General features: G+C 43.9%; 60 protein-coding genes, 1 riboswitch and 1 other annotated feature (2 of these 62 cut by a window edge). Of the genes, 7 read left to right on the forward strand and 53 right to left on the reverse strand.

Features of this window, described 5'->3' with window-relative positions; genetic code table 11:
• The 10 genes from NV379_RS06560 to NV379_RS06605 all read right to left on the reverse strand — a co-directional run.
• Positions 1–84, reverse strand: the 5' end (the start) of a protein-coding gene (locus tag NV379_RS06560; RefSeq protein WP_258206488.1) for a lysophospholipid acyltransferase family protein. Its footprint begins 474 nt before the window's first position; the window shows 84 of its 558 coding nt (coding positions 1–84); it begins with the start codon at positions 82–84; its stop codon lies beyond the left edge, outside the window.
• Positions 85–768 carry a (d)CMP kinase gene (gene cmk, locus NV379_RS06565; protein ID WP_258206489.1) on the reverse strand — a complete coding sequence of 228 codons (684 nt, stop codon included), beginning with the start codon at positions 766–768 and terminating at the stop codon, positions 85–87. It lies immediately after the preceding gene.
• Between the two features lie 165 nt (positions 769–933).
• Complete coding sequence (locus NV379_RS06570) at positions 934–1,116, reverse strand: DUF5359 family protein (RefSeq protein WP_258206490.1); 183 nt, start codon at positions 1,114–1,116, stop codon at positions 934–936.
• Between the two features lie 84 nt (positions 1,117–1,200).
• The gene (gene ypeB / locus NV379_RS06575) at positions 1,201–2,559 is read right to left on the reverse strand and encodes a germination protein YpeB (RefSeq protein ID WP_258206491.1); all 1,359 of its coding nucleotides are present in this window, start codon (positions 2,557–2,559) and stop codon (positions 1,201–1,203) included.
• Positions 2,560–2,683: 124 nt separating this feature from the next.
• Complete coding sequence (locus NV379_RS06580) at positions 2,684–2,839, reverse strand: hypothetical protein (protein WP_258206492.1); 156 nt, start codon at positions 2,837–2,839, stop codon at positions 2,684–2,686.
• A gap of 47 nt (positions 2,840–2,886) precedes the next feature.
• Complete coding sequence (prsW, locus tag NV379_RS06585) at positions 2,887–3,564, reverse strand: glutamic-type intramembrane protease PrsW (protein ID WP_308860254.1); 678 nt, start codon at positions 3,562–3,564, stop codon at positions 2,887–2,889.
• Positions 3,565–3,707: 143 nt separating this feature from the next.
• A complete protein-coding gene (locus NV379_RS06590) occupies positions 3,708–4,319 on the reverse strand; it encodes a genetic competence negative regulator (RefSeq protein ID WP_258206494.1) in 612 nt (203 codons plus the stop codon).
• Positions 4,320–4,533: 214 nt separating this feature from the next.
• Positions 4,534–4,875, reverse strand: coding sequence for an FMN-binding protein (locus NV379_RS06595; protein ID WP_258206495.1), 342 nt, complete (start codon positions 4,873–4,875; stop codon positions 4,534–4,536).
• Positions 4,876–4,913: 38 nt separating this feature from the next.
• Entirely contained in the window at positions 4,914–6,326 is a 1,413-nt protein-coding gene (locus NV379_RS06600) for an FAD-dependent oxidoreductase (RefSeq protein ID WP_258206496.1), read from the reverse strand.
• Positions 6,327–6,544: 218 nt separating this feature from the next.
• Positions 6,545–6,934 carry a hypothetical protein gene (locus tag NV379_RS06605; RefSeq protein WP_258206497.1) on the reverse strand — a complete coding sequence of 130 codons (390 nt, stop codon included), beginning with the start codon at positions 6,932–6,934 and terminating at the stop codon, positions 6,545–6,547.
• A gap of 171 nt (positions 6,935–7,105) precedes the next feature.
• Here NV379_RS06605 and NV379_RS06610 point away from each other — a divergent pair, with 171 nt between their 5' ends.
• The gene (locus NV379_RS06610) at positions 7,106–7,924 is read left to right on the forward strand and encodes a polysaccharide deacetylase family protein (protein ID WP_258206498.1); all 819 of its coding nucleotides are present in this window, start codon (positions 7,106–7,108) and stop codon (positions 7,922–7,924) included.
• A gap of 7 nt (positions 7,925–7,931) precedes the next feature.
• Here the strand turns inward: NV379_RS06610 and NV379_RS06615 are convergent, their stop codons facing one another.
• Together NV379_RS06615 and NV379_RS06620 are read right to left on the reverse strand one after the other, a co-directional pair.
• Entirely contained in the window at positions 7,932–8,141 is a 210-nt protein-coding gene (locus tag NV379_RS06615) for a hypothetical protein (RefSeq protein WP_258206499.1), read from the reverse strand.
• On the reverse strand, positions 8,141–8,737 hold the full coding sequence (locus tag NV379_RS06620; protein WP_258206500.1) for a CPBP family intramembrane glutamic endopeptidase: 597 nt from the start codon (positions 8,735–8,737) through the stop codon (positions 8,141–8,143). The genes NV379_RS06615 and NV379_RS06620 overlap by 1 nt, the downstream gene beginning before the upstream one ends.
• A gap of 86 nt (positions 8,738–8,823) precedes the next feature.
• On the opposite strand from NV379_RS06620, the gene NV379_RS06625 reads away from it, so the two are divergent.
• Positions 8,824–9,738, forward strand: a complete 915-nt coding sequence (locus NV379_RS06625) for a hypothetical protein (RefSeq protein WP_258206501.1) — start codon at positions 8,824–8,826, stop codon at positions 9,736–9,738.
• Between the two features lie 132 nt (positions 9,739–9,870).
• Positions 9,871–10,095 (forward strand) — a binding site (T-box leader).
• 82 nt (positions 10,096–10,177) lie between these two features.
• Positions 10,178–11,761 carry a phosphoglycerate dehydrogenase gene (gene serA / locus NV379_RS06630; RefSeq protein WP_258206502.1) on the forward strand — a complete coding sequence of 528 codons (1,584 nt, stop codon included), beginning with the start codon at positions 10,178–10,180 and terminating at the stop codon, positions 11,759–11,761.
• A 96-nt stretch (positions 11,762–11,857) separates the two neighbouring features.
• Here the strand turns inward: serA and NV379_RS06635 are convergent, their stop codons facing one another.
• The 10 genes from NV379_RS06635 to NV379_RS06680 all read right to left on the reverse strand — a co-directional run bounded on the left by NV379_RS06635 (position 11,858) and on the right by NV379_RS06680 (position 21,551).
• On the reverse strand, positions 11,858–13,720 hold the full coding sequence (locus NV379_RS06635; RefSeq protein ID WP_258206503.1) for an ATP-binding protein: 1,863 nt from the start codon (positions 13,718–13,720) through the stop codon (positions 11,858–11,860).
• 1 nt (position 13,721) lies between these two features.
• Positions 13,722–14,435: a response regulator transcription factor gene (locus tag NV379_RS06640; RefSeq protein WP_258206504.1), complete on the reverse strand. Its 714-nt coding sequence runs from the start codon at positions 14,433–14,435 to the stop codon at positions 13,722–13,724.
• Between the two features lie 30 nt (positions 14,436–14,465).
• Positions 14,466–15,722 (reverse strand): cytochrome c biogenesis protein CcsA, encoded by a 1,257-nt coding sequence (gene ccsA, locus NV379_RS06645; RefSeq protein WP_373426081.1) that lies wholly within the window; start codon positions 15,720–15,722, stop codon positions 14,466–14,468.
• Positions 15,719–17,401, reverse strand: a complete 1,683-nt coding sequence (gene resB / locus NV379_RS06650) for a cytochrome c biogenesis protein ResB (RefSeq protein WP_258206505.1) — start codon at positions 17,399–17,401, stop codon at positions 15,719–15,721. The genes ccsA and resB overlap by 4 nt, the downstream gene beginning before the upstream one ends.
• 3 nt (positions 17,402–17,404) lie before the next feature.
• Positions 17,405–17,938, reverse strand: a complete 534-nt coding sequence (locus NV379_RS06655; protein ID WP_258206506.1) for a redoxin domain-containing protein — start codon at positions 17,936–17,938, stop codon at positions 17,405–17,407.
• 88 nt (positions 17,939–18,026) lie between these two features.
• A complete protein-coding gene (locus tag NV379_RS06660; protein WP_258206507.1) occupies positions 18,027–18,758 on the reverse strand; it encodes a pseudouridine synthase in 732 nt (243 codons plus the stop codon).
• A gap of 19 nt (positions 18,759–18,777) precedes the next feature.
• On the reverse strand, positions 18,778–19,116 hold the full coding sequence (locus tag NV379_RS06665) for an N-acetylmuramoyl-L-alanine amidase (RefSeq protein WP_258206508.1): 339 nt from the start codon (positions 19,114–19,116) through the stop codon (positions 18,778–18,780).
• 77 nt (positions 19,117–19,193) lie between these two features.
• Positions 19,194–19,733, reverse strand: coding sequence for a spore maturation protein (locus NV379_RS06670; RefSeq protein ID WP_258206509.1), 540 nt, complete (start codon positions 19,731–19,733; stop codon positions 19,194–19,196).
• Positions 19,734–19,740: 7 nt separating this feature from the next.
• Entirely contained in the window at positions 19,741–20,340 is a 600-nt protein-coding gene (locus tag NV379_RS06675; protein ID WP_308860255.1) for a nucleoside recognition domain-containing protein, read from the reverse strand.
• A gap of 29 nt (positions 20,341–20,369) precedes the next feature.
• Positions 20,370–21,551: a D-alanyl-D-alanine carboxypeptidase family protein gene (locus tag NV379_RS06680; protein ID WP_258206510.1), complete on the reverse strand. Its 1,182-nt coding sequence runs from the start codon at positions 21,549–21,551 to the stop codon at positions 20,370–20,372.
• Between the two features lie 204 nt (positions 21,552–21,755).
• Here NV379_RS06680 and NV379_RS06685 point away from each other — a divergent pair, with 204 nt between their 5' ends.
• Positions 21,756–23,066, forward strand: a complete 1,311-nt coding sequence (locus tag NV379_RS06685) for an ArsB/NhaD family transporter (protein WP_258206511.1) — start codon at positions 21,756–21,758, stop codon at positions 23,064–23,066.
• Between the two features lie 51 nt (positions 23,067–23,117).
• Here NV379_RS06685 and ytfJ read toward each other — a convergent pair whose 3' ends face one another.
• The 28 genes from ytfJ to NV379_RS06825 form a co-directional block, all read right to left on the reverse strand.
• The gene (gene ytfJ, locus NV379_RS06690) at positions 23,118–23,609 is read right to left on the reverse strand and encodes a GerW family sporulation protein (RefSeq protein WP_258206512.1); all 492 of its coding nucleotides are present in this window, start codon (positions 23,607–23,609) and stop codon (positions 23,118–23,120) included.
• A 96-nt stretch (positions 23,610–23,705) separates the two neighbouring features.
• Positions 23,706–24,407, reverse strand: a complete 702-nt coding sequence (locus NV379_RS06695; RefSeq protein ID WP_258206513.1) for a DUF2953 domain-containing protein — start codon at positions 24,405–24,407, stop codon at positions 23,706–23,708.
• An 86-nt stretch (positions 24,408–24,493) separates the two neighbouring features.
• On the reverse strand, positions 24,494–25,111 hold the full coding sequence (scpB, locus tag NV379_RS06700; RefSeq protein WP_258206514.1) for an SMC-Scp complex subunit ScpB: 618 nt from the start codon (positions 25,109–25,111) through the stop codon (positions 24,494–24,496).
• Complete coding sequence (locus tag NV379_RS06705) at positions 25,080–25,862, reverse strand: segregation and condensation protein A (protein WP_258206515.1); 783 nt, start codon at positions 25,860–25,862, stop codon at positions 25,080–25,082. Before NV379_RS06705 ends, scpB begins: the two co-directional genes overlap by 32 nt.
• A gap of 40 nt (positions 25,863–25,902) precedes the next feature.
• Positions 25,903–26,550, reverse strand: coding sequence for a site-2 protease family protein (locus tag NV379_RS06710; protein WP_258206516.1), 648 nt, complete (start codon positions 26,548–26,550; stop codon positions 25,903–25,905).
• The gene (gene ribH / locus NV379_RS06715) at positions 26,550–27,020 is read right to left on the reverse strand and encodes a 6,7-dimethyl-8-ribityllumazine synthase (RefSeq protein ID WP_258206517.1); all 471 of its coding nucleotides are present in this window, start codon (positions 27,018–27,020) and stop codon (positions 26,550–26,552) included. The genes NV379_RS06710 and ribH overlap by 1 nt, the downstream gene beginning before the upstream one ends.
• A 59-nt stretch (positions 27,021–27,079) precedes the next feature.
• Entirely contained in the window at positions 27,080–28,291 is a 1,212-nt protein-coding gene (locus NV379_RS06720) for a bifunctional 3,4-dihydroxy-2-butanone-4-phosphate synthase/GTP cyclohydrolase II (protein ID WP_258206518.1), read from the reverse strand.
• Positions 28,292–28,308: 17 nt separating this feature from the next.
• Entirely contained in the window at positions 28,309–28,995 is a 687-nt protein-coding gene (gene ribE / locus NV379_RS06725; RefSeq protein WP_258206519.1) for a riboflavin synthase, read from the reverse strand.
• 3 nt (positions 28,996–28,998) lie between these two features.
• Positions 28,999–30,144, reverse strand: coding sequence for a bifunctional diaminohydroxyphosphoribosylaminopyrimidine deaminase/5-amino-6-(5-phosphoribosylamino)uracil reductase RibD (gene ribD / locus NV379_RS06730; protein WP_258206520.1), 1,146 nt, complete (start codon positions 30,142–30,144; stop codon positions 28,999–29,001).
• Positions 30,145–30,360: 216 nt separating this feature from the next.
• Positions 30,361–30,533, reverse strand: a riboswitch (FMN riboswitch).
• A 148-nt stretch (positions 30,534–30,681) separates the two neighbouring features.
• On the reverse strand, positions 30,682–31,113 hold the full coding sequence (locus tag NV379_RS06735) for a peptidylprolyl isomerase (protein ID WP_258206521.1): 432 nt from the start codon (positions 31,111–31,113) through the stop codon (positions 30,682–30,684).
• A 35-nt stretch (positions 31,114–31,148) separates the two neighbouring features.
• The gene (locus tag NV379_RS06740; RefSeq protein ID WP_258206522.1) at positions 31,149–32,054 is read right to left on the reverse strand and encodes a GNAT family N-acetyltransferase; all 906 of its coding nucleotides are present in this window, start codon (positions 32,052–32,054) and stop codon (positions 31,149–31,151) included.
• 119 nt (positions 32,055–32,173) lie between these two features.
• Entirely contained in the window at positions 32,174–33,172 is a 999-nt protein-coding gene (gene lplA / locus NV379_RS06745; protein WP_258206523.1) for a lipoate--protein ligase, read from the reverse strand.
• Between the two features lie 88 nt (positions 33,173–33,260).
• Positions 33,261–34,592, reverse strand: a complete 1,332-nt coding sequence (gene lysA / locus NV379_RS06750; RefSeq protein ID WP_258206524.1) for a diaminopimelate decarboxylase — start codon at positions 34,590–34,592, stop codon at positions 33,261–33,263.
• Positions 34,593–34,708: 116 nt separating this feature from the next.
• Positions 34,709–36,256 carry a spore germination protein gene (locus NV379_RS06755; protein WP_258206525.1) on the reverse strand — a complete coding sequence of 516 codons (1,548 nt, stop codon included), beginning with the start codon at positions 36,254–36,256 and terminating at the stop codon, positions 34,709–34,711.
• Between the two features lie 35 nt (positions 36,257–36,291).
• On the reverse strand, positions 36,292–36,711 hold the full coding sequence (locus tag NV379_RS06760; RefSeq protein WP_308860256.1) for a stage V sporulation protein AB: 420 nt from the start codon (positions 36,709–36,711) through the stop codon (positions 36,292–36,294).
• Positions 36,708–37,340 carry a stage V sporulation protein AA gene (locus tag NV379_RS06765; protein ID WP_258206526.1) on the reverse strand — a complete coding sequence of 211 codons (633 nt, stop codon included), beginning with the start codon at positions 37,338–37,340 and terminating at the stop codon, positions 36,708–36,710. Before NV379_RS06765 ends, NV379_RS06760 begins: the two co-directional genes overlap by 4 nt.
• A gap of 81 nt (positions 37,341–37,421) precedes the next feature.
• Entirely contained in the window at positions 37,422–38,177 is a 756-nt protein-coding gene (sigF, locus tag NV379_RS06770; protein WP_258206527.1) for an RNA polymerase sporulation sigma factor SigF, read from the reverse strand.
• A gap of 11 nt (positions 38,178–38,188) precedes the next feature.
• Positions 38,189–38,638 (reverse strand): anti-sigma F factor, encoded by a 450-nt coding sequence (spoIIAB, locus tag NV379_RS06775; RefSeq protein ID WP_258206528.1) that lies wholly within the window; start codon positions 38,636–38,638, stop codon positions 38,189–38,191.
• Positions 38,635–38,988 carry an anti-sigma F factor antagonist gene (gene spoIIAA, locus NV379_RS06780; RefSeq protein WP_258206529.1) on the reverse strand — a complete coding sequence of 118 codons (354 nt, stop codon included), beginning with the start codon at positions 38,986–38,988 and terminating at the stop codon, positions 38,635–38,637. Before spoIIAA ends, spoIIAB begins: the two co-directional genes overlap by 4 nt.
• Before the next feature lie 132 nt (positions 38,989–39,120).
• On the reverse strand, positions 39,121–40,302 hold the full coding sequence (locus tag NV379_RS06785; RefSeq protein WP_258206530.1) for a D-alanyl-D-alanine carboxypeptidase family protein: 1,182 nt from the start codon (positions 40,300–40,302) through the stop codon (positions 39,121–39,123).
• Positions 40,303–40,502: 200 nt separating this feature from the next.
• Positions 40,503–41,837: a pyrimidine-nucleoside phosphorylase gene (locus NV379_RS06790; RefSeq protein WP_258206531.1), complete on the reverse strand. Its 1,335-nt coding sequence runs from the start codon at positions 41,835–41,837 to the stop codon at positions 40,503–40,505.
• Positions 41,838–41,931: 94 nt separating this feature from the next.
• Positions 41,932–42,315, reverse strand: coding sequence for a cupredoxin domain-containing protein (locus tag NV379_RS06795; RefSeq protein ID WP_258206532.1), 384 nt, complete (start codon positions 42,313–42,315; stop codon positions 41,932–41,934).
• Positions 42,316–42,750: 435 nt separating this feature from the next.
• Positions 42,751–43,167 (reverse strand): PaaI family thioesterase, encoded by a 417-nt coding sequence (locus tag NV379_RS06800; RefSeq protein ID WP_258206533.1) that lies wholly within the window; start codon positions 43,165–43,167, stop codon positions 42,751–42,753.
• 102 nt (positions 43,168–43,269) lie between these two features.
• A complete protein-coding gene (locus NV379_RS06805) occupies positions 43,270–44,943 on the reverse strand; it encodes an AMP-binding protein (protein WP_258206534.1) in 1,674 nt (557 codons plus the stop codon).
• Positions 44,944–44,982: 39 nt separating this feature from the next.
• Complete coding sequence (locus NV379_RS06810; RefSeq protein ID WP_258206535.1) at positions 44,983–46,761, reverse strand: acyl-CoA dehydrogenase FadE; 1,779 nt, start codon at positions 46,759–46,761, stop codon at positions 44,983–44,985.
• 68 nt (positions 46,762–46,829) lie between these two features.
• The gene (locus tag NV379_RS06815) at positions 46,830–48,014 is read right to left on the reverse strand and encodes an acetyl-CoA C-acyltransferase (protein ID WP_258206536.1); all 1,185 of its coding nucleotides are present in this window, start codon (positions 48,012–48,014) and stop codon (positions 46,830–46,832) included.
• A 42-nt stretch (positions 48,015–48,056) separates the two neighbouring features.
• Positions 48,057–50,453, reverse strand: coding sequence for a 3-hydroxyacyl-CoA dehydrogenase/enoyl-CoA hydratase family protein (locus NV379_RS06820; RefSeq protein WP_258206537.1), 2,397 nt, complete (start codon positions 50,451–50,453; stop codon positions 48,057–48,059).
• A 51-nt stretch (positions 50,454–50,504) separates the two neighbouring features.
• Positions 50,505–52,646 (reverse strand): (Fe-S)-binding protein, encoded by a 2,142-nt coding sequence (locus tag NV379_RS06825; protein WP_258206538.1) that lies wholly within the window; start codon positions 52,644–52,646, stop codon positions 50,505–50,507.
• A gap of 138 nt (positions 52,647–52,784) precedes the next feature.
• Between NV379_RS06825 and fadR the strand changes: the two genes are divergently transcribed.
• The 3 genes from fadR to NV379_RS06840 are packed head-to-tail and all read left to right on the forward strand — an operon-like array spanning position 52,785 to position 55,170.
• Positions 52,785–53,372: a fatty acid metabolism transcriptional regulator FadR gene (fadR, locus tag NV379_RS06830; protein WP_258206539.1), complete on the forward strand. Its 588-nt coding sequence runs from the start codon at positions 52,785–52,787 to the stop codon at positions 53,370–53,372.
• 34 nt (positions 53,373–53,406) lie between these two features.
• On the forward strand, positions 53,407–54,168 hold the full coding sequence (locus NV379_RS06835; RefSeq protein WP_258206540.1) for an electron transfer flavoprotein subunit beta/FixA family protein: 762 nt from the start codon (positions 53,407–53,409) through the stop codon (positions 54,166–54,168).
• Between the two features lie 21 nt (positions 54,169–54,189).
• Positions 54,190–55,170, forward strand: a complete 981-nt coding sequence (locus NV379_RS06840; protein WP_258206541.1) for an electron transfer flavoprotein subunit alpha/FixB family protein — start codon at positions 54,190–54,192, stop codon at positions 55,168–55,170.
• 121 nt (positions 55,171–55,291) lie between these two features.
• Here NV379_RS06840 and NV379_RS06845 read toward each other — a convergent pair whose 3' ends face one another.
• The 3 genes from NV379_RS06845 to xerD form a co-directional block, all read right to left on the reverse strand.
• Entirely contained in the window at positions 55,292–56,128 is an 837-nt protein-coding gene (locus NV379_RS06845; protein ID WP_258206542.1) for a purine-nucleoside phosphorylase, read from the reverse strand.
• Between the two features lie 192 nt (positions 56,129–56,320).
• Complete coding sequence (gene deoB / locus NV379_RS06850; RefSeq protein ID WP_258206543.1) at positions 56,321–57,493, reverse strand: phosphopentomutase; 1,173 nt, start codon at positions 57,491–57,493, stop codon at positions 56,321–56,323.
• Between the two features lie 139 nt (positions 57,494–57,632).
• A protein-coding gene (xerD, locus tag NV379_RS06855) for a site-specific tyrosine recombinase XerD (protein WP_258206544.1) crosses the window boundary here: on the reverse strand, positions 57,633–57,671 show its end. 858 nt of this gene lie beyond the right edge of the window; only the last 39 of its 897 coding nucleotides appear in the window; its start codon lies off the right edge, out of view; its stop codon occupies positions 57,633–57,635.

The raw sequence follows: 57,671 nt of genomic DNA on the forward strand, positions 1-57,671 counted from the left end.
AATATTATGTAATCCCTCGGTTTTCATACGGAAAATCACTGCAAACACCATAATCAGCAATCTTCGAACAACGCGGTAGAACATCTAGCTAATCCCTCCCAGCACACGACTACGACACAAATCTAAGATTTGTTCAACCACTTGCGCGATTGTCATGCTCGTACTATCTAGCAAAATGGCATCTTCAGCACGAACAAGTGGCGAAATTTCACGATTCTCATCAATGTGATCTCGTCTAGCAATATCTTGTTCTAGTTCTGCTAGTGTTAGTTCTGGTCGTTCAACTTGAAGTTCAGCAAATCGTCGTTCTGCTCGTTTGGTAACAGAAGCTGTTAAGAAAATTTTCATTTCAGCATCAGGAAGTACATGTGTACCAATATCCCGACCATCCATGACGATCCCCTTCTCAGCAGCCATTTGTTTCTGCTTCTCGACAAGTAACTTTCTAACTTCACCGATACTTGCGATATAAGAAACAAAGTTCGTAACCTCGCTACTACGGATATCACTTGTTACATCCTGTCCATCAACAAAGACAAGCTGTCCGTTTGCACCTGGCATGAGAGAAATATCCATCCCTTGTGCAACCTCAGTGATTTCCTTGATTTGTTCAATTAATAGGCCTTCCTGAAGTACCTTCCATGTGACAGCTCGATACATCGCTCCAGTGTCCACATAAATAAATCCTAGCTGATTGGCGACAAGTCTGGCTATCGTACTCTTACCAGCACCTGCAGGTCCGTCAATAGCGATATTAAAGCGTCTCAATTCTCGGCAACCTCCTACAACAACCTTACCCTGCTGAAACCGCATTACAATGGTACAAATGCGCTTTAAGTAGCTTTCGAACAAAAAAGCAGGCTCAGCCTGCTACCGAACAAGATTATACCATACTTGCCGCATCCATGCAAAAAGAGTCCTTACTATTTTCCCTTATTTTACAAAATCTCGCACCCTATTTTGCTCACGAACATAGGGGACTCCTTCTAGTTGATCTACAGAAGTTATTAAAGAGCGTAGCCCCTGCATTTGTAATAAACATTGAAAGACAAATAGTGCAATTCCAAGTACAATTGCAACTCGAAGTAACATTCGATCGATATTGTAATTCATCATATGCCGCCACATCCCTAATCGCTTCCTCTCCAATCTAGATGAAAGAGATCGCTCTCACTTGAGAACGATCTCACGGATCTCTTATTACTTGCCTGCGTCCTTATCTTTATCCTCAAGGGATTCCACTTTCTCTTCATTCCCACTGCTGGAATTAATGAACACACGATATTGTGTCTTATTCATCGTTCCTGCAAATTCGTAACAGAGCACTTCATCACGAACATCATTCTGGATGACAGCTAGACGTTCACGGCTAATCTTCAACTTCGGACTCAAACTTTTACGAGCTTGTTCCACCGTGATTGCCGGTTTCTTTATCTCACGCTTCTTATTCATGTTATATACATAATCAGAAGCTTGAAGACCTGTAATATCGCCGTTATCCAGTGCTATACGAATGACCAGCTTCTCTGGATAAATGATGACATCGTCCTGCAAGGTAGCAAACGTTAAGTTCGCAACATTCTGGTAGTCATCATAAGAAACAGCTTGCATGTTCTTATAGTCATGCTTATCCAAGAATCCCTTGGCGATCTCGATTGCTTCATCTACACTCTTCGTCGCAGCCCCAACCTCACGAGGGTTCATATAGAAAATAGGGTGACCGCCTTTTCTCGTATAATCCATCTGATTGGTACTTTTGCCGTCTGAGCTTGTAATGTTCGCGGAATAAGATTGGTATTTCGAATCTTTGGTACCATTCTCAACGACTTTCACATTCCCTGGATCAACTGCCCAGAACTCAGCTGCTTTTTTCTTAATATCTTCAACAGTAGCATCTGTACCTGTCAACTTGGATTTGTCATGCGTCTGATGAATGTTTACAATCGACGGATCGAATTCAACATCCTTGTATTCACTCACTTGTTTCTCCATCGTCTGGAAGCCATCGAGGATCAAGTTATCTTGTGGCCCTTTATTCTGGGATAACTTCATTTCGACATCCGCCCAACTCACACCCTTAGCAAGCACTTTATCCTGCATGCCGCGCAGCATATCCGAAATTTCCGTAGAATGACCATACAAGGACTGTAACATTTCTGATTCTTTGTCCGTTAGCGGTTTTTCAGAGAAGTTACGAATACCTGCTCGATAAGAGAAGTTCGATAAGTTCGCAAGAAACTCATCTGTTTTGTTAAATTCCATTCCCATGAGCGGCATTTGAGTCATTTCGTTACGCGCTTCGCTTGTGATACGCCAGATGTTAACTAGCCCTTTGCGATACGTGTCAGTGGAAGTGGAGTTCATCGCAAGCGTATTTCCCAGTTCCGTATGTAGCCTGTCCACATGATAAGACAAGTTATGGAAGGATCGCTGATATTGATTCTCCGCTTTGACCATAATTTTATTTCTTTTTTGTACTTCGTTGAATCCCCATGCTGCAGTAATGATGAGCGCTATTGTAACAATGGGAAACATAATTGAACTTATTCTTCTGTACATAATGTAATAATCTCCTTTCGCTTGACCCTCATTTAACGGTAGTCTCTGCCAAGGAATTAACATTTATGCACAAATCCCCCTACAAAAAGCGCAAAAAAAGAGGACTGCTACTTTGCAATCCTCTTCAGTCTATTTTCTCAATATCCAAGTCATGAACATTTTCACAAATACATTGTTTAAATCCTGTTTCAATGCGTCCTCGATCCTGTTTACCGCGAAGAATAAATCTCTCTCCGCACCGCTTGCAGTGAATCGCTATTTTGACACGACCTCTTATCAACCGAATCTCCCCCTACGCGCATACTCTTATTGACAGTATGGACGGAGTTAACCCGTTTTAACCTCTTCATCTCTTTTCAGTACACGAAGTGGTGAACGATCATTCGCTCGTTCTACTTTCCACATCGTCCGCATCCATAAGAAAATCATAAGTGGAATGATAAACCAGAGCCAATATGTTTTCGACATCATCATGATGTAATCGAACAATCCGTGCCAGAAAGCAGGAAGTGCAAGTGCCATAAACATATATCTACGCTGTTTGTCTGGATTGAATTTGGCTTTACCAATATAGTATCCCATGAATACTCCGAACAAGGCATGACCCGAGACCGGAAGTAAAGCACGAATAAGTAAGGCTGAGAAAGTAAACGTATTGAGCAGCGCATACATAATATTTTCCAAAGTAGCGAAGCCAAGACTTACCGCCGTTGCGTATACAATCCCATCATAAGGCTCGTCAAATTGATCGTTTCGATAAATGACGTGATAGAGCAGGAACCATTTCAGAAACTCCTCAATACCGCCAGAATACCCGAATGCAAAGACAAGTTCACTACCCGTTCCGAACTCTTCCATGAACACATGCTGCAGCATCATCGACGGAATAACGAGCAGTGCGCCCAGAATAAATACTTTCATCACGACGCGTATAGGCTCTGTTTCGTACCGATCTTTTAAGTAAAAATAGGCTAGCAAAGACAAACCAGGGGCTATCGCAGCCATTAATATAGCCAAAATATTCAATTCGCGTTTGCCCCTTTCTTAATAAAACCTGTATGCAAAAATAGAAACAAGCATATTCCAACGATTGGGATGCTTGTTTGTGATTGTCAGTATTCACTTATTCATTGTTTCGCTTACGTTTACTATTTAAAGTGCTGAATCAACACTTCTATAGCCTGATCGCTAATGACCGTAGTGCCATATTCTTGAACGACCGCCTGAGTCACTGAAGTCGCCTCGCCATACTCCGATAAAATTGCAATTAGTGTGCTATATTTGTCTTCTTCTAAATTCACTTCTTCAAACTGAAGCATCCACTTCTCCCTATACTTATACAGCGACCCGCCACTGCTTAGTATCGGTTCAATTAATTGGATAGCTCCAAGCACATCCTCGAAGTCGCGGAAAGCATACGATATGAGATCGCTCTGCTCCAACATAACTTCCATTTCATAGACTTCATCAGCTTCTGCTTCATCATACCCCTCTTCGTGGCGATTATGATGAAAGCTTAACTTACCAGACGTAACGATAACGACCATTCCTTGTGCAGGTAGTGAGAATACTTCTACAGCCAGTGGACCCGAGGGATCGAAACCAAGCTCAGCATATGCTTGATCCATCATTTCCATGAACAGGGCTCGAAGTTTCATCGATTCTTGCAGCATATCATCCTTAGGAATGCCTCGTTCCGATAAATCGTCAAACGTAAGGAAAATCCGAATCTTGTCCTGACTTAAACGCTCCATCTTCATGACAGGATTCCCCCCTTTGTAATGACACCTTCTTCTTTAATTATAAAATATGAGAATCGAATTCAAAAGGTGTGTACGTAGGAACATGCTTGTACTCGCGTTTTCCTTATTCCATTATGTTACCATGATTTTAGGCCTATTGCATCAAAAAGTAGTCAAAGACCCAGTCCAAGGATCAATTTTGCTCGTCCTTAGGCTGGGTCTAATCGTTTACTTACTTCTTAGCTTGCTCAATCACTTGTTTAACTGCATCGAGAACCGCTTGGCTGGATTTCGTTGCACCTGCTAACGCATCAATACCATCCGTCGTTTGTTTCTTGATGATGTCAGGAATCGTATTATCTTTGACGCCAACCATCATACTTTCTGTCTCACCATGGTTTACAATATCAATTTTGTCAATTTTACCTTTACTAACATTAACGGAAACAACAACTTCACTCTCGTTGCCATCCCCTTTACCTTCATAAGTTCCATCTTTATACTGCCCTGAACAACCTACCAACATAAGGAATACAAGCATGATTGCTGCTATCTGTACGTTCTTCTTTTTCATTTCTAAAATCCACCCTTCATACTCTCATTCATACGATTTTACTTTTTCAATTCCTTCACAGCTTCGGCTGCACCTATACGGCCAAAAGTAGTAATATCCGCAAGTGCGTTACCACCTAAACGGTTTGCGCCATGTACGCCACCAGTTACCTCTCCCGCTGCGAACAAGTTCGGAATTACATTACCTTCTTTATCAAGCACTTGCGCTTTCGTATTCGTAACAATTCCACCCATTGTATGGTGAATACCAGGCGTAATTTCAATTGCATAGTATTTGCCCTTCTCGAGAGACAACTTTAAGCTGTCACGTCCGAAAGCATCATCTTTCTTATTTGCGATGAATCCATTATAAGATTTGATTGTTTGTTCAAGCGAAGCTGCATCCACTTTAATTTGGCTAGCCAAGTCAGCGATTGTGTCAGCTTCCTTAACTAACTTTTGTTTGAAATAGGCTTCTGTTGCATGGTTTTTCTTCACGAGTTCATCATTGAAGATCAAGTAAGCATGTTTCCCTGGCTGTGCAAGAATGTTCTGCGATACAACATCACGAGTCAGAAGCTCATTTGTGAAACGCTTACCTTCTTCATTAACAAGAATCGCACCATCTCCTCGTACACCTTCTGTAATTAAAATTCCTTGACCAGGAATTGTTGTCGGGTGAATTTGGATGTGTTCCATATCAACAAGATTAGCGCCGATTTTCTCTGACATCTGAATGCCTTCACCAAGTGCACCCGGTGCATTCGTCGTCTTGAAGTCAGCTAGTTTAGCATCAAACTCTTTAATCATATCGAAATTGGAACCAAAACCGCCTGTTGCGATCATCACTTTCTTTGCATCAATTGTGTATTCTTTGCCTTCTTTATTCTTCGCTTTAACACCTGTTACTTCACCTTTGTCATTCTTCAAAATTTCAGTTGCTGACGTGTTCATGCGTAGATCAATTTTCAACTCATCAATACGTTTCTTAAGAGCAACAACCATGAAGTTTCCTGCCGCTTCGCCACCTTCAGGACGGTGAATACGATCCACACTTGCACCGCCAGCACGGCCTACTTCAGATAGTGGAGCGCCATTTTCTTTTAAGAAAACAATGGAATCTTTCGCTTGTTCCGTCAATGTTTTAACCATTTCCGGATTGTTCAGATTCTTACCACCTTTCATCGTATCTTCAAAGAACAGCGTTGCGTTGTCTTCAATGTTAGCAGCTTTCTGATATTCTGTTCCTGCTGCATTCAATCCGCCTTCAGCACGAGCTGTGTTACCACCTACAAAAGGCATCTTCTCTAGCAATACGACTTTTGCTCCTTGATTATGGGCTTCGATTGCAGCGGTCATACCTGCACCACCTGCACCGATAATAACAAGATCAGTTGATTCTTTCTTGTCACCGCACGCAGTTAGACCAAGTGCCAGTGCCAAAGTCAAACACACGGATACTACTTTTTTCATTATGTACTGCCCCCTATATCTTCTCTAAAATATTATGTTTGTTCTTTTTTTCACAAGAACTCATACATCATATAAGCAACCTGATAGCGTTGTATGTGAAAGTAATCACAACGTATGATGAGTACTTAGCAATAACTTCTAAGTTCTAACAACAAAAAAACATAGCCTGCCTATTAAAGGCAAGCTATGTTTTCTCCTTCAGTCCGAGGGACTTTAGGTCAATGCGAAGTGGAATGAGAACTGGAATTCGTCTTCATAATTTCGCTCACAACTTTTTTAAGTTGTGGGTCTTTGGAGATCATATCCTTGACCTTGCGAAATCCTTCCATCTCCGATTGTGTCTGTCCACCTTGCGAATGCTCTTGTGTCTGGGAATGCTCATCTGAATGTGAGCTTGACTGGGACTTTTGACCACCACAATGTTGGCTATGGCTCTCATGCGACGTATTTGTGGTTTTGCATGCACCTTGACTACTACCCATTTCCTTGAGCGTGTCACTTACACCGCCCATAATCGATTTCAGGCGATTTCGATTATCGGACTTACAACAACACATAACAACGGCAGCACCTACCATCGCACCGGCGATAAATGATCCTAATCGCATGTTTGTTCCCTCCATATGCAAGATGTTGAGACGTGTTTATTGTGCTACAACTTGCGAAGTCGCATCCTACTGAACAATAGGCAAAACAGAGGATTTTTGGCATGTATATGTGCTACAATATGTAACGACCAAATAATCAAACTATTCGATAAAGACAGGAGATTTATACTAATGAACAAGAGCTTAATCACGATCTTAACCTTAACGTTACTGCTAACCGCTTGTGGGAACGAAAAAGCTCAAACTGCAGCATCTCCAAGTGCAGCTCCCACCGCAAGTCCTGTAGTTTCAACACCCGCACCAACTGCGAGTGCCTCTCCTGCTCCAACGCCAGAAGCAACTACTGTACCCAAAACGTATCACATGAACAAAAATTATGACATCGTCCCGAATGACCCTTCTGGAAATAAGAAGGTCGTTCTTCTAACGATAGATGATGGTCCAAAAGAGCAAGCTATGATTGATTCCTTAATCGATACACTCGATAAACATAAAGCCAAAGCGATCTTCTTCATGAATGGCTATCGGATTAAACAACACCCTGAGCTGCTGAAACGCATCTATGACCGCGGCCAAATCATCGGCAACCATTCATGGGATCATATCGAACTAAACAAACAAACCAATGCCAAGATCGATCAACAAATTGGCGATGTACAGCAAATCATGAAAGATACGGTCGGCGTAACACCACAATTTTTCCGTGCTCCACATGGTGCAGGTAATGCCTATGTTAAAGAAGTAACGAAGAAACACGGCATGCTCTATATGACTTGGTCCAATGGCTCGAAGGATTGGGAGATGACTAACAAGAAAAATAACCCAGAAGAAGTGATCACGAACGTCGTGAATCAACTTCATTCCGGGTCGAATATTTTAATGCATGAACTGCCGTGGACCGTAGAAGCCTTTGATAAATTGCTCACTACCCTTACGGAAAAAGGATACAGCTTCGTCGATCCGCGTGTGATCGAGCTAGAGATGAGGTAGCGCAAAGTCACTCTTTAAGTAAACTTATACCCCAGATCGTTAAGCCGATTACTAAAAGTACGAACAACGCCACCAATATACGATAAAAGATGACAGCCACTTTCACTTTCTCTGAAGGGTGTACTTGCTTTCTTGGAGGTAAGAAATGACTGTCATCTTCTATTTCATGCTCATGTTCATGCTCAATTTCATTTTCCATAAGTTTCGGTTGTTCCATTATTTGTCCTCCTTGCTGTAGCGGATAATGCAGCCTGAAATAAAATCTATGAAGAAGTGCGCTAAGATTGGAGTCCAGAGTGTGCCGGTGTACGCATACATCCAGCCAAGTCCATACGATATACAAAATACCATTCCTGTCATCAGCCAGTGCTTCAAATATCTAACATGAATAAGTGCAAATAGAATACTCGTCCAATAAGGACCTATTAATCCGCCAATCGCTCCACGAAATAAAACTTCCTCGCAAAAAGCAACGATTATCGAGATTACAGCGATGTGCCAGAGTGATCTGTTACCGAATAGTCGTTTATTCATCCCACCGTCATCAAGCACATCTTTAGGTGCAAATCGTGACACGACAAAATCCATGACTAGTACAGCCACTGCGCAACCAATTCCCCACAGTACTATTTTCCAACCTAGTTGAAGAGAAAACATCGCATTTAAGTTTGGTTTCATAAACAGCAGCATGATTGCTCCGATAATGAGTACAACAAGCTGTGTCGCATATAAATTTATTAATAAGAGTCGGTCATTAATATCGCTTAATGAAGGAGTTGTTAGTTTCCATTTTTTAAAATCTATCTTTTTCAAAGCTACTCCACCTGCCTATTGTTCTCTTCCCATTTCCAACATTTTCACCTATACTTATGGCAATTACATAATTAAGGAGAGTTATGATGGAAAAACGACTAACTCGTACAGATTATTTAATCGCCACGCTCACAATATTTATGCTAGTCTGTGTGCTTGGTGCATTCTTCATTGGCTTCAAAATAGGCAAAGACCGTACAGACAAGCAGTGGCAACAAGTTGCAACACAAGAAGCAAAGGCTAATTCGCAGATCCAATCGTATGATCAACAACAATTAGCGCTATTCTATCACTCTATTTATATACCTTATAAAAACTTTCAAAGCAAATGGTTTCAAACCGAAGACGAATTAGGTAGAAATTCACAGACCGTTAATAGTGCGAACGCCGTTAAAGATCTCGTTAAACTTGCCGATTCCATTCAAAAAGAATTACAAGATAAATCAATGCCTGAGAACTCACCGCTCTTGCAACAAGCGAGTAGTCACTATCAGACAAGCCTTCAATCGTTTAATAAAGGACTTCAGTCTTTTGTAGCTAAAGCGAATTCAATGCCAGGCACAGATTTAATTCACGCCATGAGCGTTGATGCACAGCTCCAGGAAGCCAAGAAATCTGCGCTAACCGCACAAAAAGAATATTACACCTCAATTGTCAAATGGCAGCAATCTAATAATCCGAAAGCAGCAAGTAAATCATTAGATTCTACGAAAAAGATTAGCTTTGAGGAATGGAACACTAGCAACATACATATGAAAAATGAGTATATTGCTACACTCATGCTTCAATCCGGTAGCTACAGTGAATACTTGCCACACGATATGACAGCTCGAATCGATGAATTGTTAGCCAAAGGTGAAATGCAAAATTTAGGCATCTCTGATGTTCCTGCGGCTGTGCAATTGTTGAATGGGACGAACGCAGTTCGGACAGACTATTTTACGAAACTAAAAGCGAAATATGCACAAGAAACTCTGCCTAATGTGCCTTTTTTTCAATGAGACTAGCATACCTTTAATATTTAAAGCGAGTCAAGGTTATGGCTTAGAGGCAATTTTGTCATAATTGTGTCTACACTTTTTGACTATTGACAACATTTTAACCCCCGTGATACATTGTTAAAAATTATTTATATCAAAGCGTTGATGGAGCCAAGCAAAAGATACGTTGTCAGAGAGCCGATGGATGGTGTGAATCGGTAACATTCTTAGGCGGAGCACTCCGGAGCATTTTATTGAACGCAAACTCTTTTGCAAGTAGATGAAATCGATTAGAACTCGTTATCGTTCTCTAAGGCTGTAAGCAGCAATGCACAGCGAATTAGGGTGGCACCACGAAAGATAACTCTCGTCCCTTTATACGGTATTCGTATGAAGGTCGGGAGTTTTTTTATTTCTACTAGACAGACAAAAAAAACAATTTTTTTGAGGGGGAAACCATATGTTCAAGGTATTAGTATCCGATCCAATCAGTGATTTAGGTATTCAAAAGCTTTATGATGCAGAAGATGTAGAAGTCGTTAAGCAAACAGGCTTATCAGAAGATGAACTTGTCGAAATCATCGGCTCGTTCGATGCCCTTCTCGTACGTTCGCAAACAAGAGTTACCGAGAAGATTATGCAAGCAGGTACGAACCTAAAAGTGATTGGTCGCGCTGGTGTTGGGGTAGACAATATCGATCTAGAAGCAGCAACAAGACGCGGTATCGTAGTAATCAATGCGCCAGACGGCAATACAATTGCAACTTGTGAACATACATTTGCGATGTTAATGGCAGTTGCCCGCTCCATACCACAAGCCTACAAGAAAACAGTTGGTGGTCAGTGGGATCGCAAAACATTTGTCGGCGTTGAACTTCGCAACAAAGTCCTTGGTGTTGTTGGGATGGGACGTATCGGTTCTGAGGTGGCTAAACGCGCGAAAGTATTCGGTATGGATGTTCTTGGCTATGACCCCTTCTTAACAGAAGAACGTGCTGACAAACTTGGCGTGAAGCTGTGTACGGTTGATGAAATTGCAAGCCAAGCTGATTTCATTACGGTTCACACTCCACTTACGAAAGAAACGCGCCACATTATCAGTACTCCACAATTTGCGCTCATGAAACAAGGCGTACGTGTAATCAACTGTGCACGCGGCGGTATTATCGATGAGAAGGCACTAGTTGAAGCGATTGATAAAGGAATTGTAGCAGGAGCTGCATTCGACGTATTTGAAGAAGAGCCGCCAGCTGCTGATCATCCATTTCTGAACAATCCAAAAATTATCGTTACCCCACATCTTGGTGCTTCTACAATTGAAGCGCAAGAAAACGTAGCTATTGATGTATCTGAAGAAGTGCTACACATCTTACGTGAACAACCATTCAAGAACGCGGTAAATATGCCGCAAGTTCCTAGTAATGTATTCAATAAATTACAACCTTACTTTAGCTTAGGTGAGAAAATCGGCCGAATTTTGGGTCAAATTACAATTGGTGCTGTGAGCGAGATTGTCGTGAACTACTCCGGTGATCTTGTCGATGTGGATACATCTCCACTAACTCGTCACATTGTAATGGGTGTATTCGCGAACAAGCTTGAAGGGGTTAATATCGTTAATGCGATGCACTTAGCTAAAACGCGTGAAGTCAACATTATTGTGAACAAGTCTTATTCCAATTCCACATTCACAAACTTGGTTACGGCAACAGTACGCACGAAAAATGAACAAAAAACATTGGCTGGTACACTACTTAGCAGTTTCGGTGAGCGTATCGTCCAAATTGATCAATATCCAGTGGATTTCTCACCTGAAGGCAATCTCATGCTGATCTCCCATAAAGATAAGCCAGGTATGATTGGACGTGTAGGAACACTGCTTGGTGACAACCAGATCAACATTGCGACGATGCAAGTAGGACGTCAAGAGATTGGTGGTTCCGCGATCATGCTTCTTACGATTGATAAGGCAGCAGGAACTGACGTGATTCGCATTCTCGAAGAATTGCCGGAAATTGTCAATGTACGCGAAATGACATTATAAGTGTTTCACGAACAACAAGATTAATAGGTTCCATTCTACAAAAAAAGGCGTTTCCCGATAAATTATCACGGGAGACGCCTTTTCCTTGATGTCGAATTACTCCATATTGATGGGTTTCATGAAAGGGAAGAAGATGGCGAATGTAGTTCCTTGCCCTACTACACTCGTTACAAGAACGTCCCCTTTGTGCGCATCAATAATATTTTTGACAATAGCAAGACCGAGGCCAGTACCACCTACAGATGCCCTTGTACGCGCTTTATCTGCCTTGTAGAACCTCTCGAAGATAAACGGCAGATCCGATGCAGGGATACCTTGTCCTTGGTCGATAATATGAACCATTAGTCCATCTCGTCCTTCATGATTCATTTCCTGACCTTGAATAATAATTTCCGCACCCTTAGGTGTATAGCGAATCGCATTATCCAATAAATTCGTTAGCACTTGGTCTAGGCGATCGTCATCTGCATAATCGAGCACAAGCGGCGATTCGGCTAATTCATAACGAAGAGTAACACCTTTCTCTTTTGCAAGTCCCGAGAACTTGCGGTAAATCCTTTTGACAAGCATATGCAGATCAACTTCACGGAAGTTCATCTTTAGATGTCCTGACTCCATACCTGCTAAATCAAGCAAGTCATGTACAAGTCTGCCCATACGTAAGGATTCATCATGAATGACTTGTGCGATCTCTCGACGCTCTTCAGGCGTGCCTGCAATGTCATCGAGTAATGCCTCACTGTAGCCTTGCAGCATGGACAGCGGCGTACGCAGCTCGTGTGATACATTCGCTACAAAGTCCTTACGGAAGCGATCCAAGCGGAATTCTTCGGTCACATCACGAAGTACCGCAACTGCACCGCGAACTCCATCTTGTGCATAAAGTGGTGTCATAACAATTGACCATACACCGTTCTGCACATGAATTTTGCTTGTTGTTTCCTTCCCATTTGCAACCACGTAATCAAATAAAGGTTGAAGTGGTTCTGGAATGTATTCGACTTGATCTTCCACCAAGCTGTCTTGTTCTTTCTGAGATTGCAACTGTGCGTCCCAGTGAATGCTTCCCCATTCACGAACAATCTTAAATCCTTGAGGATTTGTTAGAATAATATTGCCATCGGCATTAAATGTGATCACCGAGTCTGTCATGGATCGCAGAACGGATGCGAGATGTTCTTTCTCATGACTATGTGCTTTAATCGTTTCTTCTAGCTCTTCACCCATATGATTAAACGTTTGTGCAAGCTCCCCAATCTCATCTGTCGATACGATCGGTACGCGGGTTGCATATTGACCCATCGTAATCTGATTAGCTGCCTTCTTTAATTGAAGGAGTGGACGAGTAATCCTATAGAACAAGAAGAACGCGAATATAGTTGTTAGCAAGAAGCCAACAATGGATACGATTACAAACATTCGTATCACATAAGTTTGCGTTGCATCGAGCCCCTGTATGGATTGATACAACACAGTCGCACCAACGATTGTTGCACCATCTTTGGAAAGAAGCGGTACCGCTACTGCCAAATATTGATTATGCGGACTTATCGGTGTGTGACTTTTCACGAGCTTACTATTGTCCACGTGCTGTCCCTCAAATACGGAAGCAAAGTCTTGATTGGAGAAAAAGTCGCTTGCGCGATATTGGGTCTCTGTATCATTCCTACGATCGATCCAAAGACTGCCTAACTCTTTGGATACGATGAATAAATGTGCTTCGTGAAAACCCAATACTTCATTCGCCATTTGATAATAGGTTGTGTCACCTAAATGTTCAGAAGTCTCTGTAGAGACATGCGTAGCTAGCTTTTTCAAAGACTCGGTCTGATTCTTCATCTGTGAGAAGTAATTCTCAATATATGGGATGAGAAATGAGCCTAGAAGAATAAGTATAATGGCAACGAGTCCAATGATCGTAAGCCAGAGCTTACCTACAACACTTCGTAGTAAGAACACGTTACTTTGGAACCTCTAACTTGTAGCCAACGCCCCATACCGTTGTAATCATAGATGCTGCTTCTGGCGACACTTTGTTCAACTTCTCACGTAAACGCTTCACATGCGTATCGACTGTACGCAGATCCCCGAAAAATTCATAGTTCCATACATCTTTAAGCAATTCTTCACGAGAGAACACTTTATCCGGAGAAATAGCCAAGTAGTGAAGCAATTCGTATTCTTTAGGTGTAAGTGCCACTTCTTGTCCACCAGCTGTCACACGATGCGCATCGTGTTCAATCACAAGTTGAGAGAATACAATATTGTTACTCGAATACGTTTCTTTCGCCAAGAAAGCAGTTGCTGAAGAGCGACGTAATATTGCTTTCACACGATAAATGACTTCACGAGGTGAGAATGGTTTGACGACATAATCGTCCGCACCTACCTCAAAGCCTTGTACACGATTCGTTTCTTCCCCTTTAGCTGTCAACATAATTACCGGTGTTGATTTCACTTGACGCAGACGGGAACATACTTCAATTCCGTCAATCCCAGGCATCATCACATCTAACATGATGAGATCGTAGTCCGTTTGCGTTGCCATCTCAAGCGCACTTTCTCCGTCTTCTGCCTCAGCAATTGTGTAGCCCTCTTTCTCTAAGTACATGCGAAGCAAACGGCGGATTCTTTCTTCATCATCAACAACAAGGATACTTAATTTCATGTCCATGTGAGATCACATTCCTTTCCTTCCGTACGATTAAACCCCCGCATAGGAGTGCAAGCCAGCAATTACAAGATTAACTCCCACTAAAGTAAACATCACAACGATAAATCCTATAACCGCAAGCCAAGAGGAACGTTTACCGATCCAGCCTTTCGATAAGCGGAAATGTAATACAACCGCATAAAATAGCCATGTAATAAGCGCCCATACTTCTTTCGGATCCCAGCTCCAGAACCTGCCCCATGCTTCTTGCGCCCAAATCATCGCAAATACTAAGGCACCTAGTGTAAAGATTGGATAGCCAATTGCAATGGCACGATACGATATCTCATCCAAATCTTCGGGATCCATCCCATTTAACAATGGCGCTAAGGAAGCGCTTAATGGCTTACGTACGAGCAAGCGAAGCACACCATAGAGTAGCAATCCGACCACAGCCGACCATGCTACTGTGTTGAGCTTACGTCCTGCATTCGCACCCTTCATCCAACTTGGAGCTTCAATAAGCGGTTTCTCCATACCTAAGAATGGCTGCATTTCAAGCATTTTACCGCCATGTGGTCCAATTACAGGAGGAAGTACATAAATAGATTCTACTGTCTGTACTTGATCTTGAATCGTTTCTTCTGCAGAAAATTTAGCTTTATAACCTGATGCATTGAAAGTAAATGTCAGCGCAATAAACGCTGTCAGCATAATTATAACAAACAAAGTAAACTCAACGCCACGTTGCTCGCGTTTTTCACCCTTAGAAGTTCCCTTGAAATTTATGGTACGTAGCAAATGCATAAGTCCTGCGGCGAAGGCAACTGCGAAGAATGCGTCTCCACCTGCTGCAAATGTAACGTGAATACTAAGCCAGTAACTTTTCAAGGACGGTACTAATGGCTGAATTTCGCTTGGGAAGACAGATGCATAGGCAATGATGATAAATCCGATCGGTAATGCGAATACGCCAAGTACCGGCGATTTGTAAATCAAATAAACAATAAGGAAGGCAAGTACAATCATCATACCTAGGAACGTCATAAACTCGAATAAATTACTTGTTGGAATATGTCCTGCCTCTACCCATCTGGCGAAGAAAAAGACGAGATGTGCAATAAAACCTATTACAGAAATAATATAACCAGCCCAGCCCCAACGCTTAACATGTGCAGTTGCTTCCTCTTCCGTACGATTACGCGTCCATTTCTTACCTAGAATCGCAAGTACGAACACAATAAAGCCTGTTAAATATACAAAGAATGCGATCAATAATGCCATCGAGCTAAGTGATTCTGTATTCAAGACTCTACCCCTCCTTGATTAAGTGACTTTGGATCCACTTCTATGCCTGTTGTATGAAGAATGGTTGCAATTTCTTTTCTAAAACCGAACCAATTCTTATTCGTATGTGCACCTAGTGCGAGTATTCTGTCATCGATGCGAATCCATACCCGGCGATGCTGCCAGTAGAAGCCCATAATAAGTCCAATCATTCCGATAATTGAACCTACCCAGATAAATGGAAGTCCACGATCTTCACGAACATTCAAGAATGAATTGTATTGTGCGATCTGTACATCTTCCATTGTCCCAACAGCAAGCTCAACTTTATTTGCCAAAGCACCGTTAATATCGTTCTGCCTAAATACAGTTTTATCAATTTGACGCGGGAAATACAGATACGGCTCACCACCAGCTGCAAGCCCTGGACCTTCGATCTGATAAATAAAAGCAGGTACTTTCGGTTCATTCGAAGCCGTTGTCGGCATCCCTGTCTTCGGATCAAGAATAAACTCCGGATAATAGTTACGAAGGGTTAATGTGTAATCACCTAGCTTCACTTTCTCCTGTGGCTTTTTCATAGATAGCTCGAATGCACCGATCTCTTGCCCCGTTTGCTTATTGATCAACTTCGGTTTGACCGCAATTAATTGCGGTACTGGCAAATCTCGATATCCATTCTGATAAATCATAAGGCCATCATACATAAGCGGCTTATTCACTTCGATATTGTACTTCATGATTTCCTCTAGAACGGGTTCTTTACCTGATGTATCGCAATCTGCTGTACATCGATACAGAACAGATTGTGTTTCGAATTTTTTTGGAACAAGTCTATTACGCGCTTTGAACTCTTCTGTCATCTCATGATCTTCATAGACTTCCATCGTGAACTTCTCATTTTTGATAAAATAAGGCGTTCCTTCGATTCTCTTCGTCTCGCCCTCTAGCAAATTCATATAGGCATCCATATGCCAGCCTGGCAATAGTCGCATTAGTGCTGCTAGTAAGAAAATAATAAGTCCAATGTGCAGCACATAAGGACCCCAACGGGAAAAGCGGTATTTCTCCGCTAGAAGCGCTGTGCCATCACGATGGATGCGATAATTTTTTTTGCGAAGTAGGGTAGCTGCTTGTTCGATCCAAGCTTCTTCACTAAGTCCTGCAGGTATTTCCCCTTGATAAACTACCTTTTGCCTTAAAACAAACCGTAAGTGCTTGCGAATTTGTTGTTTGGACAAAGCGCGATATAGCGGAAGCACTCGATCCAGCGAGCAAATAATTAACGATAGTCCAATCATAAAGAGCAAAGTGATAAACCACCAAGTCTCGTATGTATGTGAAAGCCCAAGCAAATAGTAGATTTCTCCAACTAGCCCGTAAGTCTCTTTATAGTAAACAGATGGGTCGATACCAAAAAAGGTATTTTCCTGTGGCAAAATCGTACCGAGAATAGAAGATAATAAAGTCGCCAGAATGAGATAAATCGCTACTTTAACGGAGGAAAAGAAGTTCCAAACCCGATCCAGAATGGTCGGATTCTCTTTCTGAGAACGACGGGCTACACCGTCATAACGCATCTCTAAACTCTCTAAACTTTCCGCATGCTCATCTTCAAATAGTGGTTTTCCACAGTATTCACACAATACGGTCCCCAGATGATTCTGGTGACCGCATTCACATTTCGTATTCGTAATCATAGTCTATCCTCCCTGCACAATTTGAGAGATCATCCGATCAATATAAGGCTCATCCATTTCGCCGACTCGAATCTCTTTAATCTTTCCATCTCTTCCAATGAAGAATGTTGTCGGATAATCTTTAACCCCATATTGCTTGCGAACTACATCTTTTTCGTCATGCAAAGAAAATAAGTTTAAATTCAGCTCATCTAGAAACTGTTGCGCTGTCACACGGCTATTATCCATGTTCATGCCTAGAATCAAGACATCTTTATCTTTCCATTTGTCTTGCTGACGCTGCAGTGCAGGCATTTCTGCCTTACATGGAGGACAGAACGTCCCCCAGTAATTCATCACGATCACTTTACCTTTTTGTATATCGGAGAACTGATAGGTTTGACCATCAAGTCCTTGCAGCGTAAAATCAATTGCCTTATCCCCAACTTTCGGAGGTTTAACTGTTTCTGACTTTAAATTCGAGAAAACAGTGAACGCTCCAATAACAAGAACAAACCCAAAAATGAGTAATTGAATCCACTTTTTATTTTTTTTCATCGTCAAATCTCCTACGTCTATAACTTTAACTTTATTATAACGAAGAGCTTTGTGACTTAAATCATTCATTTTTGAATATTATGTGTCCTTACTTGGAGCGTAAAGCCTCATCCAATAGCTCTTTCACTTCATCAGGTTTCAAGTGACGGTACCTGCCTCGCGGAAGCCCAGACAGCGTCATCGAACCAAATTGAACACGTCTTAATCGAACAACTGGGAATGATACAGCCTCGAACATACGACGTACTTGGCGGTTACGCCCTTCGAAGATCGTAATCGAGATTACACTCTCCTTACTGTCAGTATCTACGTCTGCATACTCAACGATTGCTGGTGCAGTCATGCCATCTTCAAGTTCAATTCCAGAACGAAGCTTGTCCAAAATCGAACCGTGCGGCACACCCTTCACCGTTGCGTGATACGTCTTCGGCACGTGATGCTTCGGATGCGTTAACAGATGTGCGAATTCACCGTCATTCGTAAGTAAAAGTAAACCTTCCGTGTCATAGTCCAATCGACCGACTGGATACACGCGCTCGTCAATCCCTTTTAAATAATCCGTTACCACTCGACGACCACCAGGGTCATTCGCAGATGTAATAACACCTTTGGGTTTATTCAGTACCACATATATTTTGTTCTCACCAGCTATTCGTTTACCATCAACTGTGATCTCATCTACAGCTGGGTCCACTTTAACGCCAAGTGTCGTGATGGTTTCTTCATTAACCTGAACACGACCTGCCAAAATAATTTCTTCACATTTTCTACGGGATGCGATACCTGCTGCTGCAAGTACCTTCTGTAATCTTTCTTCCATGATAGAAATTCACCTCAAGCTAATGATAACCATCCTTCGAGGAAATCACAAGTTGACTCCACGGAAAATAACCCCCTGGACATGTTGAACAGTGGGAAAAAACGCGTTCTTCTGTAATTTGGAAAATGGAAAGCAGCCTTAACAGCAGCTTATGTGCCATAAAAACCTGCTCACGCTGCTCGGTTGTACGTTCTTGTTTGGTTGAAAAATCTCCTTCTATGCAGAGATGAACATACTGCGAATCGGCAGGTTCTGGCAGTGACACAATGACCCCGTTAGTGAGCACCATATAATCATAGCCTTTGCCATTAATGGAGGGACACGCGGAGTGATGAATAATTATACCTAAACATTGCAAGGAGAATCACCTCGAGCTGTATTGGCCTAACTAATGCCTCATGCAGTATATGATGCATCCTCCTAATCGGTTAAAATCTATAGGCTACTAAATGCAAGTAAACAAATAATAACGGATGCAATAAAGCCAACAAGATCAGACATGAGTCCGACTTTAAGCGCGTAACTTGCTCTCTTCACACCGATCGCACCAAAATACACCGTAATCACATAAAGGGTGGTATCCGTACTTCCTTGAACCGTGGCCGCGATACGACCAATCATGGAGTCAGGTCCGAACTGTGCAATGAGATCCGTTGTAAATGCAAGAGAACCCGCTCCGGTAATCGGACGCAAGAAAGCGAGCGGCAGCACTTCACTTGGAACTCCCAGGGCGTCAAATAACGGCTTGATAAACCCTAGTATGAGGTCCATCGCTCCTGAAGCACGAAAGACAGAGATGGCGACCATCATCCCAACTAAATGAGGAATAATCTTGATCGCGGTATCGAATCCATCTTTCGCACCTTCCACAAAGGACTCATACACAGGAACTTTTCGATAAGCTGCAAATAGTGGAATAAACACGACCATGACGGGAATCGCCCATGAAGAAATCAAAGAAATAAATGCAAACATTTGCGTATCACCCTTTCTTGATCGGGTTTAATTCGTGTCTCTTCCGATACCAACGATCAATCATAATTGCAGCTGCAGTTGAGACGAGCGTCGCGAGCAGCGTCGTGCCAACAATTTCGGCAGGGTTGAGCGAATTGTAATTCATTCGAATCGCAATGAGTGTTGTTGGAATAAGCGTCACTGAAGACGTATTTAATGCCAGTAACGTGCACATTGCAGGTGAAGCGATCTCCTTGTTACCATTGAGCCGCTGCAATTCCTGCATCGCCTTAATTCCCATCGGAGTTGCTGCATTGCCGAGTCCAAGTATGTTTGCGCTCATATTCGACATGATATAGCCAATAGCAGGGTGATTACTCGGCACAGACGGAAATAGAAATTGTACAACCGGTCTTAGCCATGCTGACAACTTCCGTAGTATCCCTGCATCTTCCGCAATACGCATAATCCCAAGCCAGAATACCAAGATCGAAATGAGACCGAAACAAACGGTCACACCGCTTTTCGCTCCTTCAAACACAGCTTGAGTCGCCACTTCTACATTCCCTTGTATTGCAGCAACAGCAAACCCCGCAACGATAAAGAATAACCAGATCCAGTTGACCACTTGTCTCACCACCCCATCGCTTTGTTCGTTTAGAGTAAAGTCACTAATCTATGGAACACATTCTTCCACATCAGAACGAATCGTTTCAGCTTCGTAATGTGAACTTCCGTTGCCTTGAACCCCATTGTAGCTTGCGCGTCCATCGTCAAATAAGGAGAATTAGGCTCATAAAGTATATTTCTACCGATTTCTTTTCCATTTAGTTGGTAATTAAGCAATCCTTTACGTCCTAACTGTTCATCGGTTGACCCTACTTGATACGGAGTAATTGTATGGGTTAAGCCTGATTGCTCATTCGTGCGCAGCGGATACAAGAATGATCGACCTGCAACCCAACCGGTTTGATCAATTTGATCGCCTTTATGCGTCAATTCCACAAGCGGGAAATTTTTGAATCCATAATTCAATAATTGCGCATGATCCGCCCAATCATCTGAATCATTCAACGTTACGACTGCTAACTGCTGTCCTCCTCTTGTTGCCGAGGAAATCAAACAACGTCTAGCAAGCTTCGTAAATCCGGTTTTCACACCATCAGCACCTTCATACATGCGGAGCATCTTATTCTTGTTCTGCCACAAGTAATTACCGCCATCATTCGGATTCGGCACCCGCGCTTCTTTGGTCTTCACGATCTCTTGAAACACCGGATTATGAAGCGCATATGCAGTCAGCTTCGCCATATCGGCAGCTGATGATTTGTTTACACCGTTATCTTCGAGTCCTGTTGGATTCGCGAATGTAGATTGCGTCATACCAAGCATCTGCGCTTTTTCATTCATCATATAGACGAATCCTTCTACACTGCCGCCTATATGTTCAGCTACCGCAGTTGCCGCATCATTACCAGAGCGCAGCATCATCCCTTGTAATAATTGATTCAGACTAATAACTTGTCCGAGTTTTAAATACAAAGATGAACCTTCTTTGCCTGCCGCACGCATGCTAATGGTCACTGCACTGCTTAGATTTCCATTTTCAATCGCAACAATAGCGGTCATAACCTTAGTTAGAGATGCAATTAGCATCGGCTTGTCCGCATTATGTCCATATAAAATACGACCGGAAGTCACATCGATCAACGCTGCCCCTTTGGCGTTATCCATAACGAATGATTCGTCAGCAAACGCACCTCTGGATGGGACGATAACTGTTAAACATAAACTGATGATGAGCGTTAACATCAACCACTTTTTTGCGTACGGGCGCATGCATTTTCCTCCTACAAATTGATTCCTATAGCATATATATGCTTATCCCACAATGAAATATGATATTTCCTGTATTTACATCCATAGCAAATGTCGTTATAATTTTTAATTAAATGAATATGGGGAACATAATGGAGGAGCCAGTCACCAAGGCTCCTCTTTTCTTTTTTTTAGCATGTCCCTATAAAAAGGAGAGTGGTACATATGGACCAAACATGGATAGCGCTCATCATTTTTCTGATCACGTATGCCATCGTGATTTCAGAAAAAATAAACCGCGCCATCATCGCACTAGTAGGTGCGGGACTCATGATTATTCTTGGTATTCTCGATATCCACAAAGTCTTTACCCAATATATCGAGTGGAACACAATCATACTTTTGATCGGTATGATGATCTTGGTTGGCATTACGAATAAAACAGGGGTATTTCAGTATGTAGCGGTTAAAGCTGCCAAAGCCCGCAAAGGTAACCCGATTCAAATCTTAGTCATGATGTCGATCCTTACGGCAATCGGCTCGGCTTTCCTCGATAATGTGACAACGGTTCTTCTAGTTGTTCCTGTTACGTTATCGATCACGCGTATTCTTGGTGTGAATCCTGTACCGTATCTCATCTCTGAAATTATTGCATCCAACATTGGGGGAACTGCTACATTAATCGGGGATCCACCTAACATTATGATTGGATCTTCGAATCCCCATTTAACGTTTAATATGTTCCTTTTGCATCTTGGACCGATTGCTGTAATTATTATGGCTGTAACGACCACTCTCTTGTACTTTATCTATCGCAAGCAATTGCAGCCAAATCCTGAAAAACAAGCCGATCTAATGAAGCTCGATGAGAAGGACTATCTCCGTAATCGTCCGCTGATGATGAAATCTTTGATTATTCTCGGCATTACGATGTTAGGATTTGTCTTACATTCCGTCATTCATGTAGAAGCGTCCGTTATCGCTTTATTCGGTGCATCATTATTGATGCTCATAGGTCTTAAAACCGAGCATGAAGTGGAAGAAGCACTTGATTCGGTAGAATGGGTTACGATCTTCTTCTTCGGTGGATTGTTCGTACTCGTCGGTGGTTTGCAAGAAGTAGGTATTATTAGCAGCTTGGCAGAGAAAATCTTAAGTATTACGAATGGTGATATCGGATCTGCGTCCTTGCTCATCCTATGGGTATCAGGCATTGCTTCCGCAACGATTGATAACATTCCATTCGTAGCAACGATGATTCCACTCATCAAAGATATGGCGGCTAGTTTAGGCTTAGACGCGGCTTCAAGTCAAATCAATGTGTTATGGTGGTCTTTAGCGCTTGGCGCGTGTCTAGGCGGCAATGGAACGATTATTGGAGCATCTGCGAACGTTATCGTAGCGGGTATGGCTGCTAAAGAAGGCAAAGGCTTCTCTTACTTTGAATTTCTGAAAATAGGAGCGCCAATCACCCTCGTCTCCATCATTATCGCCAATGTGTATATTTACTTCCGATACATTATTTTCTTACCTTAAACAGACGAAGGGGGTGTCCAGTGACACCCCCTTTTACTTGTGAAACGACTATTAATGATGCTTGTTGTTAGAATTAGAGGAACTGGATGCATCGGAACTGGATGAGTTAGACGATGAACCACCGCTAGACATCATTTGCTGCACTTTATCAATGATTGTCGGTGTCGTATCAATGATACGCTCCAAGATGTGCGTATGACGTTCTAAGGAAAGAACATTAACGCCACATTTACTTACAACAAGAAAAGCAATTGGCGTAATGGAGATACCACCACCGCTACCACCACCAAACGGATATTGGCCACTACTACTGCCACCTTGTTGCTGATTGGAGTTGGAGTTACCTCCTTGATTGTCGTCCTCTGAATATGGAACAAACTCAGATCCCCCGGCAGCAAAACCAAATCCAATCTTAGAAATCGGCATGATGACCGAGCCATCTGGTGTTTCAACAGGGTCGCCCACAATGGTATTCACGTCCACCATGGCCTTGATGTTCTCCATTGCCGTCTTCATTAAACCTTGAATCGGGTGTTCAGACATCCCTAATACCTCCTAATTACGTATAGATTAACGCCTTCGCTTCTGTATTAGCATGTCCTAACTTAACTTGACTATGTGCCTTCCAAGTTAATTAAGCTATGCTGCCGCTTTCCTGTTTTTCCTGAAAATTCTTTTCCATGTCCGCATACCGCCTTTACTCTGCATTAAGCGAAGAATGAGGCGCCAGCGCGATAACAATATGTAGAAGATTCGGATTCGAAGCGTAATGAGAAGTTCGGTGGAATATGTAAGTTGGTTATATTGAGGACTTACAGATAGCTTCGGTGGTTTTTCCAATTGAATATAACGAAATAACCACCCAAGAAGTGTCGTCTTCACCGCCCAGATTGCACCAACAAGCATCGCTGTATCAGGAGCATCGCCAATCCCAATGCGTGTGTCCCAATAAAAATTACGACATTCCACATTCGATAATGTTTGTTTCAACCAGCGATTAAGCCCCCGTGTTTGGTGATATAATTTTTGAAAATTATATAGGCTCTTCTGAATGGTTCTAAAGTTATAGAACCTTTTCTTCTTGCCAACTGTTTGTTTCTTGTTCGTATTCTCCTCCTTACTCTTCACTTCGACCCCTTGATTCATGTTGATTAATTCTACAACCGGGATATCAAACTCATGACGAATAAGCCCAAATAGCGCCTTAAATTCGAACGTAAGAGAATCATTCTTCTTCTCTCGCCTGATATGAACTTTGCCTTCAACATAAGTCCAAGACAAGGCAAATAGAAGTAGGATAAGCCCTACAATAATTCCGATGATCCACCAAAGCCATCCCATTGCGACGAAATCCCCCTATACAAAAAAACTCCGACCATGAAGTTTCAACTTCACGATTCGGAGTTAGTATAGCTTGCAGGAACGATTTACATTCCTTTTCTTTCATCTTCCAATTGTTCAAATGTAATTTGATCCGTGTCGAGCTTATCGAAGAGCATTCTCGATTCTGCTTTCAAGTCAAGTTCACCCTGAATGGCCGACGAATCTGGTAGTTCTTTAAGGGAGTTGATTCCAAAGTGCTCCAAAAACTGCTTCGATGTTCCATACAGAATCGGCCTACCAATGGCATCGGCACGACCGACTTCACAAATTAAACCTTTACCCACAAGCCTATGTAAAGGCCGCTCTGATTTTACCCCACGAATTTCTTCAACATCAATCCGCGTAATAGGCTGCTTATACGCCACAATAGCGAGTGTTTCAAGCGCAGCTTGGGATAGAGAAGATCGGGATGGACTTTGAGCCATTCGTTCAAAATACGGAGCATGATCCGGTAGCGTCGTCAGTTGATATGAACCTGCCACCTCCGCAATTCGAATCCCTCTTCGCTCTCGCGTTAAATCGCGCTGTAAATCTTTCAGTAACTGTCCGGATAAATGTGTATCGATCTCTAGTACTTCAGCGACCGATTTCACATCCAAACCCTCATCACCTGCTGCGAACAGCAAGCCCTCAATAATTGATTTCATCTCCCGTGAGTTCAACCTTTATAGCCTCCTCTCGTGCTTCAATCACAATTTCCTCAAATAAGTTGTGCTGATAACAAGAGATTACTTTACGCTTCATCAGTTCCAGCATCGCTAGAAATGTGACAATGATCTCCTCACGCGTAAGCTCATAATCAAATAACTTGGAGAAAAGCACTTTCCCTCGCTTAATCTGAAGCATCTGTATAATTTCCCCCATACGGTCTTTAACAGATACTTCATCGCGGCGGATTTTGGCTACAGTCGTTCGCGAAACTAATTTACGGAGGGAACGGCGAAAGGCCAGGAGTAAATCACTAATATCTAATCCTTCAACTGGGTTTTCTTCAACTTGAGTCAGGAAGGCTGTTAAATCTTCCGGCTCCCTTGTGAACACCAAGCTGCGATCCAATTCTTTTTCACGTAATAAATCCGCAATCGCTTTATACTTCCGATATTCCAATAGCTTCTGAATAAGTTCCGCCCGCGGATCAAGTTCTTCCCCATCATAGGCTTCTAAATCGAGCTCCACAACAGGTGGTTTAGGGAGCAACATCTTACTCTTGATTGATAATAACGTCGCTGCCATCACCAAAAACTCACTCGTCACTTCAATCTCGAACTCTTCCATCGCTTTTACATATTCCAAATATTGATCTGTAATCTCTTTGATTGGGATGTTGTACACATCCACTTCAGCCTTATCAATTAAATGCAGCAATAAATCAAGGGGACCTTCAAAAACGTCCAGCTTGTACAGTACCTTCAATCGGGCTCCCCCTTCTTGTCATCATCCATTTAAATAGATGCTAGAATAGCATGGAAATAAACCTATCAACAGCCAAGTATACACTGCTCCAGAGATGTTGTCCAAAAGGAAGTGCCATAAGCGCAATTGTAAGGAACATACCACCTAGCATCCATATGTTCTTACTCGGTTGTTCTTGCATATTCAATTTTCCAAAAATTGCTCGGATAATGTTCCATCCATCAAGTGGATACAGTGGGAGGAGATGAATAATAGCATATAAGAGATTCACGATCACCATATATTGCAGGAATCCGAGTAGAAAAGCGGATATAGCAGAGTCACTCATGTAGCCAGCTAAGACAACGAAGTATAACCACCAAGAAATTAAGCCTACGATTAAATTGGCAAGTGGTCCCGATAGACTAGTAAGAATTGTGCTTAGACGTGGACTCCCCTTAAACTTCTCAGCATCCACAGGTACTGGCTTCGTCCAGCCATATGGCCCGAATAATACCATTAAAAGTCCAAACGGCGCTATATGCGCAGTAGGGTTCAGCGTCAATCTGCCTTGCTCCCGTGCAGTGGGATCACCAAGTTTGCTTGCTGTAAGCGCGTGCACATAATCATGAAGAGAGGCTGCCGCCAAAAAGGCGAGCAGCCGAAACAGTAGAGAATCTACTGCCAAATAAGAAATGATCCCACTCATTAAACGGAGAACTGTTTGCTGAGGTTCGCCATTTCGATTGCAGCAGATGCCGCATCCCAGCCCTTGTTGCCCGCTTTCGTGCCTGCACGCTCGATTGCTTGCTCAATAGAATCCGTTGTTAACACACCGAAGATAGTCGGTACGCCTGTTTGCATGTTAATGCTTGCGACACCTTTAGCTACTTCACTGCACACATAGTCAAAGTGTGGAGTTGAGCCACGAATTACAGTACCTAATGTAATGACAGCATCGTACTTGCCGCTTTGTGCCATTTTTTGAGCGATAAGAGGAATCTCGAATGCACCTGGAACCCATGCAACTGAAATTTCATCTTCTTGTACGCCGTGACGCTTAAGTGCATCTAATGCGCCGCCAAGCAATTTGGAAGTAATGAACTCGTTGAAACGACCTACAACAATACCGTATTTTAACCCTTGGGATACTAAGTGACCTTCATAATTTTTCACCATTTGATATCTCTCCTTATTGTTCATATACATGATGTGAGGTTGCGAGTGTGTACAAAAAGTTAGTCATTAAAAGTGAGCATATGACCTAACTTTTGCTTCTTCGTGCGTAAATACTTGCGGTTATCTTCGTTCTCATCCATTTGGATCGCCACACGCTCTGTTACTTCTAGACCGTGTCCTTCCAAACCTTTAATCTTGCGTGGATTGTTCGTCATTAGACGCATCTTCTGTACACCAAGGTCTTTCAAGATTTGCGCGCCGATACCATAGTTGCGAAGATCTGCAGCAAATCCCAGCTTATTATTCGCTTCAACCGTGTCAAATCCCTGCTCCTGAAGTGCATAAGCTTTCATTTTGTTAATTAGACCAATACCACGACCTTCTTGACGCATATAAAGCAGTACACCTGAGCCCGCATCATCAATCTGCTTTAGTGCCGCTGCAAGCTGAGGACCGCAGTCACAACGGTGAGAATGGAATACATCACCTGTCAGACACTCAGAATGCACGCGAACGAGCGTCGGAACGTTACTGTCGATGTCGCCTTTAACGAGGGCAACATGTTCCTTATCGTCCACTTCATTCGTGTAAGCGATGGCGCGGAATGTACCAAAGTCAGTTGGCAGTTGAATGTCGATCTCACGGTGAATCAAGTTCTCTTGATGCTTGCGGTATTCAATCATCGCTTGAATCGTAATGATCTTGAGGTCATGTTTCTGGCTAATTTCCATCAACTGTGGAACACGAGCCATCGTACCATCTTCATTGATGATTTCACAAATGACTGCTGATGGATAGGAACCGCACATACGACCCAAATCTACGGCTGCTTCTGTATGACCTGCACGCTGCAACACGCCGCCTTTTTTCGCAACCAATGGGAAAATATGTCCCGGTCTACGGAAGTCACTGCTCTTTGCATCAGCAGAGATTAACGCTTTGATCGTCTCCGAACGTTCATGAGCAGAAATTCCCGTCGTCGTATTCACATGGTCAATCGAAACCGTGAATGCTGTACCATGATTGTCCGTGTTCTGAGCAACCATAGGAGGCAAATCAAGTTCTTGTGCACGCTCTTCTGTGATCGGAACACACACAAGGCCGCGACCTTCTGTAATCATGAAATTGATAACTTCAGGTGTCGCTTTATCGGAAAGGGCGATGAAATCTCCTTCATTCTCCCGATCTTCATCATCTACAACGATAATGACTTTGCCTAATTTCAAATCTTCGAGTGCATCTTCTACGGTACTAAATTGGTGATTCGTCATTACGTACCCACCCTTCGTTATTTAAACCCATGTTCCGCTAAAAAGCTGTCGGTTAAGCTGCCTTGCGAACGTGATTGTTTAGTAGCGGTTGAATTGGGATTGTTGTCCTTGAAAAAGAGCAATCGCTCGATATATTTCCCAAGAATATCGCATTCCATATTGATCGTGTCGCCTGCCTGCTTCGACTGCAAAGCAGTCTCCGCAAGCGTATGCGGAATGATCGATACAGAGAATGTGTTCTCGGTTACATCTACAAGCGTAAGGGAAATGCCATCTACTGTAATCGAGCCGCCGCGAAGCATGTACCTCATCACATCTAAGCGCTCGGGCTCGAATCGGAATACAACCGCATTCTCTTCCGGTGTGCGGGTTACGAGCTTCGCTGTGCAATCGACATGTCCTTGAACGATATGTCCGCCGAAGCGCCCTGTCGCTGCCATCGCACGCTCCATATTCACTTTCATTCCTGGTCGCAATAAGGATAAATTCGTCTTGCGGTATGTCTCTGGCATGACATCGACCATGAATGAAGATTGATCATAAGCAATTACGGTTAAACAGACACCGTTAACCGCAATGGAATCGCCAAGCTTCACATCGCCAAGTACACCTTGCATCGACGAGCGAAGTGTTAGTACCATCGCTTGTCCGCTGCGTTCCACACGCAGCATCGTACCTACTTCTTCTACTATTCCCGTAAACATTGGCTATTTCACCTCCCCATTCTGACAAAGTGGAACATGAGGATTGTCCTCATAGTGTGGATAGCCGGTTAGGCATACATCTTCACCGAATTGTTCCACTTTAAGCTTTTTGAGGCGGATTGCTTCGCTCATCCGCTCAAACCCGCGGAACGTAAAGTTCGCGGGTGCGGCTTCGCCGCCAATGATGATGGGTGCGTAGAACAGCACCATCTTATCGATCAGGCGCGCCTCTAGCATCGCGCCGTTGAGCCCCCCGCCTCCTTCTAACAGGATGGAGGCGATATCTCGCTTGCCCAGCTCGCGCAGGGCAAGGGGCAAATCCACATGCGCGCTGTCGCCGCATGTGACGACTTCTACGCCGAGCGCTTCCAGCTCGGCGCGGCGCTCTGCTGACGCACCCGCGGTCGTCAGCACGATTGTGCGCTGCAGCCCTTGGCCTTGCAGCGCCTTCGAGTGCGACGGCGTGCTGAGCGCGCCGTCGACGAGCACACGTACCGGCTGCAGCGCAGGTACGGATAACCGCGTGCTGAGCGACGGGTCGTCAGCACGGACCGTCCCCGCGCCAACCATGATGGCGCCATGTTGATGGCGCAGCATGTGAACGTAAGCGCGTGAGGCTTCTCCGGTGATCCACTTGGAATCACCGGTCTTGGAGGCGATCCGGCCGTCTAGTGTGGCGGCCGTCTTCAGCGTCACCCACGGCATGCCGGTGACGATAAACTTGTTGAACACCTCATTAAGCTGCGCAGCCTCATCGGCCAATACACCCGTCGTCACTTCAATCCCTGCATCCCGCATACGCTGAAGTCCTGTTCCCGCTACACACGGATTCGGATCGACACTCGCCACGACGACACGCTTGATCCCGCGCTCCATGAGTGCATTGCTGCATGGAGGCGTTTTCCCATAGTGTGAACAAGGCTCAAGCGTCACATACGCAGTGCTTCCAGCAGCTTCAGATCCTGCCATTTGCAAGGCATTTATCTCCGCATGCGCCTGACCACGCTTCAAGTGTGCGCCCATTCCGACGATACGCCCATCTTTGACAAGCACACAGCCTACTACTGGATTAATACCCGTCTGTCCTTGCGCACTACCTGCTAGCTGCAGCGCGAGACGCATATAATACGCATCATTTAGAATGTCCATGTTAACACCTCCCAATCTCGCAAGCTTCGATTTCGGAGGGGCTTTCATATATACTTATGCATACAAAAAGCCCCGTTTTAAGCGAACGGGGCGGATTCACTGTACATGTTATTGCAGACGGCAAACAAAAGGGGGACCTCCTAACGGAAAGCTCCTCTTCTTGTGAAAAAAAGCACAACAATTGCGTACGCTTCTTTAACACCAAATTACCGTATGATTCCCCTTCTCCCATCCAGACTTTACTGTCGGTTCCGGAATTGCACCGGATCAACCGCTTGATCGAAGCATCCCTGCTTCTTACATGATCAGCGGGTCACGGACTTTGCTGGCAAGACTACTTGCCATACATCACCGCCGGTTAGGAATTGCACCTCACCCCGAAGGTTCATCACATTTGATCTACCCCTGCATTCTAACAAACCAATATTCAAATTGCAAGGAAGCTTGTCACAATCTTGACACAGGCTTTATCTGATCGACGCAAAAAAGCTCCGAGCCCGCATTCCTGCGCACTCAGAGCAAAATTTGCTATAAAATTTAAACTTCTTCGATTACAACGGACTCGATTACTTCGCGACCTTTGAATGTATCAACAAGATCCATACCTTGAGTCACTTTACCGAATACCGTGTGTCCGCCATCAAGATGCGGTTGTGCTTCATAGCAGATGTAGAATTGGGAACCGCCAGTGTTGCGTCCAGCATGCGCCATAGCAAGTGTACCGCGCTCATGTTTGTTCGGGTTGATTTCACAGTTGATTGTGTAACCAGGGCCGCCCATACCGGAACCTTGCGGGCATCCGCCTTGTGCTACGAAACCTGGGATTACACGGTGGAAGTTCAAACCGTTGTAGAAACCATCGTTTACTAGTTTTTCAAAGTTAGCAACTGTATTGGGAGCATCCTTTTCGAAAAGCTCGATAAGGATTTCGCCGCCGTCTTTCATTGTCAATTTAGCTTGTTTTGTCATTATGCAATTCACTCCTATGTATTAATAAGATGAGTCTATTTTACACCATTAGATGTCACTGCACAAATCGCGTAATAATCGATACTTCTCATATGGACAAACCCGCAAGATTCATACAGTCCAAGCGCCCCGCTATTCGTAACAGCAACCTCAAGTGCGGCATTCGGTTTGCCCAATTGCTGCTGACCATAAGCAATCGTCTGATTCAGAATGTTGCGTCCATGTCCTTGCCCACGCATCGATTTACTTACTCCAAATCCGAAGATAAAGATTGAATCTTTACGAACCATCACACCAATTTTACTGATAGGCACACCGTCTAGATCAGCGATAAACGTTAAGTCATCCTTACTCTTTGCACATTGATCTACATATTCTGCTGCATCATCATGCGTCATTTCGAATGCTTCCATGTTCGATTGAATGAGCACATCGCGATCTTCAGGATAACGTGCTAATCTTATGCTTGTTTCTACCGTGCTTGGCACCACAACTTCCCCAGCGTCATTACTATTACGCTCCATGTAGTGTTCTGAGAATTCATACTTCCCAGTTGTGGACCCGATAAACGCCTTCGCCGACTCGGAATTTCCCGGACATATGAGCAGCACTTTACTATATTTACGCTTTATAGACTCCTCCATCGCCATCTTTAACAATTTGGTGAAAATACCTTGACGACGGTAATCCGGATGCACCATTCCGCTCACTTCTATTTCAACGGTTCCGAAGCTGTATAACCCTAGGAATCCAATGATCTGCCCATTGTCCACATAGACAAAATCATTTACTACATCGCCCGATCGTTCTCTGAGCATACTCCAATTCAGCTTCATCGTGACCTTATCATGCGTTTGACAAATCTTCATCAACGCTTCAACTTGATTCAATTCTTCCGTCGTTAATTGCGTACGACCATGCCCTTCATACTGATTGACCAAATACCCAACCCCTTATTTTAGAAAATTCTATTAAATTATACCACAAAAAAAAGATATCGAGTGCCCCTTAATGGGAGAGGAGAGACTCGACATCTTCTACTTATTTTATCCAATTCAAATTAACGCAAGAACATCAAATCAATAAAGTCATCAAGTGTAATTGCGCCAAAATAACTGGAAATCGCCACATCCGCAAGCGCTTCGCGAATTTCTGATTCTTCATAACGCACGCCTCGAAGCTTGTCCTCAATCTCAGCAACGTCACTTACGCCGAAGAAGTCACCGAAGATTTTCATCTCCTCCATTCGACCATCCACAACGTCCATACGCACATCAATGATACCTACAGGGAAACGCTTCATGTTCTGGATATTGCTCTTCGGCGATCTGCCATAGTTCCAATCCCAGTTCTGATAACGCTCTGTGGAAATCTCATGAATCTTCGCCCAATCCGCTTCTGTTAACTCATACTGTGGGACTTGATCGGGCTCCATACCGAAAATTTGACGCAATAACTCTTCTTTAAATTGCTGAATGGTAATCTTCTCTTCCAAGAACTCCGAAATATTCGCAACGCGCGAACGAATGGACTTCGTGCCTTTGGATTGAATCTTTGCCGCATTCACTTTAAGAGCAGACACCACATGCTCAATTTCCGAGTCAAACAATAGCGTCCCGTGGCTGAACATACGACCTTTTGTTATAAACTGTGCATTGCCTGAAATTTTGCGCTCTCCGACTTGAATGTCGTTGCGACCTGTTAGCTCACATTCGACACCTAGCTCATTTAACGCTTGAACAACAGGCTCCGTAAACTTCTTGAAGTTGTGAAACGACTGTCCATCATCTTTGGTCAAGAAACTAAAGTTCAAGTTGCCAAGGTCGTGATAAACCGCACCACCGCCAGAAAGTCTACGAACAACTTTAATACCCTGCTCTTTGACATATTCCGCATTGATTTCTTCAATGGTGTTCTGGTTCTTCCCAATAATGATCGATGGCTCGTTTATATAAAATAGCAAGTAACTGTCGTCCATTTGCAAATGCTTGAGTACAAACTCTTCAATCGCAAGATTAATTCGAGGATCGGTAATCCCTTTATTGTCAATAAAACGCATGTACATCCCTCCATACCCCATTTTATAACATAAAAAAGGACCTTTTACAAAGGTCCAATCTGATCTTATTGCATGACTTTAACTATTCCTATACGGTTGCACTTAGCCCTTTCATTCGCTGTGGAACGAGGTCATTACCGACAATGTCGTTAAATGTTTCACGCTGTACCACAACGTCCACTTGACCGTCTTTAACAAAGACGACTGCCGGACGACGAATTCGGTTATAGTTGCTTGCCATCGAGTAGTTATAAGCACCCGTGGAAGCAACAGCTAAGATATCACCACTTTCGACTTTTGGCAAATTGATATCCCAAATTAACATATCGCCGCTCTCGCAACATTTTCCAGCAATAGATACGAGTTCAACATTTGCTTCTCCTGCTCGATTCGCGAGACACGCTTCATATACTGCATCATAAAGCGCTGTACGAGGGTTATCAGTCATCCCGCCATCAACAGCTACATACTTGCGAACACCTGGAATGTCTTTGAATGTACCCACTGTGTAAAGTGTCGTACCCGAATCTCCGACGATCGAGCGACCTGGCTCAATCCAAATCTCAGGAACCGGATAGCTGTAGTTTGAAAAGTTAGTTTTTACCGAGTCAACAATCGCGCTAACATAATGGCTAGCTGGTAGTGGGGTGTCGCCCTCTACATAACGAATACCGAAGCCCCCGCCAAGATTGATGACTTTAAACGTCACATTGTACTGATCACGCATTTCGGCAGCGAATGTTGTTACTTTATCAACTGCGACTTGGAAACCGTCAATCTCAAATATTTGCGACCCAATATGCGAATGAACGCCAAGCAGCTCGACATGGGATAAACCAGATGCTTCAACAACAGCTTGTGCCGCCGCACCATTACCCAAGTCAAATCCAAATTTGGAATCAATCTGACCTGTCGTGATATATTCATGCGTATGGGCTTCAACACCCGGTGTAATCCGCAGAAGAGCATTCACGACTTGACCTTTTTCCGCAGCAATCGCATTAAGCACGTGCAATTCCACGAAATTATCAACGACGAAGCAGCCAATCTTCGCATCAATTGCCATTGCAATTTCTTGTGGAGTCTTGTTATTCCCATGGAAATGAATGCGATCAACAGGAAATCCTGCTTGCAGTGCCGTGTAAAGCTCTCCATCGGATACAACATCCAATGATAATCCCTCTTCATGTACTAGCCTGCACATTGCCATCGTACAGAACGCTTTACTCGCATAAGCCACTTGGAATTTAAGACCCGTTCCCCGGAATGCTTGAATAAACTCTTGGCAGCGCTGACGAATGAGCGCTTCATCCATAATATACAGAGGTGTTCCATATTTTGCAGCTAATTCAGTTGTGTCTACCGCACCGATTTCTAGATGTCCTTGATTATTAATTTTGCTTGTCCCATGCAAGTACATATTCGATTCCTCTCTCTCCCCAGACAACAGCCCATATTCCCATCCACATACACTGTTTAAATTAATACTAAAATTATCACAGTTGCGTGTGGGTTACAATAACCAATCGCCAAATCCTAATTCGGATTTTTCTGCGGTTGACGGGTATTGTCGATGGATCGTGTAAGTGAGGGACGTTTCTTATCGCTTGTCACTGGCAAGCGGAGTAAGATTGCCAACATGCCTTTTGCATTGAAAGGAATAAACGGCCACATATAAGGTGAGTTATAGGAGCGCTGCAAACACAATACAATTAGCCACAGCGTCCAACCGATCACAAAGCCAGGAGCACCGAATATAGCCGCTGTTATGAGCGATATCAGCCTCTGAATCCGATTCGCTAAACTAAGCTCATAACTAGGTGTCGCGAACAAACCGATGGAGGCAACTGCCAGGTACAAGATGACCTCATTAATGAATAATCCAGCCTTTATCGCAATATCCCCGACTAGAATTGCAGCAACTAAGCCCATCGCAATGGCAAGCGGAGACGGCGTATGTACAGATGCCATCCGCATGAGATCAAGTCCTAGCTCCGCAATGATAAATTGCGTTAGAATAGACAATTCACCCATCTTATTCGGACCTAAAAACTCTAAACCCGGTGGCTTCATCTCTGGATGAACCACGACGATTAAATACCATAATGGTAATAAGAAAAGCGACATCCATATCCCGATAAAACGAACCCACCTTAGGTAGGTTCCGACAATTGGGGTTTCACGATATTCTTCTGCATGTTGCACATGATGGAAGAATGTAGTCGGCATGATCATCACACTCGGTGAAGTATCCACGAATATGATGACATGGCCTTCTAGTAAGTGGGATGAGATGACGTCAGGTCGCTCTGAATAACGTACTAATGGATACGTACTCCAACCGCTTTTTTCAATGATCGCCTCTTCCAACTGCTTCTCAGCAAGCGGCAAGCCATCCAACTCAACACTATTGATCTTGTTCTTAATTTCCTGAATCAGATTCGGATCTGCAATGTCTTTAATGTAACCAACGCATATGTCCGTACTCGTTCGCTTCCCCACTTGCATCATTTCCGTCATGAAGCCCGGGTCACGAATACGTCTGCGTACAAGTGTCACGTTCGTAATTAGCGTCTCTACAAATCCATCTCGTGACCCACGAACAACGCGTTCCAAATCAGGTTCTTCTGTCGAGCGAACAGGGAATTGCTTCGCATCGATGACTAATGCTTCTGTCGCTTGATCGAAGAACAGTGCTGTACCTCCAGCCATTACCTTACCAATAACCTCAGTCATTGATTTATACGGCTGAACTTGAATATGAGCAACCAAATTATCCGCATAGTGGTGGACGACATCTTCCGGTTGTTCATCTAATGGCACATATGTTAAACGTTTAATAACCTCAGTTAGAACGTCGTCCTTCGCAAAACCATTAATATAGAAAAGGGCTGTCTTCTGCCCACCAAATGTCATCTCACGAAAGCAGACATCGAAGCTTTTGTTCAAACCCGCTTCATTTTCCAACATTTTCTCAATTTGTTCTAGCGTGTCCGGTATTTTCTCTTGCTTCTCTTCCCCGCCTTTTGGCTTTTGTTTACTCGCAAATACCATCGTAAGCAGCCTCCTCATCCAAATATTCATGCTTCAATCCTCCTTAGAACCTCCGTGCCTCTCTGTTAGAACACGAGCCATTCCAATAATGAACCGCACACTTTGCCAAGTATCATCGCGAGCAGAAACCAGATCATATACGAATCGAGCCCAACTCTTTTTGCCAAGATAGGCAGAACGTTAATGACTTCGGTCAGCGCTGCCGCTAACATGCCGACAAAACAGCCTGCGAACAAGCCAAATATACCTGTCATGATTCGTGGAAAAGCAAAGATCACACCTTCAAAATCCAGAATCGTAAATAAAAGTGATCCGATAACAACAGCTTCTTCATACCGCCGAATGGATGTAAACGACTTGCTCACCTGCATCAATCGCGGAATAATGTCGAGTACCACGAGAAATGCGACCATCCCACTTCCGACCGCAATCCCCCCTGCCAAGCCAATAAAACCAGACAGAAGCATCCCCCCGAAAGCAATCATTCCGATTCCCTGCTCTCATGAATTTTGTGATACTCCTCGGTGATGACATACTGATTAATATTTTCTTGATAGTTGTACATCTCGAGTTCCAGTGGGCTTGGCTCTTCATTGAATCGTTTCTTGAAAATATGATTGAAGAAAATCATCATCCCAACACCAATCCCAATCGAGTATGGAATTTGAAGAATAAGAGGATGATCATTCTTCTGACCTGTTAGCATCTCATAAATTCGCTGGTGTACAGTTAACATACTCACATCCGCATGGAAGTTCATAATCGTAAGTCCCGCTCCAATAAAAAGCAGCAACCATACTAAGATAATGAGCGGCAAGCGTGCTTTTATCGGTCCTGTTGCAATTTCGAGTAGCGTATGTGGCTCGCCAAAGTGCTCAATCTGTATTCTTGGAATCTCTTCTTTAATACTCTGAATGACCCTCATCATGTCAACCAGCACTCGATTGCCGTCACTACGGGAAGGCTTGTAAATAACAAGCTCTTTAAGTTGCTGTTCATGTTCAGGTCTTGTAATCATCTGAGCGATGTCACCTAGTTGAACACTCTTACCTCGCGGAACTTGAACTCTACGTCTTAAGCGAATATACAGAATAGGAATCGATTCCGATCTCATTCTCGATTTTCCCTCCCTGCCTTTATTCTTGCGATTAGTGTTATCTAAACAATTCCTCCTCATACACAAAAAACCAAATCGCTATTGCGCGATCTGGTTTTTGATGAGTTGTAATATTTTCTTTTCCAATCGAGAGACTTGTACTTGGGATATCCCAAGCCTTGCCGCGACCTCAGACTGAGTCTGATCTCGATAATACCGTAAGTAAACAATGAGCTGCTCACGCTCAGACAATCCTTCGATTGCTTCATTTAGCGCTAAACGCTCGAACCATTTTTCCTGCGTATCATCCGCTATTTGATCCATGAGTGTGATCGGATCGCCATCATTCTCAAATACGGTTTCATGAATGGAAGACAGTGGTTTGTTCGCCTCTTGAGCGAATACCACTTCTTCAGGCGTAATTCCTAAGTGATCACCGACTTCCTTAATCGTAGGCAACCGGCCAAGTTCGCGTAGTAGTTCATCCTTGGTTTTACGAACTTTATTCGCCAGTTCCTTTAGGGAGCGACTCACTTTAAGTGTTCCATCATCACGCAAGAACCGCTGTATCTCTCCAATGATCATCGGTACGGCATAAGTTGAAAATTTCACGTCATAGGAAAGATCGAATTTATCCACCGATTTTAGTAAACCGATACAACCGATTTGGAATAAATCTTCTGCTTCGTATCCCCGGTTTAGAAAACGCTGTACGACAGACCAGACGAGTCTAATGTTACAGCTTACCAGCGTCTCTCTCGCCACTTGATCTCCTGATTGGCTGAGCGCAATCAGTCTTTTGACTTCACCATCATCCAGATAACGATGAGAACCTTTCTTCAAATCGACTTCCATAGACCAATCTCCTAATTGTACAAAGCTTTATTGGAGGCGATCCGCTTCATCATCGTAATCTTGGTGCCACTGCCGATCTTGCTTTCAACATCCACTTTGTCCATGAAATTTTCCATAATGGTAAAGCCCATCCCCGAACGCTCAAGTTCAGGTTTCGATGTGTATAACGGCTGTCTTGCTTCATCCAAGTCACCAATGCCCATACCGAAATCTTCGATTGTTAGGGTCACCATATCACCCTCAATTTCAGTTGTGATAGCGATGACTCCATCAATGCGATTGTCGTATCCGTGAATAATACAGTTGGTTACAGCTTCCGAGACGACGGTTTTCAAATCTGTTAACTCATTCATATTCGGATCTAGCTGGGCAACGAATGCACCCACTGCTACCCTTGCGAACGATTCATTCTCGGACTTAGAAGCAAATTGTACGGTCATGAAGTTACGAGATTCACTCATAGAGCAACCTCCAAGCTTGAGAGCGCTGCTCGCTCGTTATCTTGAATAGCTACAATCTTGAATAAACCGGAAAGCTCGAACAATCGATAGACAGCAGCATTCGTATCGCAGACAACCATTTTCCCGCCGCTAGCCGTAATTTGCTTGTAACGACCTAGAATGACACCGAGCCCTGAGCTGTCCATGAAAGATAAATCTTTCAAACTAAGGACAAGATGCTTGACATCGCCTTTTGTGATCGCTTCTTCCATCCGCGATTTCACAGCGCTCGCTGTATGATGATCAAGCTCACCTTTGAGCCGAACGATTAATGCCCTGCGGTTTTGTTCAAATTCGATTTGCAAACTCATTGTGTTCACTCCTTCCAAGGATGAACAATGAATTCTACGAAAGTTGAGACAATTCCTGCCCTCTTACAAAACTAGAAGAAAAGCGCTAAAAACTGTCAAAGCTCACTGTTTTTCGCTCCGTCAATCGGGCGATTATCCCACATGAAAGACGGAAGCGACTGTCCGCTTGAACAGTGTCCACCAATTGGCTTTAGCCACATCAACCGGGGAGTGAAGCGGGTACTCAGAGACGATATTTTCACCATTACGTACAACGATTTTTCCGATTGTATGACCTGCAGCTATTGGTGCCTTGATTTTTGAATCGATCTGCAACTCATGATGAATACCGTCTTTGGATTCCCCTTTTCTCATGAGAACCGAGTAAGGACGTTCCGCGACAAGTGGTACAGATCTTACTTGACCTTTGGAAACCGAGAACTCTCCTAGTGCATCGCCTTTTTGGAAAATAGGGTGGTTCATATATTGAGCAAATGCGTAGTCGAACATCTTCGTTACTTCGCTATTGCGTGTTTTCGTATTCGGCTCACCCATCACTACAGCAATAATCCGCATGTTGTCACGCTTCGCTGTACCGGATAGACAGAATTTAGCTTCAGCTGTAAAACCTGTTTTTAAGCCGTCTGCACCGGAATAGAAGCGAACAAGCTTATTCGTGTTGACAAGCCAGAATGGTTTCTTCGAATCTTTACGCAAGTAATCTTGATAAGCGCTCGTAAACTGTGTAATCTCCGGATGTTTAAGCAGCTCGCGCGACATGATCGCAATATCTTGTGCAGACGTAAAGTGCTTGTCTGCTGGCAAGCCATTACAATTCATGAAATGTGTATTCTTCATCCCCAACTGCTGAGCACGCTCATTCATCAATTGCACGAAATGTTCTTCAGAACCCGCGAGTTTCTCAGCCATTGCAACAGAGGCATCATTACCTGAAGCCATCGCAATGCCTTTGAGCATGTCATGAACAATCATTTCTTCACCAGGCTGCAAGAAGATTTGAGAACCACCCATCGAAGCCGCATATTCACTTGTGCGAACTTTATCGTTCATCGAGATTTTGCCAGAATCGATTGATTCCATCACAAGCAACATTGTCATAATTTTAGTAACGGACGCTGGTGCAAGTTGTTCATCTTTATTTTTTTCAAACATAATTGTGCCTGTATCGGCATCCATAAGTACAGCAGATCGCGCATTCGGCGCTAAATCTAGCGTCTGATTATGCTTCTCTTCGGCAGCAAATGCACCACTTGTTAATACAAGCATCAAGAAAAGCTGAAGACTAGCTAGGCAACATAACCATTTTTTTATCATGCTCACAACTCCTTCACAAATGTTGACCGGTATGTAGACCTCTTTTATTTTTTAATACTGATTTATAGTGTTCACCATTCGATGGGGAATTATACTAAATTTTGTATGAGATTGCAGGTATCGATTCCATGAAAAAAAGCTTGAACAAGCTCAATTGGTTCGCCCAATTTCACTTGTTCAAGCTTTAATCTATCTTTCAATTATAAACGTTCTACGCCGCTTTTTGTCACAATAGCATAGATCAACTGCGGCTTCTGTTGCGGTGCTTCCGATAGCCCATAAGCTTCTAATACACGCTTATGCACTTCTGCGACTGCGGCTTCATCGCTTCCCTCGCCTACGTGAAGCTCGGCAAGCACATCGCCAACCTCTACACGGTCAGCTACTTTCTTACGCAGGAGCACGCCAACACCAAGGTCAATGCTGGATTCTTTGGTAGCACGCCCTGCGCCTAGCATCATTGCAGCCACACCTATAGCCTCGGCAGCAATTGATCCTACGTAGCCAGCACTAGGTGCTTCTACAAGCACAACCCGCGATGCTTGTGGTAAATTCGACGGTTCATCAACAACTGTAGCGTCACCGCCCTGCGCTCCTAAGAAGTCCTTGAACTTCACGAGTGCGTCACCGCTTGCCATTAGCTCTGCGAGCTTCGCACGTGCCGCATCAACTGTATCTGCTGCTCCACCTAGTCGCAGCATATGTGAGCCGAGCACCATGCATAACTCAGCTAGATCCTCAGGCCCTTTACCATTTAGTGTATCAATCGCTTCAATGATCTCAAGCGAGTTACCGACTGCAAGACCTAGCGGCTCTTCCATTCCTGTGATAACAGCGACTGTCTCGCGTCCCACATGTTCACCGATCTCTACCATTGCTTGTGCAAGCTCGATAGAATCCTCTAAGTCCTTCATGAACGCGCCATCGCCTGTTTTTACGTCAAGCACGATTGCATCTGCTCCCGAAGCAATTTTCTTACTCATAATGGATGATGCAATCAGTGGAATTGAATCCACAGTCGCCGTTACATCACGTAGTGCATACAACTTCTTATCTGCTGGCGTAATGTTACCCGTCTGGGAAATAACTGCGATTCCTACATCATTCACTTGGCTTAAGAATTGCTCTTTCGTTAGCTCCACAGAGAATCCTGGAACCGCTTCAAGCTTATCAATCGTTCCGCCAGTATGACCTAGGCCACGACCTGACATCTTCGCCACAGGTACGCCAGCAGCCGCTACAAGCGGTGCAAGAACGAGCGTCGTCGTATCGCCAACACCACCTGTGGAATGTTTATCAACTTTAACCCCTTTGATCGAGCTTAGATCCACCTGTTCACCAGAGTTCACCATCGCCATCGTCAAATCGGCTGTCTCACGTGCTGTCATACCTTTAAAGTAGATTGCCATTGCGAATGCTGACATTTGATAGTCAGGCAGCTGGCCGCGCGAATACGCATCCACCATATAATTAATTTCTTCCGTTAAAAGTTCAGCGCCATCACGCTTTTTTTGAATCACATCAACGGCTCTCATATTCTACACTTCCTTTACGAGTATGTACTAGTTCCATTTCATCCTTATAAAAAATGAAAAAGGGAGCATATCGCTCCCCTTCAGTATAAACCAATTATTCCGTAACCACTAATTTTGAAATCATTTTGTCGTGACCTGTTCCACACAACAATGCACAGTGGATCTCAAACTCGCCAACTTTGTCAAAAGTAACTTCTTGAGATGCAGTTGCTTTGTCGAGCTTTACGTTCAAGTCTTTGATTTCCATTGCATGTACGCCTTCTTTATTGCTAAATACAATTTTCAGCTTGTCGCCTTTTTTCACTTTATACTCTGCTTGGTCGAATTGGAAGTTCGAAGCAACGATTTTCAGTGTGCTACCAGCATCTTTCTTCTCTGCCTCTGCCGCAGTTACGCGCTCCGAAATAGTCGAATATAAAACGCTTCCGCCCATGACGATTGCCACGACAAGTAAAATAGACATCAACCATTTGTACATTGCTAATCCCCCCGAAATGTTGTCATCCTCTATTGTACATAAGATTGCACGAAACCCCATATGTTTCCTTGCCGAAAAAACGAAAAGTTTGTGACAATATTCATTGTATTTGTAATATTCACATTGTGGGGTAAGCAAAAGAAATCAGAGCGAATTCAAAAAGTTGGGGCACTACGAATAAAAGAGTCACTTCCGGTCGCTGTCTCAATCGTGAATTCTGAATTTATTTTATGGTTGTTTCACGATTTCAAAGGCGAACGCTTCGCTCCTACAGTGACTCTTTTCTTCTCCGTTAACTTTTTGATCACATTCTTGGAGCTCGTTCGATGCAGTGACTTATCGAATATTATTTTGAGGTTCATTCGCACTGTATAGCAACCCTTCGAACATAATCTTGAGACTCATTCGCGCAACAAAGCTCGTTTCAATCCTTTACTATATAATCCTGAACGAGCCTGTCCCCATCGCGCCTAGTTTACCCTGCTCATCGGTCACGGTACCGGAAGTTGTAATCGATCTGCGGGATTGATGTACGATCTCAGCGGTTACGAGCAGCTTGCCTGCTGACATTGGAGCAACAAAGTGCATATTCAGATTCGCTGTGACTGATTTTTCATCAGGTCTAGCTAGAATGACCGCTAGTCCCATTGCGTTATCTAGGAGGGAGGACAAGACACCTCCGTGCACGATTCCGATAATGTTCAGATGATGGGGCTGCGCTTCTAAGCTTATTTTGACAATGCCTGATTCAATACTTTCCACTTTGCAGCCAAGGAACCCCCAAAAAGTACGTTCGGCGATTTCATAAATGTGCTTCATATTCGCTTCTAATTCTTGTTCAAATGGATGCATATGCGCCTCTCCTTCCTGATTATACCTCTCTATAACCTTTCATAAACAACACCCCACAAGAACGAGTCATTGTGGGGTGTAACTGCATGTTTACCTTGCTTCTTACACCGCTTTTTCCTCTTCTTCAAGCAGCTTACGTCGCAACACTTTACCTACCATTGTCATCGGTAACGCTTCACGGAACTCGAACTTCCGAGGCACTTTAAATGCAGCTAATCGCTCTCTGCACCAAATATTCAACTCTTCCTGTGTGACCGTCTCGCCTTCTTTTAGTACAATAAAGGCTTTAACAGTCTCGCCTCGGTATTCATCTGGCACACCAACAGCAACAGCTTCTTTAATCTTCGGATGTTCATACAGCACTTCTTCCACTTCTCTTGGGTAAATATTGAATCCACCCGCGATAATGAGATCCTTCTTCCGATCCACGATGGAGAAGAAACCTTCTTCATCCATTTTGGCCATATCGCCTGTATATAACCAACCATCACGTAACGTATTACGCGTTTCTTCTTCCCTGTTCCAGTAACCCTTCATGATTTGTGGACCCGTAATGATAAGCTCACCAATCTCACCAATTGGAAGTTCATCACCTGTCTGCGGGTCAACTACCTTTGCAATCGTATCAGGCATCGGAATGCCGATTGTACCACTTTTGCGATAGTCCCATACTGGGTTTGCATGTGTAACTGGGGAAGCTTCTGTCAGGCCATACCCTTCGATCAAGCACCCACCACTAATTTGTTCAAACCTCTCTTGAACTTCATTCGGAAGCCCCGCAGCACCGCTAACACAAATTTGCACGGACGAGAGATCATATTCCTTCACTTTCGGATGATTAATTAGAGCAATATACATAGTCGGAGCACCAGGGAAGATCGTAACCTTCTGCTTCGTAATCGCTTTCAGAACTGATTCTGGATCGAACTTTGGAAGCAGAACCATCATTCCACCTAAGAAAATCGCCTGATTCATCATGACCGTCATGCCGAATACATGGAAAATCGGTAATGCGCCTAGGAACACTTCTTTCCCTTCTCGAACGCGATACACCCATTTCATTAATTGCATCGTATTAGAGACGATATTGTAATGTGTTAATTGGACCCCTTTAGATAACCCTGTAGTGCCTCCCGTATATTGCAATAACGCAAGATCGTTCTCTGCATCAAGCTCAACATGTACAGGCGAATTCGAAGCACTCGCAATATGCTTCTTGAAGGAACTCACAACATCACTATATTGAACCGTTAAATCTAAGCCGTCTTTCTTCGCCTTAATGGGATACAACAAATTAAGTGGAAATGGAAGGTAATCTTTGATTGACGTAACAATGACACGCTCAATATCGGTCGTATGACGAATTTTCATCACCTTTCGATACAGTAGATCGAGTGTCACGATAACCTTAGCCCCTGCATCGACCATCTGATGCTCCAGTTCACGCTCCGTATACATCGGATTCGTCTGAACAACAATCGCACCGATGAGAAGTGAGCCATAGAAAGCAATGACAGCTTGCGGGCAGTTCGGGAGCATGATGGCTACCCGATCTCCCTTCTTAATTCCAAGCTCTAATAATCCATTTGCAAATCGATAACACTTGTCTAATAGCTGATTGTATTTCATTTTCTTGCCCATAAAATAGATTGCATCTAGCTGTGGGGATTTTTCTGCTGTCTGGATGAGAAATTGTGCGACATTTCGCTTCGGATAGTCGTAGGTGGGGGAGACTTCGGCAGGATAGTGCCGAAGCCAAGGTTTTTCCACATTCATCCAAGATCATCCCTTTCAATCGAGTCGGGCTGCCATATCTTACACTACATATGCCTCAGATTGAATCACACGAGCCGCAATTTGACGTTTGATCGCAATCGCATCAATTGGGCTGGTGCGCGTAAGCTTTTTGAGGATGGATAACTGCGTGCGAAGAACATCACCAGACTCCATCGTTGCCAGCGTTTCTTTGGCAGAATGCTCGATTTTGGCAAAAGCCTCATGGGTAAACACTTGCGTCATCTGAATCGCAGCTTCCGATTTCGCTTCACCTTGCTTGCCAATCATCTTAACCGTACGTAAATATGCACTTTCTACTGCGAAGATTTGAATCATAATATCTGCCAAGTTGCTAAGCACTTCTTGTTGTTTATCTAAGCTCATTCCATACTTTTGAACAGCGAAGCCACCAACCATTAAGAAGATCTTCTTCGCCATTGCAAGCATATGCACCTCTTGCTCAAGCACGCCATCTCCTGTTACTTGTGGAATCGGCTGCATGAGTTCACCTTGCAGTGCTTGTGCTTTTTGAAGCAAAGGCAGTTCACCCTTCATTGCTTTCTTTAGGAGTGTGCCTGGAATGAGCAAACGATTAATTTCATTCGTCCCTTCAAAAATACGATTAATCCGCGAATCTCTGTAATTGCGTTCAACCTTATACTCTTGAATAAAGCCGTATCCACCATGAATCTGTACCGCTTCGTCTACAACATAATCCAACACTTCCGAACCGAACACTTTGTTAATGGAGCACTCTAACGCGTACTCTGCAATACTCTTCACTGCTTTCTGACTCGCATCTGGACCTGAGTAATCCAAGTCTTTAAGACTATCTTCCATCAGTCCTGCCGTACGGTAAACCACACTTTCTGTAACATACGTTTGTACATTCATGCTTGCGAGTTTATTCCCGATGAGTGGGAACTTGGTAAGTGTCTGGCCGAACTGTGTACGTGTATTCGCATACTTCGCAGCAAGCCCGATCGTTTCTTTCGCAGCACCTAAGCAACCTACTGCGAGCTTAAATCTTCCGATGTTCAAGATATTAAAGGCGATATGATGACCTTTACCTTGACCGAACAGCAGATTTTCTGCTGGCACTTTCATATCTTCGAAATATAAAGGGCGTGTTGAGGAGCCCTTGATGCCCATCTTATTCTCTTCAGGACCGATGACAAGTCCTGCTGTATCCTTTTCCACGATAAAGGCGCTAAAGTCAGTTCCATTGATCTTCGCATACACGATAAAAATATCTGCGAATCCTGCGTTTGTAATAAACTGCTTCGAACCATTCAACACATAATGTGTACCATCTTCCGATAACATAGCCGTTGTCTTCGCACTCAGCGCATCAGATCCAGAGGTTGGCTCGGTTAAGCAATAGGCAGCAAGCTTAGCACCGGAAGCTAGATCAGGGAGGTACTTCGCTTTTTGTTCCGGGTTACCAAAATAAACGATAGGCAAGGTTCCAATTCCAATATGTGCACCAAGTGACAGCGCAAAGGATGATGCTTTGGAGAGCGATTCGCTAATAATCGTCGAACTCACTTTATCTAAACCAAGTCCACCATATTGTTCAGGAACATCTGCGCTCAGCAGTCCAAGATCACCGGCTTGACGCAGCAATTTTACAGTCAGATCATAATCAAGGTGTTCAAGCTGCTCATCATTAGGCATTACCTCATTGTCCACAAAATCAACTGTCGTCTGTGCAATCATACGATGCTCTTCTGTAAAATCCTCAGGTGTAAGTACAGCCTCTGGACCTACATCTGTAATGACAAAGCTTCCGCCTACAATTTTGGTTTCAACTGACATTGTATTTCCTCCCTAATATACGAATATGATTGCTAAAGCCTGAATACGCCTGTAAACATCGAAATTCCTTATGCGCTATACACTTCAAACACTCCAGCTGCTCCCATACCGCCACCGATACACATCGAGACAACCCCAATGCCACCGCCACGACGTCTTAACTCATGAACCAGCGTTGCTGTAAGCTTCGTCCCTGTACAGCCAAGTGGATGCCCTAGCGCGATTGCTCCGCCATTCACATTCACTTTCTCTTCATCGATTCCAAGCTGCTTAACGATTTGCAAACATTGAGAAGCAAACGCCTCATTAATTTCAAAAATATCCACTTGATCCAGCGCCACACCTGCCCGCTCTAATGCTCTTGGAATCGCTTCAATCGGACCGACACCCATAATATCTGGATCAACTCCAGCTACTGCGAACGAACGGAATACAGCAAGTGGCTTGAGCCCTAGGGACTCTGCTTTCTCACGACTCATGATGACAGCAGCTGCTGCACCATCACTCATCTGCGATGCATTCCCTGCAGTGACCGAACCACCTAGTGTGAAGGCAGGCTTTAGTCCTGCTAACACATCTTGTGTCGTATCGCTACGTACCCCTTCATCCGTGTCATACACGACTTTCTTCTCCCACAGCTTGCCGTTTGCATCCACACCCTTGGTTTGCGTATGAACAGGTACGATCTCTTCTTTAAATTTACCTTCTGCGATAGCTGCTGCTGCTTTACGATGACTGGAAGCTGCGAAGCGATCTTGCTCTTCACGACTAATGCCGAAGCGATTCGCCACATTCTCAGCCGTATGACCCATACCGATATACACTTCCGGCATGTCTTCTACGATCTTTGGATGCGGTGACAGCTTGAATCCGATCATCGGCACATGACTCATACTTTCTACCCCGCCAGCAATGACGACATCTGCCGCACCGACCATAATACGCTCTGCTGCGAATGCAATGGATTGCAGACCAGAGGAACAGAATCGATTGATCGTGAGTGCTGGAACTGTACTAGGGAATCCGGCATACAAAGCCATGATTCTTGCAAAGTTAAGTCCTTGCTCCCCTTCTGGCATCGCACAGCCGATAATGATATCCTCAACATCTTCTTTATTTAAACCAGGTGTACGTGCCATAACTTCCTCTAGCACTGTTTTACCCAAATCTTCTGCACGTGTCTGAGCTAAGCTGCCCTTCTTACTCTTACCAACTGCTGTTCGTGCTATCGATACAATGACGGCTTCCCGCATCGTTCATCCACCTTCCTTATAAAAAATGATTTACGTATCATCTTAGTTACGAAGTGGTTTACCCGTCGTCAACGTGTGTTGTATCCGCTGCTGGGTCTTGAGTTCTCCGCACAAACTTAGGAATGCTTCGCGCTCTAAATCAAGTAAATATTGTTCCGTAACGTAAGAACCTGCTGGCACATTGCCTCCTGCTAGTACATGCGCCAATTTATTCGCGATCTTCTGATCATGATCGCTGATATATCCGCCCTGACGCATCGAGTAAGCCCCTAACTGCATAACCGCTTTCCCTGAATCACCAACAACGCGAATTTTTTCCGTCTTCGGATGCACATAGCCCGCTTTATCCATCCGCAGCACCGCTTGTTTAGCTTCATAAATCCGATAATCTTGATTCATAATGACGGTATCTGCTGCACGCATAAAGCCAAGACGCTTCGCATCGAAGCCACTTGTCGATACTTTCGCCATACCAATCGTCTCAAATGCTTGATTAATGAGTGGTTGTAGGTCAGCCTCTGGATTCGTCAATTGCTCACTTGCCATTCTAGCTAGTTCCTTGCAACCTCCGCCTCCTGGAATGAGTCCAACCCCTGCCTCCACTAATCCGAAATACGTCTCTGCGGAGAATACAATCTGATCCGCTGGTAAGCAAGCTTCCACGCCTCCACCAAGTGCCATCCGATGTGGAGCTGCAACGACTGGCTTATCTAGACCCTTTAGTTTCATCATGGAGCTCTGGAACATCGCGATAATGTTATCGACTTCATCCCATTCTTCATCTTGAATTTCCATGAGTAGCAACATCAGATTCGCACCTACACAGAAGTTCTTTCCTTCATTGGCAATGACGAGTCCGCGATAATTACTCCGCACTTCATCAACGCTCTTCTGAATCATCGTTAAGATGTCGCCGCCAATTGCATTGTTAGGTGATTGGAATTGCAGACATACCACATCATCGCCGATATCAATTAAGTTCGCTCCACTATTGGAGAGAACTACTTTATTATGCTGTCTGAGTTGATCCAGCGAGATAATCTCAGGCTGAGACTCAATTCCTTTGTACTCACCGCGAGATACATAGAACGCTCTGCCTTCTTCCTGCTTATAGAAACCAGAATGGCCGACTTCAATCCAAGCTTTGACCCAATCTGGTACAATTGCACCTTCTTGTTCCATTCGCTTCACCGAGCGAGCAAGACCAATTGCATCCCAAATTTCGAATGGACCTAAATCCCAGTTAAAGCCCCATTTCATCGCATTGTCGATCTCGACGATCGAATCTGAGATTTCACCGACTTTTTCAGCTGCATAGAGCAGTACTGGTTTAAGCAAATTCCAAGCAAGTTCAGAGTATCGATCTGGTGTGCTAATAAGTGCTTTGATCTTACCAGCTGCACCCTTCGCTTGTTTGGATGCTTCAAGTGATGCCGAACTTACCTTCTTGCTTAAGCTGTACTCCATCGTTTGCAGGTTCAGCGCATGAATCTCTTTGCCAGCAGCGCTTTTGATTTTCTTATAAAAACCTTGCCCATTCTTCTCTCCCGTCCATCCACGTGCCACCATATCCCGAACGACAGGAGGAATTTCAAATATTCCACGCTCTACATCATCGTCTACGTTATCGCACACGTTCTGCGCCACATGAATGAAAGTATCGATCCCGACCAAATCAAATGTCCGGAAAGTCGCACTCTTCGGTCTGCCAAGTGCTGGCCCTGTTACCGCATCCACCTCTTCGACTGTATAGCCTTTATCGAGCATCTCGCGCAGTGTTACCATCATGCCGTATGTTCCGATGCGATTTGCAATAAAGTTCGGAGTATCCTTGGCAATAACGACACCCTTACCAAGCTGCTTTTCGCAGAATCGTGTCATATACGATACGATTTGAGGGTCCGTGAACTCACCCGGAATAATTTCAAGCAATTTCATATAACGTGGTGGATTAAAGAAATGAGTACCTAAGAAATGACTTTTGAATGCTTCACTACGGTCTGCTACCATCTCATTAATCGAGATGCCTGAAGTATTGGAGCTCACAATCGTACCTGGCTTCCACACGGTCTCGATTCGCTCCAAGAGACTCTTCTTCACGTCAAGACGCTCTACTACAACTTCGATAATCCAATCCACGTTAGACAATCCTGACAGATGATCTTCAATATTTCCCGGTGTGATACGATCTGCAAACTCGGGACTAACTAACGGCGCAGGATTCATTTTCTTCAATTTAGCAATCGCTTGTGTAGCTAAGCGGTTACGTACTTTCGGATGATTGAGGGATAAGCCTGTCTTCTCTTCTTCTGGTAAAAGGGTTGTCGGTACAATGTCCAAGAGCAGCGTCGGAATCCCACTACCAACTAAATGTGCAGCAATTGTTGCTCCCATTACCCCAGATCCAATTACAGCTGCACTGCGAATCGTTGTAGTCATTCGTGTTACCTCCTTCAATTGAATACACATATCCTTCAAGATTAAGCTTAATTAAGAACCAAATACGGATGCTTCGAGCAGTTCTGCTATGTCTTTAGCCTTAACCGTATCTTCTACTTCTTTCAGCTTTGTTCCGTCCTCTAACATCGTTAAACAGTACGGACATGCAGAGCTAATTACTGTTGGATTGACTTCAAGCGCTTGCTCTGTACGAGCTAGATTAATCCGCTTGCCCGAAGTTTCCTCCATCCACATCATCCCTCCACCTGCACCACAACACATCCCATTGGAACGTGAGCGCTCCATCTCAAGAAGTTCTACCCCTGGAATCGCTCGTAGTACATTGCGTGGAGTTTCATACATATTGTTGTATCGCCCTAAATAGCAAGAATCGTGGTACGTAATTCGCTCTTGCAGAGCATGTTGTGGACGTAATTTTCCTTGGCCCAGCAGTGATTCAAGAAGTTGAGTATGATGCAGCACTTCCGCTTCAAGACCGAATTCTGGATATTCATTCTTGAACGTATTGAACGTATGCGGACAAGTCGTCACGATCTTCTTGATGTTATATTTTTGAAAAGAACTAATGTTCTCCATACATAATTGTTGGAACAGCATTTCGTTACCCATTCGGCGTGGTGTATCGCCAGAGTTCTTCTCCTCATTGCCAAGGATGGCAAAATTCACACCTGCTTCAATCATAAGTCGAACAAAAGATTTTGTAATTTTCTGACTTCTATTGTCATAAGAACCCATAGAACCAACGAAATACACATATTCAAAGTTCGGATTCTCTTTTACCGTTGGAATGTGCAGCTCGCCACTTGGATCAATTTCCTGTACCCACTTGGCACGATCATTGCGACTTATCCCCCATGGATTACTTTGACGCTCAATATTGGTAAGAGCACGCTGCCCATCATGCGGCATACTGCCCTGCATCAACACCAAATGTCTACGCAAATCAACGATTTTGTCGACATGCTCATTGCTAACTGGACATTGATCTTCACAGTTGCGACAAGTCGTGCATGACCAAATCTCATCTTCCGTCATCACATCGCCGATTAATTCCATCTCGCGAGGCTCTTTACTGCCAAGTGCCCAAGATTGTTTCTGGGCATGTAGAGTCGGTTCAATGTTCGTAACTGCAACTTCGTTCCATGCATGAAGTTGATCGGATGAGTAGTCCATCTGGTGTGCACTCGTGCCACCGCCAAATACATACGCAGGCGCCCATGGCGACTTGGATGTGATGGCTGCCCCTTTTTCCGTGAGATGATCCCTTAGCTTCACTATAAGATGCATCGGAGACAAAATCTTACCCGTGCTAGCAGCTGGACATACACTCGTACATCTGCCGCATTCCACACATGCATATAGATCAAGCAATTGTTTCTGTGTAAAATCTTCAATCTGACCGACGCCGAATGATTCGGCTGTTTCATCCTCTAGATCAAGCTTAGATAGCCGACCTACAGGCTCTGTACGACGTAATAGGATGTTAAGTGGAGCTGTAATGAGATGAAAGTGCTTAGATTGCGGCACGTAGACTAGGAAGGAGAGTAGAATCAATAGATGTGCCCACCATGCGACGTAGAAGCCTATGTTTGCACCAGTTGGAGTTAAACCTGAGAAGGCGATTGCCAGAAGAGATGAGATGGGAGCAAGTGACGACGTAGGTAATCCCTGCTGAACACGTTCAAAACCCATACTTAGTAAGACAGATATCATGAGGCCAAATATAAAGAAGATAACAATACTTGGTTTCCAGCCACGCTTGAGCCGCGCAAGCTTTTCACCATAACGCCTGTATGCCGCATAACCCATTGCAATTAAGATAAGAGCAACCGTTATTTCCTGCACCAAGCCGAAAATTTCATAACCGGGAACGGGCAACCCATGTCCGCCTAATCCTTTAATAATGAGATCTAACGCTCCGAGTTGTAAAATGATAAACCCATAAAACACGATAATGTGCATAATTCCACTCTTGCGATCTTTCATGAGCTTCGTCTGACCGAACACTTGAACTAGAAAAGTCCGAAGCCGCTCCGGAATGTCCTTCGATAACCCACTTGGTTTACCAAGCTTGATATACAAGTAGCGATGATACACAACCCTTACAAACAAATACACACCATAGCCCGTCACCGCAAGAAACAGGGCGAATTGAACAATGGGCCACACCATCTTGCATCCCCTCTTTCTAGTGTCTGAAAATACAGAAAATTTCGTTGACATCACTGAGTAGTCTACTTTATGATGGAGACAAGAAAATGAATGAGTATTCATTCACCAATAATTGTATTTTAACATCGGGGTGATTCCATGACAAGTAGCAAAAAGAAAGAAAAATATGACCTCATCCTCGACGCAGCACTTAAAGTATTTGCCGAGCATGGTTTTCATCGGTCTCAAGTTGCCAAGATTGCACGAGAAGCAGGAGTTGCAGACGGAACAATCTATTTATATTTCAAACGTAAAGAAGACATTCTGATCTGTTTATTTCGCGAACAATTGGGCAGGCTCCTTCAGCTTGCACATGATGCAATTCAAGACATTACCGATGTCAAACAGGCGCTGAGAACCATTTGCGAAATTCATTACACGCACTTGGAAAACAACGTTGATCTCGCATTTGTCACGCAAATTGAGCTGAGACAAAGCTCGCTTGAACTTCGCAAAGAAATAGGAATTGCATTTAAGCCATACATTGAATTAGTGGAAAATGTTCTGCATAAGGGAATCGAGCAGAATGTCTTCCGACCTGATCTGAATGTTAAGCTTGTGCGCCTTCTGATTCTAGGTGCGATCGATGAGGTTGTAACATCTTGGTTAATCTCAGGTCAAAAGTATTCGCTAGCCGCTCAAGTCGATGGCACAGTCAACTTCTTTCTGCAAGGCATTGATCAATGATTCGTTCATGTACAATTTGAAGGGAGAGATAACGATGAACATCATCGTATTGCTGAAACAGACATTTGACACCGAAGAGAAAATTGTGATTCATAATGGAGTAATTTCGGAGGACGGTATTAAATTTATTATTAATCCTTATGACGAATATGCAGTGGAACAAGCCATCCAAATTCGTGATGAGCATGGTGGCAAAGTAACCGTTGTCTCTGTTGGACCAGATCGTTCGGCAGAAGCACTTCGCACCGCACTTGCGATGGGAGCTGATGAGGCTGTCTTAATTAGTGATGATCGTATTTCCTCTGACGGCTATGTCATCTCACAAGTACTGGCTGCATTTGCTGCCAAGGAATCATTCGATCTCATCCTAGGTGGCAACTTCTCTGTTGACCAGGGTGCAGGACAAGTGGCAATTCGCTTAGCCCAATTATTGAACATCCCACACACAGCCTCAATTACGAAGCTTGAGCTCCAAGGTCAGACTGCCCATGTCCATCGAGATGCTGAAGGTGATCTGGAGGTGCTCGATCTCCCGCTTCCTGCCCTATTCACAGCACAGCAAGGTCTCAATGAACCTCGTTATCCTTCCCTACCTGGCATCATGAAAGCGAAGAAAAAGCCTTTCCGTCAATTAACCTTAGATGATCTAGGACTGACAACCATTCCTTCTGCAACAACAAGATTAGATTTAAGCCTTCCTCCTGCGCGTAAAGCCGGTACAATCCTCAAAGGTGAAATGAAAGATCAAGTAACTGAACTTGTTCACTTATTACGTACAGAATCCAAAGTGATTTAATATATCGGAGGTGCTCATCAGATGGCTAAACAAATTCTCGTCGTTGCAGAAGCTCGCTCAGGCAAGTTGCGTCAAGTTTCCCTTGAAGCTCTAAGTGCAGCTTCTTTATGTAGCGAAACAGGTGATACGATTGTTGCTTTACTAGTTGGTTCTGGGGTTAGCGAATTAGCTGGTGAACTTTCTGCTCATGGTGCGAACCAAGTTATCATTATCGATCATACAGATTTAGAACAATATCGACCTGATGCTTACGCTGCTGCTGTAGAGCAAGCCATTAACCAAGTGCAGCCGGAGCTAACCATCTTCGGACATACGGCAATCGGACGCGATGTCGCTCCAATGGTCGCAGCATCTTCTTCCGCAGGGCAGCTTTCCGATGTCATTGCAATTGAACAATCAGGTAGTGAACTCGTGTTCACGCGTCCTTTATATGCAGGAAAGGCTTATGAACGCGTGTCATTCGTCAGCAGTCCAAGTGTGCTTACCATTCGCCCGAATAATATTCCAGCTGGAGTGCCAGACACAAGCCGCCAAGCTGATATCGTTCCATTACCTTACGCATTACCAACACTTCAGACGATCATTCGTGATGTGGTCAAGAAAACATCGGGTGCAATCGATTTGTCAGAAGCTAAGATCGTGATCTCCGGTGGTCGCGGTGTCAAAAGTACAGACGGCTTTAAGCCACTCGAAGAGTTAGCTAGTGTGCTAGGTGGTGCTGTTGGCGCATCCCGAGGCGCTTGCGACGCAGGTTATTGCGATTATGGCATGCAGATCGGTCAAACAGGTAAAGTTGTGACCCCCGAAATCTACATCGCTTGTGGCATTAGCGGAGCAATCCAGCATCTCGCAGGCATGAGTGGTTCCCGCGTTATTATTGCGATCAACAAAGACCCTGAAGCGCCTATCTTCAAAGTCGCAGACTATGGCATTGTAGGAGATTTGTTCGAGGTTGTGCCATTGTTAACAGCAGAGTTTAAACAAGTATTGCAAGGTGCGTAACAGACCATACAAAAAGGTCGATTCAGGGCTTCATACTAGCCCGAAATCGACCTTTATTATTTTCCTGCCCTCTCAACCTTTCGATTGAAAAGAAGCAGTTATGCACGTAATGATTCGTAGATTAAAGCTCTTCTACAATTCCAAGCACCAAGTTCAAGAACTTCGCTTTTACTTTCTCAGTCGTCTCCATTACCTCATCATGAGATAGCGGCTGATCCAAGATGCCTGCTGCCATGTTGGATACGCAAGAGAAGCCAAGTACTTCGATGCCAGCATGACGAGCTACGATAACTTCAGGCACTGTGGACATACCGACAACGTCGGAACCCAATGTGCGAAGCATGCGAATTTCAGCTGGTGTCTCGTAAGTTGGTCCAAGCATCGCTGCATAGACACCTTCACGAAGGGAGAAGTTTTGTTTCGCAGCTACACCGTGTGCAAGTGCACGAAGACGCTTGGAGTATGCTTCAGACATGTCAGGGAAGCGCACGCCTAGATCCTTATCGTTAGGTCCGATTAGCGGATTGCGGAACATCATGTTGAGGTGATCGGAGATCACCATCAAGTCGCCCACTTCGAAGTCTGTATTCACGCCACCAGCAGCGTTCGTTACGATTAGTGTCTCAACACCAAGCTCTTTCATTACACGAACTGGGAAGGATACTACATCTGCTCCATAACCTTCATAAGGGTGGAAGCGACCTTTCATGATAATCACTTGTTTACCCTTGATCTCACCGATTACAAGTTCACCCGCGTGACCTTCTACTGTGGATACTGGGAAGTGAGGGATCTTATCGTAGCTAACTGTTGTAGGGTTTTCTACTAGCTCAGCAAGTACACCAAGACCTGAACCCAAGATCATACCGATTGTCGGCTTCACGCCTGCTTGTGTGTTGATGTAAGCTGCTGCTTCACGAATTTCTACTAAACCTTTTTGAGCTGTTTGATCTGCCATGTTTAATCTCTCCCTTTTCTAACTTCAAATCATATAAAGTGCCTTGAAACACCATGTCGCTGCAGATAAAAGATACACTTCCGTTCTCCGTGAAATCGTGAATTTTGAATTGATTATTAGGTATATTCACTCTTTCAAAGTCGCCCTCCAGTGTATCTTTTCTCTTTCGCTAGATGATTCAAGTCACTTTAATTACTTCATCTCGCTTAAGAAGCTCGTTCCAAGACCAGTCGAAGACACCTTAAAGTTGTCTGCAATCGTTGTACCAAGATCCGCGAATGTAGCGCGAATACCGATGGAACCTGTGGATTTGAATGCTGGGCTCCAAGCAAGTACAGGTACATACTCTCTTGTATGGTCTGTTCCTGCGTGGACAGGGTCATTCCCGTGGTCAGCTGTAAGAATAAGAAGATCATTCTCCCCGATGCGCTCCATAAGTTCTGGCAAGCGTGCATCAAACTCCTCCAATGCTTTACCATATCCAATTGGATCACGACGGTGACCGAATAGGGCATCGAAATCAACTAAGTTTGTGAAGGACATACCTTTGAAGTCGCGTCTCATCACATCAATTGTTTTCTGAATGCCATCGGCATTGCTTGTCGTGTGAATTGCTTCTGTAATCCCTTGACCAGAATAGATGTCGTTGATCTTCCCGATCGCAATGACTTCATTGCCGCCATCATGAACATGATTCATTACAGTTGCACCTGGAGGGCTCACTGCGTAGTCATGACGGTTCGGTGTACGTTTGAATGCACCTGGCTCTCCGATGTACGGTCTTGCAATGACACGACCACAAGCGAACTCTTCACCAAGTGTAAGTTCACGTGCAATCTCACAAGCGCGGTATAATTCATCAAGCGGAATGATTCCCTCATGCGCTGCAATTTGGAATACGCTATCTGCAGATGTGTATACGATCCATGCGCCAGTCTTCATTTGCTCTTCACCAAGTTCATCTAGAATTTCAGTACCAGATGCTGGTTTATTTCCAATGACTTTACGTCCTGTTTTTTCTTCAAAAAGATCAATTAATTTTTTCGGGAAGCCTTCTGGGTACACATCGAATGGAATCTTCACTTCAAGTCCCATCAATTCCCAGTGGCCTGTCATAGTATCTTTACCTACGGAAATTTCAGTCATTTTACCGTAGTAACCTTCTGTTTGTTCCACAGGTCCTACACCACGAAGAGGTGCAATATTACCAAGACCTAGCTTCGCCATGTTTGGTAATTTCAGATCCATTTTCTCCGCAATATGTCCCAATGTGTGAGAACCTACATCACCAAATTTAGGAGCATCTGGTTGTTCACCAATTCCAACACTATCAAGTACAACTAAACAAACACGATTAAAGTTCATAAGTACCTCCAGCAAAAAAATCTTGTTTTACATGACTATTATCTCACTTACATCAACGGTTTGCAAAACAACCACCTACCGCATTTTACAATATATTCTTCATAAAATGAAAGGCTTATTCCGAATTGGAATAAGCCCTCTATGTATGTGCCCGCGGATGCGTGCGATCGTATACTTC

Source organism: Paenibacillus radicibacter, from assembly GCF_024721995.1.
Lineage (GTDB): Bacteria > Bacillota > Bacilli > Paenibacillales > NBRC-103111 > Paenibacillus_AM > Paenibacillus_AM radicibacter.

Bases quoted from the DNA above. Each gene is read 5' to 3' on its own strand.
- NV379_RS06570 (WP_258206490.1), bottom strand. From the start codon at position 1,116: ATGATGAATTACAATATCGATCGAATGTTACTTCGAGTTGCAATTGTA.
- ypeB (WP_258206491.1), bottom strand. From the start codon at position 2,559: ATGTACAGAAGAATAAGTTCAATTATGTTTCCCATTGTTACAATAGCG.
- prsW (WP_308860254.1), bottom strand. From the start codon at position 3,564: ATGGCTGCGATAGCCCCTGGTTTGTCTTTGCTAGCCTATTTTTACTTA.
- NV379_RS06590 (WP_258206494.1), bottom strand. From the start codon at position 4,319: ATGAAGATGGAGCGTTTAAGTCAGGACAAGATTCGGATTTTCCTTACG.
- NV379_RS06595 (WP_258206495.1), bottom strand. From the start codon at position 4,875: ATGAAAAAGAAGAACGTACAGATAGCAGCAATCATGCTTGTATTCCTT.
- NV379_RS06600 (WP_258206496.1), bottom strand. From the start codon at position 6,326: ATGAAAAAAGTAGTATCCGTGTGTTTGACTTTGGCACTGGCACTTGGT.
- NV379_RS06605 (WP_258206497.1), bottom strand. From the start codon at position 6,934: ATGCGATTAGGATCATTTATCGCCGGTGCGATGGTAGGTGCTGCCGTT.
- NV379_RS06610 (WP_258206498.1), top strand. From the start codon at position 7,106: ATGAACAAGAGCTTAATCACGATCTTAACCTTAACGTTACTGCTAACC.
- NV379_RS06615 (WP_258206499.1), bottom strand. From the start codon at position 8,141: ATGGAACAACCGAAACTTATGGAAAATGAAATTGAGCATGAACATGAG.
- NV379_RS06625 (WP_258206501.1), top strand. From the start codon at position 8,824: ATGGAAAAACGACTAACTCGTACAGATTATTTAATCGCCACGCTCACA.
- serA (WP_258206502.1), top strand. From the start codon at position 10,178: ATGTTCAAGGTATTAGTATCCGATCCAATCAGTGATTTAGGTATTCAA.
- NV379_RS06640 (WP_258206504.1), bottom strand. From the start codon at position 14,435: ATGGACATGAAATTAAGTATCCTTGTTGTTGATGATGAAGAAAGAATC.
- resB (WP_258206505.1), bottom strand. From the start codon at position 17,401: ATGATTACGAATACGAAATGTGAATGCGGTCACCAGAATCATCTGGGG.
- NV379_RS06655 (WP_258206506.1), bottom strand. From the start codon at position 17,938: ATGAAAAAAAATAAAAAGTGGATTCAATTACTCATTTTTGGGTTTGTT.
- NV379_RS06660 (WP_258206507.1), bottom strand. From the start codon at position 18,758: ATGGAAGAAAGATTACAGAAGGTACTTGCAGCAGCAGGTATCGCATCC.
- NV379_RS06670 (WP_258206509.1), bottom strand. From the start codon at position 19,733: ATGTTTGCATTTATTTCTTTGATTTCTTCATGGGCGATTCCCGTCATG.
- NV379_RS06680 (WP_258206510.1), bottom strand. From the start codon at position 21,551: ATGCGCCCGTACGCAAAAAAGTGGTTGATGTTAACGCTCATCATCAGT.
- NV379_RS06685 (WP_258206511.1), top strand. From the start codon at position 21,756: ATGGACCAAACATGGATAGCGCTCATCATTTTTCTGATCACGTATGCC.
- ytfJ (WP_258206512.1), bottom strand. From the start codon at position 23,609: ATGTCTGAACACCCGATTCAAGGTTTAATGAAGACGGCAATGGAGAAC.
- NV379_RS06695 (WP_258206513.1), bottom strand. From the start codon at position 24,407: ATGGGATGGCTTTGGTGGATCATCGGAATTATTGTAGGGCTTATCCTA.
- NV379_RS06710 (WP_258206516.1), bottom strand. From the start codon at position 26,550: ATGAGTGGGATCATTTCTTATTTGGCAGTAGATTCTCTACTGTTTCGG.
- ribH (WP_258206517.1), bottom strand. From the start codon at position 27,020: ATGGTGAAAAATTATGAAGGTCACTTAGTATCCCAAGGGTTAAAATAC.
- NV379_RS06720 (WP_258206518.1), bottom strand. From the start codon at position 28,291: ATGACGAATCACCAATTTAGTACCGTAGAAGATGCACTCGAAGATTTG.
- ribE (WP_258206519.1), bottom strand. From the start codon at position 28,995: ATGTTTACGGGAATAGTAGAAGAAGTAGGTACGATGCTGCGTGTGGAA.
- ribD (WP_258206520.1), bottom strand. From the start codon at position 30,144: ATGGACATTCTAAATGATGCGTATTATATGCGTCTCGCGCTGCAGCTA.
- NV379_RS06735 (WP_258206521.1), bottom strand. From the start codon at position 31,113: ATGACAAAACAAGCTAAATTGACAATGAAAGACGGCGGCGAAATCCTT.
- lplA (WP_258206523.1), bottom strand. From the start codon at position 33,172: ATGCGTTTTATTGACAATAAAGGGATTACCGATCCTCGAATTAATCTT.
- lysA (WP_258206524.1), bottom strand. From the start codon at position 34,592: ATGTACTTGCATGGGACAAGCAAAATTAATAATCAAGGACATCTAGAA.
- NV379_RS06755 (WP_258206525.1), bottom strand. From the start codon at position 36,256: ATGAATATTTGGATGAGGAGGCTGCTTACGATGGTATTTGCGAGTAAA.
- NV379_RS06760 (WP_308860256.1), bottom strand. From the start codon at position 36,711: ATGATTGCTTTCGGGGGGATGCTTCTGTCTGGTTTTATTGGCTTGGCA.
- NV379_RS06765 (WP_258206526.1), bottom strand. From the start codon at position 37,340: ATGAGATCGGAATCGATTCCTATTCTGTATATTCGCTTAAGACGTAGA.
- sigF (WP_258206527.1), bottom strand. From the start codon at position 38,177: ATGGAAGTCGATTTGAAGAAAGGTTCTCATCGTTATCTGGATGATGGT.
- spoIIAB (WP_258206528.1), bottom strand. From the start codon at position 38,638: ATGAGTGAATCTCGTAACTTCATGACCGTACAATTTGCTTCTAAGTCC.
- spoIIAA (WP_258206529.1), bottom strand. From the start codon at position 38,988: ATGAGTTTGCAAATCGAATTTGAACAAAACCGCAGGGCATTAATCGTT.
- NV379_RS06785 (WP_258206530.1), bottom strand. From the start codon at position 40,302: ATGATAAAAAAATGGTTATGTTGCCTAGCTAGTCTTCAGCTTTTCTTG.
- NV379_RS06790 (WP_258206531.1), bottom strand. From the start codon at position 41,837: ATGAGAGCCGTTGATGTGATTCAAAAAAAGCGTGATGGCGCTGAACTT.
- NV379_RS06795 (WP_258206532.1), bottom strand. From the start codon at position 42,315: ATGTACAAATGGTTGATGTCTATTTTACTTGTCGTGGCAATCGTCATG.
- NV379_RS06800 (WP_258206533.1), bottom strand. From the start codon at position 43,167: ATGCATCCATTTGAACAAGAATTAGAAGCGAATATGAAGCACATTTAT.
- NV379_RS06805 (WP_258206534.1), bottom strand. From the start codon at position 44,943: ATGAATGTGGAAAAACCTTGGCTTCGGCACTATCCTGCCGAAGTCTCC.
- NV379_RS06810 (WP_258206535.1), bottom strand. From the start codon at position 46,761: ATGTCAGTTGAAACCAAAATTGTAGGCGGAAGCTTTGTCATTACAGAT.
- NV379_RS06815 (WP_258206536.1), bottom strand. From the start codon at position 48,014: ATGCGGGAAGCCGTCATTGTATCGATAGCACGAACAGCAGTTGGTAAG.
- NV379_RS06820 (WP_258206537.1), bottom strand. From the start codon at position 50,453: ATGACTACAACGATTCGCAGTGCAGCTGTAATTGGATCTGGGGTAATG.
- NV379_RS06825 (WP_258206538.1), bottom strand. From the start codon at position 52,646: ATGGTGTGGCCCATTGTTCAATTCGCCCTGTTTCTTGCGGTGACGGGC.
- fadR (WP_258206539.1), top strand. From the start codon at position 52,785: ATGACAAGTAGCAAAAAGAAAGAAAAATATGACCTCATCCTCGACGCA.
- NV379_RS06835 (WP_258206540.1), top strand. From the start codon at position 53,407: ATGAACATCATCGTATTGCTGAAACAGACATTTGACACCGAAGAGAAA.
- NV379_RS06840 (WP_258206541.1), top strand. From the start codon at position 54,190: ATGGCTAAACAAATTCTCGTCGTTGCAGAAGCTCGCTCAGGCAAGTTG.
- NV379_RS06845 (WP_258206542.1), bottom strand. From the start codon at position 56,128: ATGGCAGATCAAACAGCTCAAAAAGGTTTAGTAGAAATTCGTGAAGCA.
- deoB (WP_258206543.1), bottom strand. From the start codon at position 57,493: ATGAACTTTAATCGTGTTTGTTTAGTTGTACTTGATAGTGTTGGAATT.